The organism is Streptomyces sp. SAS_272, assembly GCF_052543235.1.
The window spans coordinates 1-57,570 of record NZ_JBMNDR010000061.1 but is presented as its reverse complement, the minus strand read 5'-3'; the positions used below and the strand labels follow the sequence as shown (position 1 = coordinate 57,570).

At 70.2% G+C, this 57,570-nt stretch carries 41 protein-coding genes and 4 pseudogenes; 16 read left to right on the top strand and 29 right to left on the bottom strand.

The window, feature by feature from the left end; translation table 11 throughout:
- The first annotated feature begins 237 nt into the window (after positions 1-237).
- Positions 238-1,281, top strand: a complete 1,044-nt coding sequence (locus ACN6LD_RS29135) for a ketopantoate reductase family protein (RefSeq protein ID WP_445044772.1) — start codon at positions 238-240, stop codon at positions 1,279-1,281.
- A gap of 5 nt (positions 1,282-1,286) precedes the next feature.
- On the top strand, positions 1,287-1,886 hold the full coding sequence (locus tag ACN6LD_RS29130) for a TIGR03086 family metal-binding protein (RefSeq protein ID WP_445044771.1): 600 nt from the start codon (positions 1,287-1,289) through the stop codon (positions 1,884-1,886).
- Between the two features lie 453 nt (positions 1,887-2,339).
- Here ACN6LD_RS29130 and ACN6LD_RS29125 read toward each other — a convergent pair whose 3' ends face one another.
- The 15 genes from ACN6LD_RS29125 to ACN6LD_RS29055 form a co-directional block, all read right to left on the bottom strand.
- Positions 2,340-3,089 carry a sirohydrochlorin chelatase gene (locus ACN6LD_RS29125; RefSeq protein WP_445044770.1) on the bottom strand — a complete coding sequence of 250 codons (750 nt, stop codon included), beginning with the start codon at positions 3,087-3,089 and terminating at the stop codon, positions 2,340-2,342.
- A gap of 6 nt (positions 3,090-3,095) precedes the next feature.
- Positions 3,096-4,070: an ABC transporter permease gene (locus tag ACN6LD_RS29120; RefSeq protein WP_445044769.1), complete on the bottom strand. Its 975-nt coding sequence runs from the start codon at positions 4,068-4,070 to the stop codon at positions 3,096-3,098.
- Positions 4,057-4,869: an ABC transporter ATP-binding protein gene (locus tag ACN6LD_RS29115; RefSeq protein WP_319188930.1), complete on the bottom strand. Its 813-nt coding sequence runs from the start codon at positions 4,867-4,869 to the stop codon at positions 4,057-4,059. The genes ACN6LD_RS29120 and ACN6LD_RS29115 overlap by 14 nt, the downstream gene beginning before the upstream one ends.
- Positions 4,866-5,996, bottom strand: a complete 1,131-nt coding sequence (locus ACN6LD_RS29110; protein WP_445044768.1) for an aliphatic sulfonate ABC transporter substrate-binding protein — start codon at positions 5,994-5,996, stop codon at positions 4,866-4,868. Before ACN6LD_RS29110 ends, ACN6LD_RS29115 begins: the two co-directional genes overlap by 4 nt.
- A 236-nt stretch (positions 5,997-6,232) precedes the next feature.
- Positions 6,233-7,567 (bottom strand): sulfate adenylyltransferase subunit 1, encoded by a 1,335-nt coding sequence (locus ACN6LD_RS29105; RefSeq protein ID WP_319188934.1) that lies wholly within the window; start codon positions 7,565-7,567, stop codon positions 6,233-6,235.
- A 2-nt stretch (positions 7,568-7,569) separates the two neighbouring features.
- Positions 7,570-8,508: a sulfate adenylyltransferase subunit CysD gene (cysD, locus tag ACN6LD_RS29100; RefSeq protein WP_057575903.1), complete on the bottom strand. Its 939-nt coding sequence runs from the start codon at positions 8,506-8,508 to the stop codon at positions 7,570-7,572.
- On the bottom strand, positions 8,505-9,113 hold the full coding sequence (gene cysC / locus ACN6LD_RS29095) for an adenylyl-sulfate kinase (protein WP_057576232.1): 609 nt from the start codon (positions 9,111-9,113) through the stop codon (positions 8,505-8,507). Before cysC ends, cysD begins: the two co-directional genes overlap by 4 nt.
- 5 nt (positions 9,114-9,118) lie before the next feature.
- On the bottom strand, positions 9,119-9,829 hold the full coding sequence (locus ACN6LD_RS29090) for a phosphoadenylyl-sulfate reductase (protein ID WP_319188937.1): 711 nt from the start codon (positions 9,827-9,829) through the stop codon (positions 9,119-9,121).
- A complete protein-coding gene (locus ACN6LD_RS29085; RefSeq protein ID WP_319188938.1) occupies positions 9,826-10,014 on the bottom strand; it encodes a hypothetical protein in 189 nt (62 codons plus the stop codon). Before ACN6LD_RS29085 ends, ACN6LD_RS29090 begins: the two co-directional genes overlap by 4 nt.
- Complete coding sequence (locus ACN6LD_RS29080; RefSeq protein ID WP_319188940.1) at positions 10,011-11,708, bottom strand: nitrite/sulfite reductase; 1,698 nt, start codon at positions 11,706-11,708, stop codon at positions 10,011-10,013. Before ACN6LD_RS29080 ends, ACN6LD_RS29085 begins: the two co-directional genes overlap by 4 nt.
- A 173-nt stretch (positions 11,709-11,881) precedes the next feature.
- Positions 11,882-11,965: a putative leader peptide gene (locus ACN6LD_RS29075; protein ID WP_309486338.1), complete on the bottom strand. Its 84-nt coding sequence runs from the start codon at positions 11,963-11,965 to the stop codon at positions 11,882-11,884.
- A gap of 151 nt (positions 11,966-12,116) precedes the next feature.
- The gene (locus ACN6LD_RS29070; protein ID WP_319188942.1) at positions 12,117-12,689 is read right to left on the bottom strand and encodes a GNAT family N-acetyltransferase; all 573 of its coding nucleotides are present in this window, start codon (positions 12,687-12,689) and stop codon (positions 12,117-12,119) included.
- Positions 12,690-12,705: 16 nt separating this feature from the next.
- On the bottom strand, positions 12,706-14,040 hold the full coding sequence (locus tag ACN6LD_RS29065; RefSeq protein WP_445044767.1) for a hypothetical protein: 1,335 nt from the start codon (positions 14,038-14,040) through the stop codon (positions 12,706-12,708).
- 165 nt (positions 14,041-14,205) lie between these two features.
- Positions 14,206-15,483, bottom strand: a complete 1,278-nt coding sequence (locus ACN6LD_RS29060) for a GAF domain-containing protein (protein ID WP_445044774.1) — start codon at positions 15,481-15,483, stop codon at positions 14,206-14,208.
- Positions 15,484-15,819: 336 nt separating this feature from the next.
- Positions 15,820-17,469: an acyl-CoA dehydrogenase family protein gene (locus tag ACN6LD_RS29055; RefSeq protein WP_445044766.1), complete on the bottom strand. Its 1,650-nt coding sequence runs from the start codon at positions 17,467-17,469 to the stop codon at positions 15,820-15,822.
- A 123-nt stretch (positions 17,470-17,592) separates the two neighbouring features.
- Between ACN6LD_RS29055 and ACN6LD_RS29050 the strand changes: the two are divergent.
- The 3 pseudogenes from ACN6LD_RS29050 to ACN6LD_RS29040 form a co-directional block, all read left to right on the top strand.
- Positions 17,593-18,729: pseudogene (locus ACN6LD_RS29050) on the top strand (YihY/virulence factor BrkB family protein); the annotation flags it as partial.
- Between the two features lie 784 nt (positions 18,730-19,513).
- A pseudogene (locus ACN6LD_RS29045) lies at positions 19,514-19,904 on the top strand (helix-turn-helix transcriptional regulator); the annotation flags it as partial.
- Between the two features lie 10 nt (positions 19,905-19,914).
- Positions 19,915-20,583: pseudogene (locus ACN6LD_RS29040) on the top strand (helix-turn-helix domain-containing protein); the annotation flags it as partial.
- Positions 20,584-20,891: 308 nt separating this feature from the next.
- Here ACN6LD_RS29040 and ACN6LD_RS29035 read toward each other — a convergent pair.
- Positions 20,892-21,287 (bottom strand): VOC family protein, encoded by a 396-nt coding sequence (locus ACN6LD_RS29035; RefSeq protein WP_445044773.1) that lies wholly within the window; start codon positions 21,285-21,287, stop codon positions 20,892-20,894.
- 574 nt (positions 21,288-21,861) lie between these two features.
- Here ACN6LD_RS29035 and ACN6LD_RS29030 point away from each other — a divergent pair.
- Entirely contained in the window at positions 21,862-22,782 is a 921-nt protein-coding gene (locus ACN6LD_RS29030; RefSeq protein WP_445044765.1) for an isocitrate lyase/PEP mutase family protein, read from the top strand.
- A gap of 175 nt (positions 22,783-22,957) precedes the next feature.
- Here the strand turns inward: ACN6LD_RS29030 and ACN6LD_RS29025 are convergent, their stop codons facing one another.
- The 3 genes from ACN6LD_RS29025 to ACN6LD_RS29015 form a co-directional block, all read right to left on the bottom strand.
- The gene (locus ACN6LD_RS29025) at positions 22,958-24,013 is read right to left on the bottom strand and encodes a LacI family DNA-binding transcriptional regulator (protein ID WP_445044764.1); all 1,056 of its coding nucleotides are present in this window, start codon (positions 24,011-24,013) and stop codon (positions 22,958-22,960) included.
- Between the two features lie 277 nt (positions 24,014-24,290).
- On the bottom strand, positions 24,291-25,385 hold the full coding sequence (locus tag ACN6LD_RS29020; RefSeq protein WP_445044763.1) for a LacI family DNA-binding transcriptional regulator: 1,095 nt from the start codon (positions 25,383-25,385) through the stop codon (positions 24,291-24,293).
- A 212-nt stretch (positions 25,386-25,597) separates the two neighbouring features.
- Positions 25,598-26,611, bottom strand: a complete 1,014-nt coding sequence (locus ACN6LD_RS29015) for a hydroxyacid dehydrogenase (RefSeq protein WP_445044762.1) — start codon at positions 26,609-26,611, stop codon at positions 25,598-25,600.
- A 532-nt stretch (positions 26,612-27,143) separates the two neighbouring features.
- Between ACN6LD_RS29015 and ACN6LD_RS29010 the strand changes: the two are divergent.
- Positions 27,144-28,885 (top strand): annotated as a pseudogene (locus ACN6LD_RS29010) (carboxylesterase/lipase family protein).
- 468 nt (positions 28,886-29,353) lie between these two features.
- Here the strand turns inward: ACN6LD_RS29010 and mmuM are convergent.
- Together mmuM and ACN6LD_RS29000 are read right to left on the bottom strand one after the other, a co-directional pair.
- Positions 29,354-30,295, bottom strand: a complete 942-nt coding sequence (gene mmuM, locus ACN6LD_RS29005; protein WP_319192540.1) for a homocysteine S-methyltransferase — start codon at positions 30,293-30,295, stop codon at positions 29,354-29,356.
- Between the two features lie 67 nt (positions 30,296-30,362).
- Positions 30,363-32,549 carry an autotransporter-associated beta strand repeat-containing protein gene (locus ACN6LD_RS29000; RefSeq protein ID WP_445044761.1) on the bottom strand — a complete coding sequence of 729 codons (2,187 nt, stop codon included), beginning with the start codon at positions 32,547-32,549 and terminating at the stop codon, positions 30,363-30,365.
- Between the two features lie 378 nt (positions 32,550-32,927).
- On the opposite strand from ACN6LD_RS29000, the gene ACN6LD_RS28995 reads away from it, so the two are divergent.
- A complete protein-coding gene (locus ACN6LD_RS28995) occupies positions 32,928-34,340 on the top strand; it encodes an RICIN domain-containing protein (RefSeq protein ID WP_445044760.1) in 1,413 nt (470 codons plus the stop codon).
- 7 nt (positions 34,341-34,347) lie between these two features.
- Here ACN6LD_RS28995 and ACN6LD_RS28990 read toward each other — a convergent pair whose 3' ends face one another.
- Positions 34,348-36,027: a rhamnogalacturonan lyase B N-terminal domain-containing protein gene (locus ACN6LD_RS28990; protein ID WP_445044759.1), complete on the bottom strand. Its 1,680-nt coding sequence runs from the start codon at positions 36,025-36,027 to the stop codon at positions 34,348-34,350.
- A 190-nt stretch (positions 36,028-36,217) separates the two neighbouring features.
- Here ACN6LD_RS28990 and ACN6LD_RS28985 point away from each other — a divergent pair, with 190 nt between their 5' ends.
- The 5 genes from ACN6LD_RS28985 (at position 36,218) to ACN6LD_RS28965 (ending at position 41,914) form a co-directional block, all read left to right on the top strand.
- Positions 36,218-37,264 carry a rhamnogalacturonan acetylesterase gene (locus ACN6LD_RS28985; protein ID WP_319192534.1) on the top strand — a complete coding sequence of 349 codons (1,047 nt, stop codon included), beginning with the start codon at positions 36,218-36,220 and terminating at the stop codon, positions 37,262-37,264.
- A gap of 90 nt (positions 37,265-37,354) precedes the next feature.
- Positions 37,355-39,220, top strand: coding sequence for a DUF2264 domain-containing protein (locus tag ACN6LD_RS28980; RefSeq protein WP_445044758.1), 1,866 nt, complete (start codon positions 37,355-37,357; stop codon positions 39,218-39,220).
- 547 nt (positions 39,221-39,767) lie between these two features.
- Positions 39,768-40,226 carry a hypothetical protein gene (locus ACN6LD_RS28975; RefSeq protein WP_445044757.1) on the top strand — a complete coding sequence of 153 codons (459 nt, stop codon included), beginning with the start codon at positions 39,768-39,770 and terminating at the stop codon, positions 40,224-40,226.
- Between the two features lie 162 nt (positions 40,227-40,388).
- Entirely contained in the window at positions 40,389-40,760 is a 372-nt protein-coding gene (locus ACN6LD_RS28970) for a VOC family protein (protein ID WP_319192529.1), read from the top strand.
- A 302-nt stretch (positions 40,761-41,062) separates the two neighbouring features.
- A complete protein-coding gene (locus ACN6LD_RS28965; protein ID WP_445044756.1) occupies positions 41,063-41,914 on the top strand; it encodes an isocitrate lyase/PEP mutase family protein in 852 nt (283 codons plus the stop codon).
- 79 nt (positions 41,915-41,993) lie between these two features.
- On the opposite strand, the gene ACN6LD_RS28960 is transcribed toward ACN6LD_RS28965, so the two are convergent.
- A complete protein-coding gene (locus ACN6LD_RS28960; protein ID WP_445044755.1) occupies positions 41,994-42,602 on the bottom strand; it encodes a TetR/AcrR family transcriptional regulator in 609 nt (202 codons plus the stop codon).
- A 903-nt stretch (positions 42,603-43,505) separates the two neighbouring features.
- Here ACN6LD_RS28960 and ACN6LD_RS28955 point away from each other — a divergent pair.
- On the top strand, positions 43,506-44,636 hold the full coding sequence (locus tag ACN6LD_RS28955) for a hypothetical protein (protein ID WP_445044754.1): 1,131 nt from the start codon (positions 43,506-43,508) through the stop codon (positions 44,634-44,636).
- A 339-nt stretch (positions 44,637-44,975) separates the two neighbouring features.
- On the opposite strand, the gene ACN6LD_RS28950 is transcribed toward ACN6LD_RS28955, so the two are convergent.
- From ACN6LD_RS28950 to ACN6LD_RS28925, 6 genes are all read right to left on the bottom strand, one after another.
- Entirely contained in the window at positions 44,976-47,852 is a 2,877-nt protein-coding gene (locus ACN6LD_RS28950) for a glycoside hydrolase family 2 TIM barrel-domain containing protein (protein WP_445044753.1), read from the bottom strand.
- Between the two features lie 12 nt (positions 47,853-47,864).
- A complete protein-coding gene (locus ACN6LD_RS28945) occupies positions 47,865-48,761 on the bottom strand; it encodes a carbohydrate ABC transporter permease (RefSeq protein ID WP_445044752.1) in 897 nt (298 codons plus the stop codon).
- The gene (locus tag ACN6LD_RS28940) at positions 48,758-49,723 is read right to left on the bottom strand and encodes a carbohydrate ABC transporter permease (RefSeq protein WP_445044751.1); all 966 of its coding nucleotides are present in this window, start codon (positions 49,721-49,723) and stop codon (positions 48,758-48,760) included. Before ACN6LD_RS28940 ends, ACN6LD_RS28945 begins: the two co-directional genes overlap by 4 nt.
- A gap of 20 nt (positions 49,724-49,743) precedes the next feature.
- Entirely contained in the window at positions 49,744-51,009 is a 1,266-nt protein-coding gene (locus ACN6LD_RS28935; RefSeq protein ID WP_319192516.1) for an ABC transporter substrate-binding protein, read from the bottom strand.
- Between the two features lie 460 nt (positions 51,010-51,469).
- Entirely contained in the window at positions 51,470-52,723 is a 1,254-nt protein-coding gene (locus ACN6LD_RS28930; protein ID WP_319192514.1) for an ROK family transcriptional regulator, read from the bottom strand.
- Positions 52,724-52,893: 170 nt separating this feature from the next.
- Positions 52,894-54,138, bottom strand: coding sequence for an FAD-binding protein (locus ACN6LD_RS28925; RefSeq protein ID WP_445044750.1), 1,245 nt, complete (start codon positions 54,136-54,138; stop codon positions 52,894-52,896).
- Positions 54,139-54,287: 149 nt separating this feature from the next.
- On the opposite strand from ACN6LD_RS28925, the gene ACN6LD_RS28920 reads away from it, so the two are divergent.
- Positions 54,288-55,607 carry a radical SAM protein gene (locus ACN6LD_RS28920; RefSeq protein WP_319196049.1) on the top strand — a complete coding sequence of 440 codons (1,320 nt, stop codon included), beginning with the start codon at positions 54,288-54,290 and terminating at the stop codon, positions 55,605-55,607.
- A 247-nt stretch (positions 55,608-55,854) separates the two neighbouring features.
- Positions 55,855-57,339 (top strand): cellulose-binding domain-containing protein, encoded by a 1,485-nt coding sequence (locus ACN6LD_RS28915; protein WP_319196050.1) that lies wholly within the window; start codon positions 55,855-55,857, stop codon positions 57,337-57,339.
- Positions 57,340-57,570: the final 231 nt, after the last annotated feature.

The following is a 57,570-nucleotide window of genomic DNA, read 5'->3' as shown; positions in this document are numbered from 1 at the left end:
CACGGACCCGGCGACACCACCCCCCAGGTCATCCGATCGACAGAGGGGACACAGTCATACCGGGCCCGGAGGCCAGCGGCCCCATTGCAGGACCGCGAACAACATAACGGGGGTGGAGGCCTCCATGGGGGTGCCGTTCGCCGGGCCCTCACCCACCAGGCCCCTGCCCACCGGGAGTTGCCACCTCACGCCGACGAATCCCGCCCGCGCGCCGGACGGCTGTGCGAGGCTCGCCCCATGCGCTACGTCATCATCGGGGCAGGGGCGGTCGGGGGCACGATCGCCGGACGGCTGGCGGAGGCCGGGCAGCAGGTCGTGCTCGTCGCGCGCGGCCCGCACCGGGCGGCACTCGCGGAGCACGGACTGCGGCTGCGCGTCCCGGAAGGCCTGCTGACGTTCCGGCTGCCCGTGGTCGAGAGCCCGGCCGAACTCGGCACCCTGCGCGCCGACGACGTCCTCGTCCTCGCCGTCAAGACCCAGGACGCCGAGTCCGCCCTGCGGACGTGGGGCCCGTCCCCGGTCGAGGGCGGCGCCACCGCGGCCGAGCGGCTGCCGCTGTTCTGCGCGCAGAACGGCGTGGAGAGCCAGCGACTGGCACTGCGCCGCTTCCGACACGTCTACGGCGTGTGCGTCTGGCTGCCGTCCACCCATGTCGACCCCGGCGTCGTCGCCGCCGCGGGCAGCCCGCTCACCGGCATCCTGCACCTCGGCCGCCACCCGCACGGCGTCGACGACACCGTCCGCCGCGTCGCCGCCGACCTGGAGAAGGCGCGCTTCGAGGCGCCCGTCGTACCGGACGTCTCCCGCTGGCAGTACGCCAAACTCCTGTCGAACCTCGCCAACGCGCTGGAAGCGGTGAGCGGGCCGGTCGGCGACCCGCGCGCCGAGGCGCTCCACGCGCGCGTGCGGGCCGAGGGCGAGAGCGTGCTGCGCGCCGCCGGCATCCCGTACGCGAGCACCGACGAACAGCGTGCCGCACGCGGCGACAAGATCACCCTCGTCCCGCTCGACGGCGCTCCACGCGGCGGCGGATCCTCCTGGCAGTCCCTCAGCCGCGGCACCGGGACCATCGAGGCCGACCACCTCAACGGCGAGATCGTGCTTCTCGGCCGCCTGCACGGCGTGCCCACCCCGCTGAACGAGTTGCTGCAACGGCTTGCGAACGAGTTCGCCCGGGAGCGGCGGGCGCCCGGTTCCCTGCCGCTGCCGGACCTGCTCGCGCTGGCCGACACGGCTGTCGCGTTTCTTCAAGATTCCCGAGGACCCCAGTCCCTAGCGTGAGCGGCATGAAGCACGACGAGACCCACCGGTACCTGTCCGAATGCGCCGCCGAGGCGTCGCGCGTCGCCCGAGGCGTCCCCGCGGAACGGCTGAACGACCCCACGCACTGCCCCGGTTGGAATCTGCGCGACCTGGTCGACCACTGGGTCCTGTACAGCTCCCACGGCCTGGAGCACCGTGCCCTGCGCAGGCCGCTGCCCGACGAACTGACCGGCCGCGACTTCACCGCCGACCCGCACTGGGCGGCGGCCTACGCCGAGCAGCTCCACCGGGCTGTCGCCGCATGGGCGGATCCGGCCGTGTGGGAGGGGGAGATCGACCTCGGGACGGCCGCGATGCCCGCCGCCGAGGTGGCCTCGCTGATCGTCAAGGAGACGGCGGTCCACGGGTGGGACGTGGCGGTCTCCACCGGCCAGGAGTTCCGGCTCAGCGACGACGCGGCCCGGTTCGTCCTCCACGTCGTCGAACGGCACGGCGACCTCTACCGCCGCTACGACGGCTTCGCGCCGGCGGTGCCGGTGGCGCGGGACGCGCCGGTGTTCGAACGGGCGCTCGCGGCGAGCGGCCGCGACCCGCGCCAGGGGACCGTCCGAACGCAAGGCTGACGGCCGGGTCCGCCCCGTGGGTCGGTGTGTGGCGAGGGAGCTTGGCCGGGGAAAGGGGGCGGCGGTTGCACGGGGGAGCGCCGGCGGCCGTTTCGCTCCGTCGGTCTGCAGGGCGTGGCCGGGGCGGCTGTCGTACATCGGGAGGCTGACGGCCGAATCGCCTCTCGGCCGCGGGGGGCCTCGCTCCGGCGACTCCCGGACGGCGCACATCCGCGCCCGCCGTGCCGACGTCCGCCACTGCCCCGACGTGCGCGCCATGAGTTCGCACGCCACTACCGTGCGCGCCGCGAGTCGTACCGCCACTACCGTGTGCGCCACGAGTCGCACGCCACTACCGTGCGCGCCACGCGTCGTACGCCGCGACGTGCACGCCACGACTCGTACGCCACGAGTCGCCCGCGCGCGCACGCACGTCGGCTGCGGTGGGGGCCCGTCAACCGCGGCCCCGCCTCCTCAGGCCCCCACAGCAGCCAGCGCCGGTGTCCGGGCTGTTTCGTAACGTTCCAGAAGCACCCGGGCCACCTCCGGCGCCGGGCCCAGCACGTCGGCGAGGACGTCCGCCTCGGTCGCTCCGCGCGCGATACGGTCCGGCAGGAAGCCGGGGGCCAGGACGTACGGCGCGACGGCGACCCGTGCACACCCCAGCGCCCGCAGTTCGCGGACCGCGTCCTCGGTGCGCGGCAGAGAGGCGGAGGCGAACGCAGGCCGCACGGCACACCAACCGGTGCGCCGCCACTCCCGCGCGATTTCTGCGATCACTGCGATCGCCTCCGGGTCTGAGGACCCCGCCGAGGCCAGCACGACCCCGGTCGAGGACTTGTCGGCGGGCGACAGCCCCGCCTCGTACAACCGTCGTTCCAGCGCGGAGAGCAGCAACGGCGACGGGCCGAGCACCTCGGCCTGCCTGATCCGCAGCCGCGGCGGCGCGTCCCGCAGCACCGCCGGGATGTCCGCCTTCGCATGGAACGCACGGGTCAGCAGCAGCGGCAGCGCCACGACGTCACGGACGCCGTCCGCAGCCAGCGATTCCAGCACCCCGTGCACGGACGGCACGTTGAAATCGAGGAAACCGGTCTCTACACGCAACCCCGGCCGCAGCGACCGCACCCGCCGCACCAGGGCGTGGACGGTCGCGGCATGCCGCGGATCACGGCTGCCGTGGGCGATCACCACCAGGGCGGGGAGAACCGGCTTCTTGTGCATGGGACGTCAGCTCTTCACCAGCAGGCCGCGGCTGCGCAGCACCCACCGCTCGAGCGGACTGAAGATCAGCAGGTCGATCGCGATGCCGACGAACAGGATGAGCAGGATCGCCTCGAACACCATCGACATGTCACTGGCGTTGCGCCCGTTCTCCAGCAACTGTCCGAGACCGACGCCGAGATCGGGGAACGAGGCGATGATCTCCGCCGCCATCAGCGAGCGCCACGAGAACGCCCAGCCCTGCTTCAGACCCGCCACATACCCCGGCAGCGCGGCCGGCAACGTGATGTACACGGTGCCCTTCAGCCCCGTCGCCCCCATCGTGCGGCCCGCTCGCAGGAACAGCGGCGACACCTGGTCGACCCCGGAGACCAGCCCGTTGGCGATGGACGGCACCGCGCCCAGCAGGATCACCGCGTACATCATCGAGTTGTTCAGGCCGAGCCACAGCACGGCCGGCGGCACCCACGCCACCGACGGCAGCGACTGGAGGCCGGACAGGATCGGCCCGATCGCCGCCCGCACGAACTTCACCCGTGCCACCAGCAGGCCCAGCGGGGTGCCGATCACCAGGGCGAACAGGAAGCCGAGCAGTCCGCGGGAGACGCTCGTCCAGATGTAGCCGAGCAGCTCGCCCTGGAGCCATGCCTGGCGGAGCGTGTGCCAGACGTCCAGCGGGGACACCAGCTTGGTCGGGTCGTCCACCGTCTTGAAGGTGATCTGCCAGACCGCCAGCAGCAGCGCCGTCGCGACGACCGGCGGCAGGATCTTGTCGACGAACGTCCGCCGGAAGGGCGCCCGCGCGGTGGGCGCGACGACGTCCAGCGCGTCGAGACCCGCCTCCACGCCGGCCAGCCCGGTGGCCTCCGCCTCCGTCGCCGTGCCCTCCGACACCGTCGTCCTCCCCCCGGTCGTCGCGGCCACGGCCGTCTTCGCTCCCGTCGTCTTCGCTTCCGTCGTCTTCGTCTCAGTGCTGGCCATGACGGCGGATCTCCCCACGCAGGACTTCGGTGATCTCGAGGGACAGTTCCGCCACCGGGGCGTCCTCGATCCGGCGCGGCTGCGGGATGTCCACCGTCCACTCACGCGCCACCCGGCCCGGCCGGGAGGACAGCAGGACGACGCGCTGCGCGAGCCGCACCGCCTCCCGCACGTTGTGCGTCACGAACAGGACGGACAGCCCCGTCTCCCCCCAGATCCGGGTGAGCTCGTCGTGCAGCACGTCCCGCGTGATGGCGTCCAGCGCCGCGAACGGCTCGTCCATCAGCAGGAGTTGACTCTCCTGGGCCAGCGCGCGGGCCATCGCCACCCGCTGCCGCATACCGCCGGAAAGCTCGTGGACACGCTTTCCGTATGCGCCCTTCAACCGGACCAGCTCGAGCAGCTCCTCGGCCTTGCCGCGCCGCTCGGGCTTCGCGACCCCCCGCAGCTTCAGGGCGAGTTCGATGTTCTTGCCCGCGGTCAGCCACGGGAACAGCGCGTGCTCCTGGAACATCAGCGCCGGGCGGCCGTTCGTCGTGATGGACCCGACGGTGGGCCGGTCGAGTCCGGCCACCAGGTTCAGCAGCGTGGACTTGCCGCAGCCCGACGCCCCGAGCAGGGTGACGAACTCGCCGGGCGCGACGTCGAGAGTGATGTCGTCCAGGACGAGCTGCTGCCCGCCCGGACCCGCGAAGGACTTCGAGACGTGGTCGAGGCGTGCCGCGTACGTCACGGACTCGGTGGGCTCGGCGGCCTTGGCGAAGGTCGTGGCCATGGTCGTCACCTCCTGGGAACTCATCGGGACTTCGGTCGGTCGACACCCAGACCGGCGTCGTCGACAGCGGACTCGCCCTCGGCCGCGAGGACCTTGTTCAGGATCGTCAGGTCGTAGATGCCTTCGAGGTCGGGCTTCTCCAGCAGACCCGCGTCGACCGCGTGCGCCGCCTCGGCGCCGAGGGTGGCCGCCAGCGGGTCGTCGGTGAACCGGATCGACTGCCACGCCGGGTCCAGCACATCGGCGGGCAGCGCCTTGCCGGAGTCCGTCTCCAGCTGACGGTTGGCCGCCGCCTTCGCCTTCGCCGGGTTGGCGCCGATCCACCTGTTGGTCTCCACCGAGCCCTTCAGCACGGCCTCCACCACCTTCGGGTGCTCCTCGAGGAACTTCTGCGACACGATGACGTTCGTGATCACGAACTTCCTGTCGGGCCACAGCGACGCCTCGTCCAGCAGCACCTTTCCGCCCTCGGCGAGCAGCTTCGAGGCGGTCGGCTCCGGCACCCAGGCGCCGTCGATCGACCCCGTCCGGAACGCGTCCGGCGTCACCTTGTTGTCGCTGCGGACGACGGTCACGTCACCCTTGCCGCTCTGCGCGTCGACCTTCCAGCCCTGCTTCGCGATCCAGTTCAGAAACGCCACATCCTGCGTGTTTCCGAGCTGAGGCGTCGCGATCCTCTTGCCCTTGACGTCCGCGAGCGAGGTGACCTTGTCAGGATTCACCACCAGCTTCACCCCGCCGGACGCCGAACCCCCCACGATGCGCAGGCTCTTGCCGTCGGACTTGGCATACCCGTTGATCGCCGGGGACGGACCGATCCACCCGATGTCGAGGGAACCGGCGTTCAACGCCTCGATCTCCGAAGGGCCCGCGTTGAACGTCGCGTACGAGGCCTTGGTGGCGCCCAGCGCCTTTTGGAGGATGCCCTGCTCACGGCCTACCAGCGCGGTCGCGTGCGTCAGATTGCCGAAGTAACCGATGCGCACGGAGTCGAGCCCGTCGATCTTCTGCGCCCCGGCGGCGACCTGCTCGTTGGCGTTGCCGTCTTTGGCCTGCGAACCGTAGCCGCAGGCCGCGAGGGCGAGCAGAGGCAGGGCCGCTAGGGCCGCGACGCCGCGGCGGAGCCGTGACGTTGGGAGACTGGCAGGCACCGGGAGGGGTTCCTCTCGTCGGCCCGGCGGTCACGGTCTCTCAGGTCGTGGCCGGGAGCTCGGCAAAGGGTTTTCGTCGTTTCCACGACGGCGGGCGGGGCGGTCGGGCGCGCAGGCGGTGCGCGTACGTCAGCCCGCACATCGCGCGACTCCGCCCTGCCCGCTGCCGAGGGCGCCGCTGCCGACCCGGCCGCCCTCCTTCGCGAACGTCGCGTAGACGTCGGTCGCCGCCACGGTCAGAAGTCCCAGCCGTCGTCGTCGGCCGCGTCCTTGACCGGCTCCGGCGACGCGAACGACTCGCCGACCATGCCGGCGGTGAGCGTCGTGCCGTCGGCCGGGTCGATCAGGATGAACGAGCCGGTGCGGCGCGAGTCGGCGTAGGAATCCACCGGAAGCGGTTGTGCCGTGCGGATCTTCACCCGGCCGATGTCGTTGGCGACGAGCTGTCCCGGGTGCGGGTGCAGGGACAGGTCGGCGAGCGTGAGACGGGACGGGATGTCCTTCACGATCGCCTTGACGGTGCGGGTGCCGTGCTTGATCAGCACCCGGTGCCCGACGGTCAGCGGCTGGTCGGCCACATGGCACACGGTCGCCTCGACGTCCTGGGTGGTGGCCGGGGCGTCCTTGGTGGGCACGATCAGGTCGCCGCGCGAGACGTCGACGTCGTCCGCGAGCAGCACGGTCACCGACTGCGTCGTCCACGCCACGTCCACCGGCTCGCCCAGCAGGTCGATGCCGGAGATCGTCGACGTGCGACCGGACGGCAGCACGGTCACCGCCTCGCCGACCCGGAAGGTGCCCGCCGCGATCTGGCCCGCGTAGCCCCGGTAGTCCGGGTGTTCGGCGGTCTGCGGCCGGATCACGTACTGGACGGGCAGCCGGGCGTGGCAGTGCGCGAGATCGTGACTGACCGGAACCGTTTCCAGATGTTCCAGGAACGTCGGCCCGCCGTACCAGTCCATGTTCGCCGACGGGTCCACCACGTTGTCGCCGGCCAGCGCCGAGATCGGGATCGCGGTCACCTCGGGCACGCCCAGCTCGCTCGCGTACGCCGTGAACTCCTCGGCGATCGCCGCGAACACCGGCTCCCGGTAGTCGACCAGGTCCATCTTGTTGACGGCGAGCACGACATGCGGAACCCGGAGCAGGGCAGCGATCGCCGCGTGCCGGCGGGTCTGCTCGACGACGCCGTTGCGGGCGTCGACCAGGATCACCGTCAGCTCCGCCGTGGAGGCGCCCGTCACCATGTTGCGGGTGTACTGCACATGACCCGGGGTGTCGGCCAGGATGAACCGCCGCCGGGGCGTGGCGAAGTAGCGGTAGGCCACGTCGATGGTGATGCCCTGCTCGCGCTCGGCGCGCAGGCCGTCGGTGAGGAGCGCCAGGTCGGGCGCGTCCTGCCCACGGCTCGCCGAGGCGCGCTCGACGGCTTCCAACTGGTCGCTCAGGATCGACTTGGAGTCGTGCAGCAGCCGGCCCACCAGGGTGGACTTGCCGTCGTCGACGGAGCCCGCGGTGGCGAACCGCAACAGGGTCGTGGCCGAGAGTTCCTCGGAGGTGATGGTGCTCATGCTTAGAAGTACCCCTCGCGCTTGCGGTCTTCCATCGCGGCCTCGGACATCTTGTCGTCGGCGCGGGTCGCGCCGCGCTCGGTCAGCCGGGAGGCGGCGATCTCGGCGATGACGTCGTCCAGCGTCACGGCGTCGGAGTCGACGGCGCCGGTGCAGGACATGTCACCGACGGTGCGGTAACGCACGAGACGCTTTTCGACCGTTTCCCCGTCCTTGGGGCCGCCCCACTCGCCGGCGGTCAGCCACATGCCGGCCCGCCGGAACACCTCCCGCTCGTGCGCGAAGTAGATCTCCGGCAGTTCGATGCCCTCGCGGGCGATGTACTGCCAGACGTCCAGCTCGGTCCAGTTGGAGAGCGGGAAGACCCGGACGTGCTCACCGGGGGCGTGGCGGCCGTTGTACAGGTTCCACAGCTCGGGCCGCTGGCGGCGCGGGTCCCACTGGGAGAACTCGTCGCGCAGGGAGAACACCCGCTCCTTGGCGCGCGCCTTCTCCTCGTCGCGCCGGCCCCCGCCGAAGACCGCGTCGAACCTCTCGGCCTGGATCTTCTCCGTGAGCGGCAGCGTCTGGAGCGGGTTGCGGGTCCCGTCCGGACGCTCCCTGAGCGCTCCACGGTCGATGTACTCCTGCACGGAGGCCACATGGAGGCGCAGCCCGTGCTCGGCGACCACCCGGTCGCGGTACTCGAGGACCTCGGGGAAGTTGTGCCCGGTGTCCACGTGCAGCAGCGAGAAGGGGACGGCGGCCGGGGCGAACGCCTTCAGCGCCAGGTGCAGCATGACGATGGAGTCCTTGCCGCCGGAGAACAGGATCACCGGCCGCTCGAACTCGCCCGCCACCTCACGGAAGATGTGCACCGCCTCGGACTCCAGCGAGTCCAGATGGCTGAGGGTGTACGGGCTGACCGTGCCCTCCTCGGTCTCGGCGACGGTCGTCGTCATGCCAGTCCCCTCTCGCTGAGCAGGGCGTACACCGACGCCGCGGACTCCTGCACGGTCTGGTCCTGGGACTCGATCCGCAGATCGGGCGACTCGGGCGCCTCGTAGGGGTCGTCGACCCCGGTGAGCCCGGTCAGCTCGCCCGCAGCCTGCTTGGCGTACAGGCCCTTCACGTCGCGGACCGAGCACACGTCGACCGGAGTCGCCACGTGCACCTCCAGGTAACCGGTTGCGCTCTCCTGGTGGCGCTTGCGCACGGCCTCACGGCTGTCCGCGTACGGCGCGATCACCGGGACGAGCACCTTGACTCCGTTACGGGCCAGCAGCTCGGCCAGGAAACCGATGCGCTGCACATTCGTGTGCCGGTCCTCGCGGCTGAAACCGAGGCCCGCGGAGATGAACTCGCGGATCTCGTCGCCGTCGAGCACCTCGACGAGGTGGCCCTCCTCGCGCAGCCGGCCGGCCAGCTCGTACGCGATGGTGGTCTTGCCGGCACTCGGCAGACCCGTGAGCCAGACGGTGGCTCCGGTCGTCACGTGGTTCTCCCGGTTCGTAGGGGGATGGGGGGCATTGCCGTGGGCGGCGCTGTTCGTGGAGGTCGCGGTCATGGCGGTCAGCCGTGCAGTCCGCACTCGGTCTTCCCGCGTCCCGCCCAGCGCCCGGCGCGCGCGTCCTCGCCCTCGAGGACCCGGCGGGTGCACGGGGCGCAGCCGACGGACGCGTAGCCGTCCATCAGAAGGGGGTTGGACAGTACGCCGTGCTCCGCGATGTAGGCATCGACGTCGTCCTGCGTCCAGCGGGCGATCGGCGAGATCTTGACCTTCTGCCGCTTCTCGTCCCAGCCGACGACCGCGGTGTTCGCCCGGGTCGGCGACTCGTCGCGCCGCAGGCCGGTGGCCCAGGCGCGATACCCCCGGAGCCCCTCCTCCAACGGCTGCACCTTGCGCAGCTTGCAGCACAGGTCCGGATCGCGGTCGTGCAACTTCGGCCCGAACTCGGCGTCCTGCTCGGCGACCGTCTGACGCGGGGTGAGGGTGATGACGTTGACGTCCATCACGGCCTCGACCGCGTCCCGGGTGCCGATGGTCTCGGGGAAGTGGTAACCGGTGTCGAGGAACACCACGTCCACGCCCTTCAGTACGCGGGAGGCGAGGTGGGCGACCACGGCGTCCTCCATGGAGGAGGTCACACAGAACTTCCGGCCGAAGGTGTCCACCGCCCACTGCAGGATCTCGAGCGCCGAGGCGTCCTCGAGGTCGCGGCCCGCCTGCTCGGCGAGCGCCTTCAACTCGTCGGTCGTACGGCCTTCCTGAAGCGTCGTCATATCCGGTCCCCTCCCGTTTCGGTGCGCTGAACGCCCCGGGACAGCAGCCCGAGGAACTTCAGCTGGAATGCGCGGTTGCACGCCGCGCATTCCCAGGCGCCGTGACCGCCCTGCAGGGCCTCGCTCGGACGCAGGTCCTCGTCGCCGCAGTAGGGGCAGTAGAAAGGGGCGGCCCGCTCGCTCATGAAAGGGCCTCCTCGCTGGCGCGCGAGGCCCAGGCGGCGAACCGCTCGCCGTCCTTGCGCTCTTCCTGGAACCGCTTGAGAACGCGTTCCACGTAGTCCGGCAGCTCGTCCGAGGTGACCTTCAGACCGCGGACCTTGCGGCCGAAACCGGCTTCGAGTCCGAGCGCGCCGCCCAGGTGGACCTGGTAGCCCTCGACCTGCTCGCCCCGTTCGTCGAGGACCAGCTGGCCCTTGAGACCGATGTCCGCGACCTGGATGCGGGCGCAGGCGTTCGGGCAGCCGTTGAGGTTGATGGTGAGGGGCTCGTCGAAGTCCGGCAGGCGGCGCTCCAGCTCGTCGATCAGCTGCGAGCCGCGCTGCTTGGTCTCGACGATGGCCAGCTTGCAGAACTCGATGCCGGTGCAGGCCATGGTGCCGCGCCGGAAGGTCGAGGGCCGGGCGGTCAGGTCCAGCGCCTCCAGGCCCTCGACGAGCGACGCGACCTGCGCCTCCTCGACATCGAGGACGATCATCTTCTGCTCGACGGTGGTCCGGACGCGGCCCGAGCCGTGCGCCTCGGCGAGCTCCGCGATCTTCGTCAGGGTCGTGCCGTCCACCCGGCCGACACGCGGTGCGAAACCGACGTAGAAACGGCCGTCCTTCTGCCGGTGCACGCCGATGTGGTCGCGCCACCGGTCCACCGGCTGGTCCGGGGCCGGGCCGTCGACCAGCTTGCGCTGCAGGTACTCGTCCTCCAGCACCTGCCGGAACTTCTCCGGTCCCCAGTCCGCGACCAGGAACTTCAGTCGGGCGCGGGTGCGCAGCCGCCGGTAGCCGTAGTCACGGAAGATCGACAGCACGCCTTCGTAGACGTCCGGGACCTCGTCCAGCGGGACCCAGGCGCCCAGCCGCACGCCCAGCTTGGGGTTGGTGGACAACCCGCCGCCGACCCACAGGTCGAAGCCCGGCCCGTGCTCGGGGTGGCGGACGCCGACGAACGCGACGTCGTTGATCTCATGGACCACGTCCAGCACCGGGGAGCCCGAGATCGCCGTCTTGAACTTCCGCGGCAGGTTCGAGTACGCCTTGTTGCCGAGGACGCGGCGCTTGATCTCCTCCAGCGCCGGGGTGCCGTCGATGATCTCGTTCTCGGCGATGCCGGCGACGGGGGAGCCGATCATCACACGGGGGGTGTCGCCGCACGCGGTGACCGTGGACAGGCCCACCGCCTCCAGGCGGTTCCAGATCTCGGGCACGTCCTCGATGCGGATCCAGTGGTACTGCACGTTCTGCCGGTCGGTGATGTCGGCGGTGCCCCGCGCGAACTCCTGCGAGATCTCGCCGACGACCCTCAGCTGCTGCGTGGTCAGCGCACCGCCGTCGATGCGCACGCGCAGCATGAAGTACCTGTCGTCCAGCTCCTCCGGCTCCAGGATCGCGGTCTTGCCGCCGTCGATCCCGGGCTTGCGCTGGGTGTACAGACCCCACCAGCGCATCCGGCCGCGGAGATCGTTGGGGTCGATCGAGTCGAAGCCCCGCTTGGAGTAGATCGTCTCAATGCGTGTCCGCACATTGAGACCGTCGTCGTCCTTCTTGAACTGCTCGTTGCCGTTGAGCGGGGTGTGGTGCCCCGCGGCCCACTGGCCCTCGCCGCGGTGACGGCTCACCTTGCGGCGGGGAGTCGCGGCTGCAGGCTTCTGCGGGGTGGCGGCCATGGTTGATACGTCCTTCGGGACAGCAGCGGAAGGTGTCGGCGCGCAGCGCCGTCCGGCGGTGGTCGGGTGACGGGGCGAGAGGCTCTGACCTGCGCGTACGGGCGCACAGGAGCCATACGCATCATTGCGCAGGCGGGAGGCTGTACTCGGATGTCGGGCGGAGTTGCGGCTCGTCAGCTCGCCGGACAGATGGCGCTGGACATGCGGCCGAGGTCGACGTGCCGCCGACTCACCAAGGCAATTCCAGTTCCGGACATGACGAAAGCGTGTCACGGCGATCTGGACACAGTCCAGCTTCGTCCGCGATGCGGACACCCTTGTCCCGGAATGCGAGACAAGGGTGTCGTCTGTCACACGACGTGCGTGGTCTCTTGTCCGCGCAGGTCACCACGGGTAGGGGAAAGCGGTTCAGACGGGGAAAGCGCCCGGCCAGGGGCCCGGCGCCGACACCTCGGCCTGTTCCTCGACCTTCGTGTCGAACAGGGTGAAACCGCGCCGCTGATAGTTCTCCATCGCGTGCTCGCCGTCCAGGCTGCAGGTGTGCAGCCACACCCGCTTGGTCTGCGGCAGGCCCGGCCAGCGGTCGGTCAGGTCCCACGCCCGGGCGGCACCGTACGACAAGAGGTGTCCGCCGATCCGCCGCCCACGGAAAGCCGGCAGCAAACCGAAGTACACGATTTCGACGACCCCGTCGTCCTGCGGCTCCAGCTCTGCGTACCCGGCCGGCGTGCCCCGCTCGTAGGCGACCCACGTCTCGACCCCGGGACGCTCCAGATGCTCCCGCCACTGCGCGTACGTCCAGCGCAGCCGGTCGATCCAGCGAATGTCCCCGCCGACGGACGCGTACAGGAAACGGCTGAACTCGGGGGAGGGGACCTCGGAGCGGACGATCCGGACGTCGCCCTCGGGCGCGGCGGCCGGAAGGAGGTCGCCGGGATCGGTCTGCTCCAGAGACCAGGTGATCACGGGGATGTTCGTCATGCCCGCCAGGGAATCATCACTGCGACATTCTGTCGATCGAGGCCAGCGGCAGCGCGAACAGCGCCCGGCCCGACTGCGTCCAGACCTCGCCGGTCGCCGCCCAGTAGGACAGGGACTCCGTCTGCGTGCTCCAGCAGCTGTGCCGGTCCGCCGCGCCGCACTCCGCGGCGCCGGAGCCGCCGCCCTCGCCGCCCCTCCTGCGCGCGTCGTCCGTCCCGCCGGGGCTCTGACGCCACAGCGTCCCATGGTCGTCGTGCGGGCCGGCGGCGCGGGTCACGTACCACTGCGCGTCGTAGGAGAGCACGCCGCGCACCCCCGTGACCTTCGTCGTGTAGGCCTCGGACGCCGTCACCCGCCCGTTCGGACCGGCGGCGAGCAGACCCGCGTGACCGGACGCGGTGCTGAACGGGTAGCGCCACAGACGGGCGTCGCGGTCACCGTCGTCGAGCGTCCACTCCCCGGCGACCAGACTGTCCGGCGCGGTGCTGCGGTCGAGGGAGACGGCCGAGGGATGCGGTGCGCCGGGGCCGCCGCTCAGCTCGTAGGAGCCGACGGCCGGCAGCACGAAACCGTACCCGTGCGCCGACCAGCCGCCGGGCACCCGGCCCACCGCGTCGGCGGCGACCGTGGCGCGCTGCACACGGTTCATGTCGTACACGTACAGCGCGGACCGGTCGCCGTCGTCCGCGGTGACCAACAGCTTGTCCTGGTACCAGACCATGCCGGAGACGTGCGAGACCAGCCCGCGGTAGTCCCGGCCGCCGTCCACGGGAACGGCGAGCAACGCCCAGGTGTAGGAGAGGTGGCCGAGGTCGGCGGCGTTCACGAAGCCGACCCGGGCCAGGCCCCGGTCCGCCCCCGCGCCGCCGCTGCGCGACCAGCCGGAGAGGATCACCCGGTTCGAGCCCCACACGCCGTCGTCGTCCGCGTCCCCCGACGTGGTGACCGCGCCCGGCCGCCAGCCGGCCGTGTCGTCGGTGTTCCAGCAGTACGCGCGCGTGGCCGTGGGAGCGACCGGCAGGGCCCGGCGCTCGGCGGGCGAGCAGTCGATGGCGTCCCGCAGGGTGCGGTCGGCGCCGTCCAGCACCGCGCTGACCCCGACCGGGCGGCCCATCCCGGCCGCGAGCCGGTCCAGGGTGGCCTGCGGCACCAGGTTCTCCGTCAGTCGCAGCTCAGCGACCTCGGACGCCGCGGAGAGCGGCTTCAGGTCCCCCGGGCCGTCGTGGGTGACCGTCGCCTGGGAAGCGCTGATCACGGTGGCGGCGGCGGTGAGGGCGAGAGCGGTTCCGGACAGAAACGCCCGTAGTGCCCTGCCGCGCCTGCGCCGGCGGTGTCGGCCGCGCTGTCTCATTCGCCCTCCTGAGGCGGGCCAACTGCGCCTGATGATCCATACGTTGACAGAGGAGCAGGTGGGGTGACCCGTAGAGGGATGCTACGGCAGTCGGCCGCCCCGGAGGACGAAGTCCGCGCAAATATGCGGAAGACGCTATCGAAATAGGCGGATGAATCATCGTTGCTACGGTGACGACGTTCTGTTTCTGACCACCGCCGGCGCGGTCGAATGGGGCAACAGCCCCCCGGGATCCGCGGGCAGAAGCGCGTCGACCTCGGCGTCCTCGCAGAAACGATACGGCCGGTGTTCCAGAAATCCCCCCAGGTAACGCCGCACCCGTGACATCTCGGCCCGCACCGTCACCGTACGGTCCGAGTCGCCGAACATGTCCAGCGCGAGCTCCGCCGCACTGCGCCCACCGCGCTGCACCGCCAGCAGATACAGCAGTTCCGCATGGCGGGGACTGAGTTCGTGCGACCACGAGCCCGCGTCCCCCGACACCGTCACCGACCAGCGCCGGGGTCTGGTCAGGTCCAGCACGATCCGGCTCGCACCGCTCGGTGGCCGTCCGGCCGCCTCGTCCACCGAACGCACCAGCCAGCCCCCGGCCAGCGGCTCGAGGGTGCACATCCCCAGCGCCGGCAGCCATCGACGCCCCGGGGACGGCGACTTGGGGAGCGAGATCCGGCTCGTGTACGGCATCCCCGTCACCGCGGCCGTCCAGCCCTCGCCGTCCACGGCCGCGGCCCGGCCGCCGATCCGGGCCAGCGCCGGCGCCGCCACCGCGCGCAACCGCTCCAGCGAACCGAGATGCTTCTCGCGCAGCCTCGACTCGGCGAGCTTCGCCACCGAGTCGACCCACGCCAGGGTGGCCGGGTGCATGGTCTCCAGCGGCCCGCTGACGTCGACGACACCCAGCAGCCGGCCGGTGCGCGGGTCGGTGATCGGCGCACCCGCGCAGGTCCAGGCGGCATGCGAGCGCACGAAATGCTCGGCGGCGAACACCTGCACGGGCCGGCGCACCACCGCCGGCGTGCCCACGCCGTTGGTGCCCACCACCCCCTCGCCCCAGTCCGCGCCCAACTCGAAGCCCAGCCCGTCGGCCTTGCGCAGCACCGGGCCACAGCCCTCGCGCCACAGCACCCGGCCCTCCCCGTCGGCCACCACCATGATGTGGTGCGCGACGTCCGCGACCGACAGCAACCCCTCCCGCAACACCGGCAGCACCTCGCGCAGCGGCGACTCCTCGCGCCGCCGCCGCACCTCGTCGGCGCTGAGCAGCCCCGCCCGGACATCACGCTCCGGATCGACGCCACTGCGCAGCAGGCGTTCCCAGGACTGCTCGATCACCGGACGCGGAGCGACGCGCACCTGCCGGCCGGACAGCCGGGCGTCACGGACCTGGTTGAGTACCCGCGCCGCCCGCGCGGCGTCGACGGCCGCGAGCTGCGGCACGTTCATCGGTGGCATCGCCACTGGGCCTCCCGGGCTGGACTCAGGCTGAGAAACGGATGTCAAGCGCCTGCGCCGACTGTTTCCGGTCTTACTGGGACCCCATCTTGCCGTCCGCCCGTGACGGAGGGGCACACTCCGGTCACAACCACCGACAAGTTGCAACCCCCTGCAACCCTGGTGAACATCCACAGGCTGTTTGAAACTTGAGCCACGTCGTCCCGAGCGGCGATCTGGCCTCGCAGGGCCATCGCGGCGGGGGTGGTGCCGTGTCGGCGCAGCACCACCCCCGCTTCCTGTTTCCGTGATTCCCTCAAAAGCGCGAGGCCGGGGCAGACGGGGACGTCACATCTCAGGAGCGGCCCGCTCGACGAGCGCTGCCAGGTCCAGGCTGTGCGGCAACGTGCCGAAGGCCGCGCCCGCGTCCCCTCCCAACCGGGAGGCGCAGAACGCGTCCGCCACGGCGGGCGGCGCGAACCGCACCAGCAGCGACCCCTGCAGCACCAGGGCGAATCGCTCAGCCAACCGCCGGGCCCGCCCCTCGACCCCGTCCAGATCGGCCAGGTCCGTCAACAGATCCCTGATCGCGCCGTCCAGCCGATGGTCGGCCCCCCGGGCCCGGCCCACCTCGTGCAGGTAGGCGTTCAACGCCTGCGGCTCCCGCTGCAGCGCTCGCAACACGTCCAGCGCCTGGACGTTGCCCGCGCCCTCCCAGATCGAGTTCAGCGGCGACTCCCGCACCAGCCGGGGCATCCCCGACTCCTCTACGTAACCGTTTCCACCAAGGCATTCCGACGCCTCCACCGCCACCGGAGCGCAGCGCTTGGTCACCCAGTACTTGGCTGCCGGAACAGCGATCCGAAGAAACGCACGCTCCTGCTCGCTCCCGTCGTCGCAGGCCGCCGCGAGCCGCAGCGCGAGCGTGGTCGCGGCCTCCGACTCCAGCGCCAGATCCGCCAGCACATTGCGCATCAACGGCTTGTCCACGAGCTTCCCGCCGAACGCCGCACGATGGGAACAGTGGTGGACCGCCTGCGCCACCGCCTGCCGCATCAGCCCCGCCGACCCCAGCACACAGTCCAGCCGGGTGGCCGCCACCATGCCGATGATGGTCCGCACCCCGCGCCCCTCCTCGCCGACCCGGCGCGCCCACGTCCCCTCGAACTCGACCTCGGCGGAGGCATTGGACCGGTTGCCCAGCTTGTCCTTCAGCCGCTGGAGGCGAAAAACGTTCCGGGAACCGTCTTCGAGAACGCGCGGAACGAGGAAACACGTCAGCCCGTCGTCGTCCCCGCCGGGGGCCGTCCGCGCCAGCACCAGGAAACCGTCCGACATCGGCGCCGAACAGAACCACTTGTGCCCGGTCAGCTCGTACGCTCCTGCCTCGTCGAGGGGAGTGGCCTGCGTCGTGATCGCCCGGACGTCGCTGCCGCCCTGCTTCTCCGTCATCCCCATGCCGAACAACGCACCGGCCTTCAACCCGGCCGGCCGCAGCGCGCGGTCGTACGTCGTGGACGTCAGCCGGGGCTCCCACTCGGCGGCCAGCCCCGGATCGGTGCGCAGCGCGGGCACCGCCGCGTGCGTCATCGACAGCGGGCAGCAGTTGCCCGCATCGACCTGCGTCCATACGAGGAACCCCGCCGCCCGCCGCACATGCCCGCCCGGACGCCCCCAGGCACCGGTCAGCCCGGCCCCCACACCCTTGCCGAGCAGCCGATGCCACGCCGGGTGGAAGTCGACCTCGTCGATCCGGCGCCCGTGCCGGTCATACGTGCGAAGTGTCGGAGGATGGGCGTCCGCCTGCGCCGCCCACTCCTGCACCTGCGCGGACCCCGCCGCCCGCCCGAGTGCCGACAACTCGCCGCGCACCTCGTCGAGCAGCCCCGGATCCAGGTGCCGCTCCACGGCCGCCACCAGCGCCTGGTCTGCGCCGTAGACGTCGTATCCGGTCAGGGGCGGGGGCTGGTTGGTCACCGTGTGCGTGCTGCCTGCCATGGCCCGAACCTACCCCCGGGTACCGCGGTCATGACCGTCAGCGGCCCGCGCGCCGCTCCCCGACCCGGTGAAGAGGCCTTGCCGGGGGTGAGTGCAGCCCCGAACGGCGGATACCTTTAGGACGTGCAGCCAGCAAGTCAGTCACCCGAGCAACCCGGGAGCCCCGCAGGGCGTCTCCACCGGGCGCGTGCCCTATACCGGAACGTCTCCAAGCGGCGGACCGCCTGGCTGCTGTTGAAGGACACCGTCAACTCCTGCATCGAGTACCGCATCCTCGGTCTTGCTGCGGAAGCCGCTTTCTTCACGTTGCTCTCGGTGCCTCCGCTGCTTCTCAGCCTCATCGGTCTTCTCGGCTACGTCGACGACTGGACCGGCACCGACACCATCACCAGCCTGGAGGCCAACCTCCTCGACGCCTCCCGCACGGTCCTGTCGGACAAGGGCGTACGGCAGATCGCGCAGCCGATCCTCGACGACGTGATGACGGGCGGCCGCCCCGACGTCATCTCCATCGGCTTCCTCTTCGCGCTGTGGTCCGGCTCGCGCGCGGTGAACGTCTTCATCGACACCATCACCGTCATGTACGGCCTCGACGGCGTCCGCGGCATCGTCAAGACCCGGCTGGTCGCCTTCCTGCTGTTCGTCGGAGCCCTGCTGATCGGCTCCGTCGCGCTGCCGCTGATGGTCGCGGGACCGGACGCCGTGGTCCGCATCGTCCCCTGGTCGACGACCGTCGTGCAGGTCCTGTACTGGCCGGTCGTGATCGTCCTGTCCATCGCGTTCCTGACCACGCTCTACCACGTCTCCGTGCCCGTCCGGTCGCCGTGGATCGAGGACGTCCCCGGTGCCCTCGTCGCCCTCGCCATGTGGGTGCTCGGCAGTTTCCTGCTGCGCATCTATCTGACGAGCACCATCGAGGGCGCCACCATCTACGGCTCCCTCGCCGCCGCGGTCGCCGTCCTGCTGTGGATCGGCGTGTCCGCGTTCGCGGTACTCGTGGGCGCCGCCGTCAACGCCGCCATCGACCGGGTCTGGCCGGCCGCCGCGACCGCAGCCGCCCGCGCAGCGAACGAGCGGCTGCGCCAGGAGGAGGCCGCGGAGTACGTCGCCCGGATGGCCGCGGCCCGCTCCTTCGAGGACGACGACCCGGACGATCCAGACATGCCCTCCGAGTTCCCCGAGCGCTGGTCCCGCTTCCTTCCCCCGGAAGACGTGACGGGACGCTTCCGGAGCCACGTGAAGAGTGCCGCGAAGGGAAACGGGGTGAACGGGGTGAACGGCGCTAGCAGGGGAAACGACGGCAACGACGCGGACTGTGTGAGCGGCGGAAACGGCGTGAACACCGGAAACAGCGTGAACGCCGGAAACAACATGACCCTCGGAAACAGCGGAAACAGCGGGAGTGCGGGGGACAGCAATATCCGCGGCAACGACGGAAACAGCGGAGTCACGGGAACCGGCGGAATCGCTGAGGAACAGCCACCCGGCAGGTGACACCAGGGAAACGGTGACACCAGGGAAACGGTGACACCAGGAGAAAGGCGTTACGGCTTCCACGCGCCTGTTTTCTGCCGCCTCCCCCGCGAACCCCGCGAACTCCGTGAAGTCCCGCGGCTCGCGGCTGAGCACCTCCCGGCCGCCCGCCGAGAGGCAGGCGTTGCGTCCGTCCAGCAGCGACTCGAACAGCTCCACCAGAAACGCCGTTTCCTCCGGCGGGACCCCGAAACCGGCCAGGCGTTCGCCGTACTGACGCGCGGACACCGGCGTGTACCTGAGCTCGTGTCCAGCCGCGCCCTACCTCCGCAACGGCTTCCCGGAACGTCAGCAGCCGCGGCCCGGACACGTCCGGTGTTCGCCGCACGTACCGGTCGCCTTCCGTAAGCGCCTTCCCCACCACATCCGCGACGCCCCGCAGGTCGGGTAAGGGCTCCTGGACCTCCCCGCCCGGGAACACCAGCTCCCCGCTGTCCCGCAGTCCTTTCACCAGTGGCCCTCACTGACGTTCTGTGCTAACCACGCAGCCCACACGACCGTCCAGTCCGCGCCCGACGTCCGCAGTGCCGGCTCTGATCCCCCCGGGCGGACAGCGCGCCTGCCCCGACGGACGCCTCCAGCGGCGAAGGCCGGTGCGTCCCGGGCAGCCATGGCCCGTCGCTTCACCGACCTGGTCGGCGAATCCCCCGATGACCTACCTCGCAGGCTGGCGCCTCGCCTTCGCCACCGGCCGACTGCGCGACAGCGAGGACACCGTCGGTGCGATCGCCCGCCAGATCGGTTACGGAAGCGCGTTCTCCTTGTCCAGTGCCTTCAAGCGGGTGTACGGCGTCAGCCCCCAGGAACACCGGACCAGGACGGTTCAGGGACAGGCGGCAGAGGGAGGCGCGGGGAGGCGCGGTCGGGGGACGACGACGAAGCCGACCCTTTCCGCGGCGTAGGCTGGCGAGCGTGTACGAGGAGCGGGCCTCCCGGCTGGCCGGGGCGGTGGTGTGGACCAACACGCCGTCGGCCTCGACCGCGGCGTTTCCCGTGTTGCCCGACGGCTGCATGGACCTGCTGTACAGCGAGGGCAGGCTGCTGGTCGCCGGCCCTGACACCCGGGCGCACGTACCCGACGGTCCGCCGGTGCCCTGGTCCGGCATCCGCTTCTTTCCGGGTGCCGCGCCTGCCCTCCTCGGTGTACCGGCTCACGAACTGCGCGACCGGCGGGTGGAGTTGGCAGACCTGTGGCCGGCGCCCGAGGTGCGGCGACTGACCGCCCGGATCACCACCGCGGTCCGACCGGCGGCGGCGCTCGAGTCGCTGGCCCTGGAACGAGCGGCTCCCCCCGACCCGGAACTGCGCCGTCTCGTCACCGTCCTCGCCGCGGGTCGCGCGGTGGCCGCGACCGCCGACGAACTCGGCATCGGAGCGCGCCAGTTGCACCGTCGTTCGCTCGTCGCCTTCGGCTATGGACCCAAGACCCTGGCCCGGATCCTGCGTCTGCAACGTGCTCTCACGCTGGCCCGCGACGGCACGCCCTTCGCGGAGACGGCGGCCCGCACCGGGTACGCCGACCAAGCCCATCTGGCCCGGGAGGTGCGGGAGCTCACGGGCTGCACGCTGGGAGACCTGCTCCTGCACCGGCGGCCACCTGGAGCATCGCCGCAGATCGGCACTGCCCACCCGGTGTATCGGGCACGGTCGCCCGAACCGCTGGGCGACCCCTCCGATCGAGCACATGGGTCCGGCGGGACGGACCTGATGCGCGGCAGGACGGGCCCTGATCCGGCGGGGGACGAGCCCTGATCCGGCGGGACGGGCCTGGTACGGCGGGTGTGGCGGGCCGGCAGACGTGGGTCCGGTGGGCAGACAGGCGGGTGCTCTGCGATCGGCCCTCCGGGACCGGTGAGCCCCGGCGTGGCGGCGCGATCGAGAGTCCGGGCCTACGGCTCCAGCGGAGCGAAGAGGTCGACGCCGTTGCCGTCAGGGTCGTGCAGGACGGCATACCGCTGGCCCCAAAAGGCGTCCCAGGGCTCCAGCTCGCCAGGGTGACCGGCGACCACCAGTTCCTCGTACACCGTGTCGACCTCCTCCGGTGTGTCACAGCGCAGCGCGAGCGAGGCCCGGTTGCCGCCTGAGGGTGCTCGCCACTTCGGATGGAACGAACGGACCGTGCTCTCTGTGTCCAGCAGCAGCCGCAGCCCACCCGCCAGTTCGGCCTCGGCGTGCGGCTGCCCTTCCGAGCCTTCGGGGAAGACGAACCCCAGCCGGCGGTAGAAGGTGACGGAGGCGGCCATGTCGGAGACGACCAGGCCGATGGCATCGAATCGTGGACTTATGAGGCCACGGTAGGCAAGGTCGCCGCAAGCGGTCTTGAAAGAAACGGACACGACACAGCGGGCCGGTCAGAACAGGAACACCACAATGGGCACGTCAGGCCGGACACGTTTCCGAAGGAAACGCCAGGACGATACGTTCGGCCGAGTGGACTGGGCCAAAAAGCGCGGGGTCAGGAAACACCCTTGCGCAACAACGCGAGGAGGCGGTCCATGTCCTCGCGCAGCACTGAGCTCCGCAGCCCGTCGGCCCACAGGAGTCCACCTCGCAGCTGTGCCAGGACTCGGGGTCCGGTAGGCCTCGGCCGCGTGGCCGAGAGCGGTGTAGAGAACCCGTCTCCGGCCCTGTCCACGGCACCACGCCAGCGGATGGTCGGCGCCCATGCCGCCGCCCTCGGTCGGGCGCCGAGTTTCCAGTGACGTTTCTTCGGTGAACCGCTTGCGCCATCGGGGTGAGTGAGGACGGCACGGAGGCCAGCGTTCGGGCCCGGCGCGGACATCCTCTTGTTTCGGAAATCTGTTCCGGAACGCCTTGCGGAGGTTGTTCCGGAAAGGGGATGTCAGGAGGAGCCGTACGTTGACTCACGGGACCAAGCTGCGGGACCGGATCGCCGGTCCGGGAACGACTCCGCTGATCGGCGTGTACGACATGTACTCGGCGTCGATCGCGGCGCAGCACTACGACGGGATGTTCGTCTCCGGGTTCGGCTTCGCGGCCTCGTACTACGGGCTGCCGGACATCGGTTTCATCGCCTGGCCGGACATGATGGCCTTCGTACAACGGTTGCGGGGTGCGTTTCCGACGCACCATCTGCTCGTCGACATCGACGACGGTTACGTCGACCCGGAGGTCGCCTGTCACGTGGTGGAGGGTCTGGAACGGATCGGAGCGTCGGGGGTCATCCTGGAGGACCAGAAAAGGCCACGCCGGTGCGGTCACGCCGACGGCAAGCAGGTACTGCCGTTGCGCGAGTACCTCGCCAAGCTGGAGATGGTGCTGGCGACCCGTCAGGACCTCGTGGTGGTCGCCCGCACCGATGCCACAGACGAGGACGACATCCTCCACCGGGCTGCGTCCTTGGCCGCAACGGACGCGGACGTGGTCCTGGTCGACGGTGTCCGCAGTGTGGAGTGGATCCGCAGGATCCGCGCCGTGGTCGGAGACAAACCGCTGCTGTTCAACCAGATCGCCGGCGGCAAGTCGCCGAGGCTCTCCTTGGGCGAGCTGGCCGACCTCGGTGTGAACGTCGCCATCTACAGCACTCCGTGCCTGTTCGCGGCCCATGAGGCCGTGCACTCCGCCCTCGCCGAACTGAGGAGGACGGATGGCCGACTGCCGAAGTCGGACACCGTGGACGGCGTGGGCGTGGCGACCGCCACCCGCTTGCTGGAGGGCAACATCGCCCGTCGCCGCCACGCCTCGGGAGAGGCGGTGCGCAGCCGGGAATCGGCGAGGACGATGGCCGACCTGAGGGATGAGGTGAACGCGGGGGTCTGATGACGGCGCCCGGAAAGGACATCGGGCCGACCGACCCGCAGCTGCAGTTGACGGTGCCCGTGTGGGTGCCAACGTGCTGGGTGGGGAACGCGAGGCCGGGGTCGGGGTGAGGACGGGAACAGCGCGGACCGGGCGGGCGTCAGGCTGGGAGCAGCAGGCCGGGCGGGCTGGTCCGTCAGCCCGGTGGCGGCGCCGTACTCGCCCTTGGGACGAGTCGCGTCGACAGTTCCGTCCGAGTTCCCTCCGGGTGCTCTCCGTCCATCATCCGCACCAGCAACCGCAGGGCCGTCGCCGCCATTTCCCCCAGTGGCTGTCGAACGGTGGTGAGGGCGGGGGTCGTCCAGCGGGACTCCGGCAGGTCGTCGAAACCGACCACGCTGACGTCGCAGGGAACTCGCAGCCCCCGTTCGGTCAAAGCCTGGTACACCCCGAGAGCCATGCGGTCGGAACAGACGAAGACGGCGGTCGGCGGCATGGGCAGGGCCAGCAGTTCATCCATGCGGCGGCGGGCGACGGACTCGTCGAAGTCGCCGTGGTGAAGGTACTCGGAGCGGTAGGCGATCCCGGCCGACGCCAACGCCGAGCGGTAGCCGGCGACTCTGGCGCTGCTGCACATCCTGCGGCGCGGTCCGGCGATCACGGCGATGCGCTCATGTCCGAGTTCCAGCAGGTGTTGGGTCGCATTCACCCCGCCCTGCCAGTTCGCCGCGCCGACCGAGACCACCTCGGGCGGCGGCTCGACCACCGGGTCGATCATCACGAACGGGATGCGGTGCTGCTCCAGCCAGGCGTACTGAGATGCCGTCAACTCAGCCAGGTTGAACAGGACTCCGGCGGAACCTCTGGCAGTCAGCTTGTCGAGCCAGCCGCGCTGTGGACGGCCGGCGCGGGTGCGGGACAGTGCTGCCGAGACGACGACGTCCAGGTCCGCGTCGTACGCCGCCTCCTCCACACCGTGCAGCACCGCGCCCGACCATGAGCTGTCCAAGGAGTGCACGACGAGATCGATCAGCCTGGTCGGCTTCGTCGCGTCGAAGCGCGGTCTGCGCACGTAGCCGAGTCGGTCCAGCGCTTCGGTGACCCGACGTCGGGTCTCGGGAGCGACGTCCTCTCTGCCGTTCACCACCTTGGACGCGGTCGGCACCGACACCCCCGCCTCACGGGCCACGACCGCAAGCGTCGGCCCGCCCGGCACGCCAGGACTCGTGCCCGCACCCGCCGTGCGCACCATCGGGAACCACCTCTCCGGCCCGCCCGAGGGCCAGCGAAAGTTCGAGCAGTGCTGTTTCGGAGCCGATCCCGAAACAGATCACTCACAGAAAGCGCTTGCTATACTAGGTGTGGCTCAGCACGGCGTGAAGAGACCGGGGAATGCGAGATCATTCCGGGCGCCCTGTCCGGGCCGTCGGGCGGTGAGCATCTATGCTTCGGGAACGCTGGAGTGCGGAAGGCTCGAAGCGCGATGATGCGGGTGACGAGCGGTGCCGACGCACGGCGTCGCTACGGTTTCAGCGACCGCGTTTCGGCGGCCGCACCGAGTCCCGTACGACGACGTGGGCGCCCAGTACCAGGTGTTCGACGTCCCCGCCCTTGCGCCGGGCGGACGCTCCGGCCCCCTCCCGCCGATCGGCCACCGCGCGCAGGGCGACCCGGCCCATCTCCTCGTACGGCACGTGCACCGTGGTGAGTCGGGGCGTGAGCCGGGAGGCCAGGGGGATGTCGTCATAGCCCGTGATCGACACATCGTCCGGCACCCGCAGCCCGGCCGCCCGTACCGCTTGCATGGCGCCTGCGGCGACGATGTCGGTACCGGCGAGCACGGCGGTGAAGTCCCGATTCTCGCGCAGGGCAGCCTCCACCGCTGCGTATCCGTGCTCGTCGTCGTACGGGCCGTGCCGCACCAGCCTCGGGTCGAACGGCGCACCGTAGGCCTCGAAAGCCCGCTGCGCCCCCTTCAACCTGTCCTGCGCGGTGGTCAGTCCGGCGGGGCCCGGCAGGACCAGGACGCGCCTGTGACCGGCCGACAGCAGGTGACTGGCCATGGCGTAGGCGCCGGACTCGTTGTCGTAGTCGACCGTCGTCGCCAGCGCGTCTCTCTCCAGCGGCGGCCTGCCGACCAGGACCAGATGCGAGCCGGCTGCGTCCAGGGACCGTGCGAAGCGGGCCATGCGCAACTGGTACGCGTCGTAGTCGTAGGCGCCGCCGAGCAGGATCACCGCCGCGACCCCCTGCTGGCGCATCAAGTTGACCAGGGCGAGCTCGCGTTCGGGATCGTCGCCCGTCGTGCCGACGAGCGAGAGCCAGCCACGCAGGGCGGCCGCGCCTTCGACCCCCTTCGCGACATGGGCGAACGCCGCGCCGGTGATGTTGTTCATGAGTATCGCCACCGTCGGAGTTCCGCCCCCGGCCAGCGACCTGGCATGCGCGTTGGTGACGTAGTCCAGATCGCCGACCACCTGCATCACACGGCTGCGGATGTCGTTCGAGACCGGGTAGTTGCCGGATAGGACCCGGGAAACGCTTGCTACGGACACTCCCGCTCGATGTGCAACGTCCCTTATCGTCACCCGGCCCGGTTTCCCGGTGGTCCTGCTCTGACTCATGTTGCCGCTCCTTACCGTCGTGGGCGCCATGGCGCACGCCGTGGAGGCCTTGGTCGCGGAGACCTCTGTGGCCCCGTCACCGGACGGCTGGGGTACCCGGCCCCCGGTGGGTGCGGGAACCGTATCCCGGTTGTACCTCCAGGTGGACGGGCCTGTGGATAACCTCGTCGACTCCCGGCGACGCCGTTCACGAACAGGAGACAGACCGGCTGTCAGGCCACCCTGGCCAGGTCTGCACGGCGCACCTCATGGGCGAGCGGAAGCCCTTCCACCAGGCGTTCCAGCTCCTCGACGACGATGCGGCCGAGTCGCCCCAGCTCGTTACCGAGCGAGCCGGCGATATGCGGCGTGAGAAACACGTTCGGCAATCGGTACAGCGGGGAGTCGGCGGGCAGCGGCTCGGGTTCGGTCACGTCCAGGACCGCGTAAAGGCGCCCCGTGACCAGTTCGTCGGTGAGGGCGGCATGGTCGATCAGGGCGCCCCTCGCCGTGTTGATCAGTACACCGTCGTCGCGGATCAGGGCGAGCCGGTCGCGGTCGAGCATGTGCCGGGTCTCCGGAATGTCGGGCGCGTGCAGGCTGACGATGTCGCTGCGTCGCAGCAGTTCTTCCAGAGAGAGCAACTGCGCGCCGAGTTCGGCGGCCTCGGCCGCGTTCACGTAGGGGTCGTGCAGGAGAAGGTCGAAGTCGTACGGGCGGAGAAGTTCCAGCAGGCGACGTCCCACACGGGAGGCGCCGATGACGCCGACGCGGCGGCCGAGGTTCCCGGTGGCAGCGGTTTCAGCGTGCGTCGGGTGGGCTTGGGTGCGGCGGAAGCGCTCACGGTGGACAAAGGCGTCCTTGCCGGCGAGCAGGATCATCGCGAGGGTGTACTCGGCGACCGGGACGGCGTTTCCGGTGACCGCGCTGGACACCGTCACCCCCTGGCCCCACAGGGCCTCGCCGACCACTGAGCGGACCGAGCCCGCGGCGTGCAGGACGGTACGCAACCGGGGGGTGCCGGCGAGCGCGCCCGCATCGAGGCGGGGGCACCCCCAGCCGGTGATCAGGACGTCCGCTTCGGCCAGCACGGATGCGGCGGCGGGATCGCTGAAGTCCCGCACGATCAGCCCGGGGTCGATGTCGGCCGTCCGCTGCAGCCGGGCCAGGAGCGGTGCCGGGAACAGGAGAGGGACGTGCACCGGATCCATGGCGAACACGGCCCTGGGCAGCTGCGTGCTGGGCATGACTCTCCTGAAGTGCTTGAGAAACGCTGATGAAAGCGTTTTCTACCGTAGATCTGGCGTTGAGCCGCAGTCAATCGGTGTCAGGTAGCGCACCGGGTTGGAACATTGCGGGCTTTTCCTGTGAACTGGTCATCACGAGGGATGATCATCGGCAATCGGGAGTCGGTACCGGCTGTTGCGTGGCCGGGAGGAATCCGGGTTTCGGCGGCTCGGGTGGACTTGGCGCAGTAACCGGTTCCTGCCTGTTGCTGGAGTGCTCTGCGCGTCGCTCGTCCGGCTCGCGGACCCCGACCTTTCCCGGAAACACCTTTCGTTGTCGTGCCGCTCAGATGCGCTCTCTCCTGCAGGCCCCGCCCGGAGAAAGGCGGCCCTGCAGGGGGTGCACGGCCGGATGCCAGAGGCTGGGGCCGGCTCCGCCGGCACCCTGACGTACGCCGAACGGCTCTCCCACCGGCTCGTGCGCCGGAATACCAGGCGCGGTTGTGGTGCTCTGGTCATACCGGTGCGAGCGCGGCGAAGGGCTGGTGAGCAGATGGCGGCAGACCGGACGCACCCTGCGGGCGATGCCGGGGCAGGACCTCATCCCGTCCACGCCTCCGGTCACGACGACTGTCCCCTCGTCAGCACCCCTTACGGGGCCGTACGCGGTAGGTACGAGCACGGAGTCGCCGTATTCCGGGGGATCCCCTACGCGGCACCACCGTTCGGCGTCCGCCGGTTCAGGCCGCCGACGCCGCCCGAACCGTGGAACGGCGTGCGCGACGCCGGGTCCTTCGGCCCGACGCCGCCGAAACCGCCGTACTCCGACGCCTTCGCCAAGTATCTGTCCGACCCCGTCGTGCCGGGCGACGACTGCCTCAACCTCAACGTCTGGACGCCCGAGCCCGGCCCCGGCGCAAGGCTGCCCGTCATCGTATGGCTGCACGGCGGTGCCCTGACCAGGGGTACTTCGGCGACTCCGGTCTATGACGGGCGCCGTTTCGCACGTGAAGGAACCGTTTTCGTATCGATCAACTACCGGCTGGGGGTGGAAGGCTACGGGCTCTTCCCTGACGCCCCCGCCAACCTCGGGCTCCGTGACCAACTCGCCGCGCTGGAATGGGTACACCGCTCGATCCGGGCTTTCGGCGGCGACCCCGACAGGGTCACCCTGGCAGGACAGTCCGCCGGAGCCATCAGCGTCGGCGCACTGATCGCGGCCCCGCAGACACAAGGCCTGTTCCGGCGGGCCGTCCTGCAGAGCGGACCGCCGGAGGCGCTCGAGCGGGACAAGGTCCGTCGTATGGTGCGGCGCATGGCCGCCCGGCTGAAGATCCCCGCCACTGCGGAGGCCTTCGCCGCCGTGGACCGGGACCTGCTGCTGCGCACCCAGGCCGAGGTCGGCAGGCTCAGCAGCCCGGTCCTCGGAGGTCCAGCCTTCGGCATCGTCGTCGACGGCGATCTCGTCCCGAGTGACCCTCTGTCGGCACTCGTGGACGGGGACGTCGCCGTCGGCGTCGACCTGCTGATGGGCTGGACGCGCGACGAGTACCGGCTCTGGCTGGTGCCCGGCGGACTCCTCGAGCGCGTCGACAGGCTCGGCGCCGTCGCTCTCGCCGGTGCGATGGCCCGCTGCCACTGCGGGCCCGAGGTGCCGCGCGGTTACCGCGCCCTGCACCCCGAGGCCGGCCCTGCGGAGTTGGTCGGTCAGATGGTCACCGACAGCCTGCTGCGGCTTCCCCTGCGACGCCTGGCCGACGCCCGCCCCGGGACGTCGTACGTGTACGAGTTCGCCTGGCCCTCGCGCCGGCCCGGCCTCGGCGCCTGCCACGCCCTCGAACTGGGCTTCGTCTTCGACACCGGCGAGACACCGGAGTCCGCGAAACTCGCCGGGGACGGGGCCCCCAGGAACTCGCCGACGCGATGCACGGGGCGTGGACGCGCTTCGCGGCGACCGGAGATCCCGGGTGGGAGGCGTGGAACGCGGCCCATCCGGTGCGGATCTTCGGGGAGACCGACGGCGACCGTGGGCGAGTGGAGCACGACCGGCTGCTGTCCCGGGCGGACGCGAAGCCGCCCGGGACCGACGGCTGGGCGTACACCGCACACGGTGTACGCGACCGTGAGCTGTCGCTGTGGGTGACGCCGCCCCTGCAGACCACCCTTCCCGAGGAGCCGGACCACGGGACGCCCGCGTCGGACCCGGCGCCGGCCGGATTCTCCGCACGCGGCACAGAGCTGAGGTCGGCCGTGCGCCGACTGCGCCGGGCCACCGGGAGGACACGGGAACGCTGACGGCAGAGAAGGTAAAAAAAGGGGGGAGGGGAGGAGCGGGAGGGCGGGGAAGTCGGCGGTGGGCACCGTGGTGGCGGACCGCCGGGCGACGTCGCCGCTTCCGGAGGCCTCACCGGGCAGAGGCCGTGCCACCGCCCGGTGACCGTGTGCTGCGTGCGGTCAGGCGGCCCGTCCCTCGACGACACTGTGGTGAGGGGGCCGGCTGCAGCCCACGGGCGGGCGGAACGTCGTCGTAACCGGTCAGCGAAACATCGCTATGGAACGTCCGGGCCCACGTTGTGCACGGCCGCCGGAGTGCCGGGTTGCTGGGCACCGGCGAGCGCGGGCGACCATGTCCCGAATCGTGCTGCGCACGGTTTCTGTAGTTTCCTCGACTTCCCGACCCCTGCCCCCGCCTGCCTCGGAAACCCGGCAGCACCGTCCTCCCGAGCGCAGGCCGGCGCCCCGCAGGGGGTACCGCCAGGAGGGCTAAGCGGAGGCCAGTGTCCGGGCGATGGAGGCGACCGCCTCCGGGCCCACCCGGCAGCAGCCTCCGATCAGCCGGGCCCCGGACTGCTGCCAGGCCAGGACCTGCTCGGGGGCGAAGGTGGAGTGTCCGACCCAGGCGCGTGCCGTGGCGTCCCAGGCCTCGCCGCTGTTGGGATACACGACGACCGGCTTACCCGTCACGCGTGCCGCTGTCGCAACGGCGGCGTCGACGTCCCCGGGGACGCAGCAGTTCACACCGACCGCGATCACCTCGTCCACGTCGGCGGCCGCCGCGAACGCCTCCTCCAACGGCTGCCCGGCCCGCGTACGGTCACCGTCGATGGAGTACGACAGCCAGGCGGGCACGCCGAGCCCGCGCACTCCGCGCAACAGCGCCTCGGCCTCGTCGGCGTCGGGAACCGTTTCGAGAGCGAGTACGTCAGGCCCCGCGGCGGCCAGCACCTCCAGGCGCGGCCGGTGGAAACGTTCCAGGTCCGCGACGCTCAGTCCGTAACGGCCTCGGTACTCGGAACCGTCCGCGAGCATCGCGCCGTACGGTCCGACCGAAGCGGCCACCCACAGCGGGTGCGCGACTCCTTGGGCCCGGGCCCTCCGAGCCGCGTCTCGGGCCAGTTCCACGCTCAGCGTGAGTAGTCGGGCCGCTTCCTCGTGGTCGATCCCGCGTTTGGCGAAGCCCTCGAACGTGGCCTGGTAACTGGAGGTGATCGCCACGTTGGCGCCCGCCGCGAAGTACGCGAGGTGCGCCTCGGTGATCGCCTCGGGGTGCTCCGCCAGGAGCCGCGCCGACCACAGTTCGTCGCTGAGGTCGTGCCCGGCGGACTCCAGTTGGTTCGACATGCCGCCGTCGAGGACGACGGTGCCGGCGGCGAGCGCGGTGGCGAGGGCGGTCTCCGCGTGAGGAGCGGGGGTGTCGCTGGTCATGTCACGACGCTAGTCGAAGAGCCGGCGGAAGGCCCGACGGGTCCAGCCCGTGAACAGATCGCCCCCGTCACCGCCCGAGGGCCGAGCGCCTGCCGCCTCGACGGCGTCCTCTGCCTCGTGTGCGCTTGGTAGCCGGGAACAACAGCGCGCCGAGCAGGCCTGCTGCCAGCACGTACGGCCACCAGCCGAACGCGCCGCCCTCGGCGGAGCTGGTACCGCGTGTGTCGGCCGTCACGGCTCCCGACGAGGCCCGGCCGTGCGCACTCGCCGAGGCGCTCTTGGCCGTCGCGACCAGGACGACGTCGTTTCCGTCTCCGCCCTTGTAACTGATCCGGTAAACGGTTTCGCCGAGTTTCACCTCGGCTCCCTCGCGCAGCTCGTCGAACGTTCCCGTGGTCGGTCCGTTGCCGGTGTGCTCCAGGACTCGGATCTCACGGGGAGGCGTTGCACGGGGTGCGGCGGACGACGGCCGGGTGTCGCCGCCGATCTGTGGGGAAGCGCCTTCGGCGGCGTTCGCCTCGGCGGCTGCTCCCGCGGCCGACAGGTCGAGTCCGCCCTGCAGACTCACCTTGCCACCGGCCTTCAACGGGTTTCCCGTGAGGACCAGTTGGCCCTTGTCGGTCTGCGTGTAGCCGGCGGTGACGGTCAGCCCGCCGGTGACGACGCCCTCGTTCGTCACGGCCCCCTTCACGGTGCCCGTGCCGCTGAGGGCGCTCGTCACCCTAAGCGGCGAGCCGCCGGTGTCCAGACGCGCCGCGGCCGACGTCAGCCGCACCGCCCTGCTGTTGGCGAGGCTTGCCCCGCTCTCGAGCGCGAGCGTTCCCTGCCTGATCGTCGTCGTCCCCGTGTACGTCACCGCGGGGCCCGTGAGGGTCGTCGTCGCGGGCCCTGACTGGATGAGTGAGCCGCTGCCACCGATCCGGGACAGCGAGATCGCCTTCTTCGCGTTGCGCACGACGAGCGTGCCGTCGTTCACGATGCGACGCCGGTCCGTGCCGGTGAGCAGCGAGCCGTCCCCCTGTGCCGACCCCAGTCGCAGGACCGCGCCCTTCTGCACGGTCGTCGAACCGTCGTAGTGCTGGTCGGCGGCGAACGTGACGTCGTTTCCCTTCGTTCCCGCGATGACGACGTCACCGGCGCCGGGCGAAGCCAGTGTGTCGTGGTACTTGCCACCGCCGATCGGCGCGCCGAGAGTGACCGGCCCGTCGTAGTCGAACGTCAGCAGGGACCGCCGTCCGCTGGCCTCGTGCATGTTGATGTACACGGTGTCCTTGGTCCCCGGCATGAAGATCTTGTGCGTGGTGCCGTCGCCCCACTGCACGTTCGCGCCCTCGATGTTGGTGCCGCGCTTGTTCAACTGGTGAGCCACGGGACGCCAGTTGATGTCCGGGTCGCTGAGCGAGGGGTCCGTGTCGCCGCCCTGGTCGCTGTAGCTGTACTGCCCGGTGAGGACGACCTTGCTGCCGGGCCGTGTATGGACGTTGACGTCGCTGCCGTACGCCCGCTGGTAGAAGTCCTGACGCAGGGTGATCGTCTGGTTCAGTGGGGTGTCGATGATCCAGGAGCCCTGGTTGACGATCGCTCGGGCGTCGGGCAGCGAGACCGGGAACTCGGGGCGGCCGACCGCGACGCCCGTACCGTTGTCGATGACCCCGGAGAAGGGGTGGGTGCCCGCCAGATCGAGCGTGCCCCACATGTTCCGGGGCTGGGTGACCAGACCCGACCCGCTGATCGTGCCGATGTTGAACGTTCGGGTCAACGAAAGCCGGAGCGTGCCGTCCACCCGAACGTTGAGCTCGTTGAGCCGATAGCCGGGCGTGGCGTAGGGGAAATGCCCGATCAGCCCTGCGCCCTTGCCCGTCCCGTACTGCAGGGTCGCCCCGCGCGCGATGGTGATCGCCGGCGGATCGGGGTTGCTGACCGTGGTGTACGGGTGGTTTCCGCCCTGGGTGCGCACTGTCTGCCTACGGCGGGACGCCGGCAGGGTGAAGTCGCTGTCTTTGGTCAGGACGAGTGTTCCGTCACCTCGTACGGTGAGCGTCCCCTGGCCGCGGAAAGCGCCGTCGTAAGTCGTTGTCCCGGGAGGCACGGTGACCACTGTGTCGCCGACGAGGTTGACGTCCCGGTTGGCGAGGACGTCGGCGGTGACGTCCCGGGGGCCGGCGGCCACGGCGGGGGGAGCGGTGACCAGGAGGGCTGCGGTCGTCGCCAGGACGCCGAGGGCCGCTGCTGAGGTGGGGAAAGGGCTGCGCACACATCGGAGACGCATGGGCCCGACGCCGATAACACAAATTCTCCCCTCGGACCGTACGGAGGCCCCTTCCGCTGCGGCAAGCCCCGTGCCCCACGGGGCAACGTTCCGGAAAGGGCTTTCTGGCAAGTCACGTCAGACCCGTTGACCTGCTCGTAACACGCCCTTACCTTTTCGGCGTTCGCCATTCCACATCTTGTTCGCAGTTCCGAACGTTCCTCTGCCGTCGAGCGGTGCTGCGTGTCCCGCAATCCCGTTCTCCCCCCACCGCGCCACCCGCAGAACCTGCGGCGCATCCGGTTCCCGGTCCCGCGCCGGACAGGGGCGGCGCCCCAGTGTTCGGCGTTCCGGTCGCCGCCACCATGAAAGAGAGCCCGTGAGATGAGACGTGCGTACGCGACCCTGCTCGCCCTCTGTCTGGCCCTGATCGGCGCTCTCGCCTCGGCGGGTCCGGCCCAGGCGGCACCTGTGTCGATCGCCAACGGCACGCAGTTCAAGGACACCTCGGGCAATCCGCTGCATGCTCACGGCGGCGGGGTCCTCAAAGTCGGCTCGTACTACTACTGGTTCGGCGAGGACCGCAACGCCGACAACACGTTCCGGTACGTGGACGCCTACCGTTCCACCGACCTGAAGAACTGGGAGTTCCGCAACCACGTGCTGACCCAGTCGAGCGCGTCCGAGCTGGCCACCGCCAACATCGAACGGCCGAAGGTCGTCTACAACGCCTCCACCGGCAAGTTCGTGATGTGGATGCACAAGGAGAACGGGACGGACTACAGCGAGGCGCGTGCCGCCGTCGCCGTGTCCGACACCGTCGACGGCGACTACGCCTGGCAGGGCAGCTTCCGGCCGCTCGACCAGCACATGTCGCGCGACATCACGGTCTTCGTGGACAGCGACGGCGCCGGGTACATGGTCTCGGCGGCGCGCGAGAACTACGACCTGCAGATCTACCGGCTCACCGCCGACTACACCGGTATCGCAAGCCTTGTCGCCGACCCCTGGCACAACGGCCACCGCGAGGCGCCGGCGCTCTTCAAGCGCAACGGCGTCTACTTCATGCTCACCTCGGGCGCCACCGGCTGGAACCCCAACCAGCAGCAGTACGCGACGGCCACCTCCCTCGCCGGCCCCTGGACGGCCATGGCGAACGTCGGCGATGCGACGACGTACGGCTCGCAGACCGCGTACGTCCTCCCTGTCCAGGGGAGCTCGGGTACCTCCTACCTGTATCTGGGCGACCGGTGGGGCGACTCCTTCGGCGGCACTGTCAACGACTCCCGCTACGTCTGGCTGCCGCTGGCCTTCCCCACGTCCACCTCGCTGTCGATGTCCTGGACCCCCGAGGTGACGGTCGACACCGTCACCGGGACGGTCACGGGCACGAGCGCCACCTACAACACGCTCATCGCCCGGCACAGCGGCAAGTGCGCGGACGTCACCAGCCAGTCGCTCTGGGCAGGAGCCCAGATCAAGCAGTACGACTGCAACGGCGGCAACAACCAGAAGTACTGGTTCAAGTCGGTCGGAAGCGGCTACTACCAGTTGGTCGTCCGCAGCAGCTCCCTGTGCGTGCGGGAGAATGCGGGCACGGTGAGCCAGGAGGACTGCAATGCCTCGGTCACCGCTCAGCAGTGGTCGCTGACGACCTCGGGCAGCTACGTGAACATCACCTCGCGCGCGAGCGGAAAGTGCCTGGACGTGAACGGCGCGTCCACCGCCAACTCCGCCGCGATCATCACGTACACGTGCAACGGCGGCACCAATCAGCAGTGGACGCGTGGTTCTTGATGCTGCATCACGCAAGCAGGTCGATCGCGTCGATCGATGTGCCCGCGCTCAGGTAGGAGGTCGTCCCGGACCCGCTCACCACGTTGATCTTCAGCACGTTGTACTGGCCGGTGTCCGTGAGCCAGGCACTCGCGGGGACGCTGTAGGTGAACGTGTGGTTGTTGCCCCGGTAGGACCCGTTCGTCAGGGACCGGGTGCTCGGCTGGGTGGGCGGGGACGGTACGGCGGAGGTCCAGGCGTCGTTCACGACGACCTGCGGCCGGCCGTTGGCATAGGCCGTCGTCACGCCGATGCGCAAGGTGTGCGCGGCGGCGGCCTGGGCGGCGGTCAGTTTGAAGTACACGAGCAGACCGCTGTTGACGTCCTTCCAGATGTAGCAGGGGAACGTCGAGGTCTCGCTGCCGCTGCCGATGACGACGTTGCCGGTCCACGCGGAGGCGCGAACGTCCGACGGGTGCGCGTACGTCATCAGGTCGGCGTTCTTGAAGCCGCCCGGTGTGCCGGTCCAGTCGTTGATCCGCCAGATCGCGCTCGCGTTGCTCGGATCGTTCGAGGACGCGATGGCGAACGAGTTCAGCGTGGTCGTCGTGCCGGCGGCCACCGTCACCTGCGTGGTGTACACGGCCAGCTCACTCTTGTGGACGGTGAGCGTGTACGTCCCGGGGAGCACCCCGGCGATCGAGAAGTAGCCGTCGGACGCTCGCGCCGAACCCCAGTACTGAGCGGAGGAGTTGGCCAGGCCGACGGTGTAGGCGTGGGTGCTGTTCCGCCCCGTGATGCCCACCCCCGCGACCCGGCCGCGGCCGCTCGCGCCGACGTACCCGGCGATGCCGAGCGAGTCCGCCCACGAGGTGTTCAGCGTTCCCGGGAACAGCGCGGGGGAGGGGGCGCCGCCGTCCGTGAAGGCGATCACGTACGGGCCCTGGAGGCCGAAGCGTTGCGCCTCCGTCTGGTTCTGACCGTAGTAGAGGATCTCGTACAGGCCGCCGCCGTCGGCGCTCTGATGGCGCAGGAGGGAACGGTAGAAAGGACCTCCGGAAGCCTTCTCGTGGTTGCTGCGCACGATCCACAGACCGACGCCGCCGGCGGTCCAGCCGATGTAGTCGTAGTCCATGACGCGCAGTCCGGAGTAGTGCTTGGAGCGGGTCTGGCCATTGGACTTCGCGAAGACGTCGGAGGCCTCGATCGTGCTGGTCGTGTACGTGTACGAGTCCGGCTCGTCGTTGAGGAACAGGCCTGCCTTGACCCGCACGATGTAACGGGTTGCCGAAACGGACGTGTCCGCCTTGTTGGTCCACAGGTAGATGTTGTTCTCGCCGCTGCGGGCCGCGTAGTAGTGCCGGAGCGTGCCGTGCGTGACGGAGATGAGAATCGTCGAGTCGGACCGCGCGATTGTCACGGTGGAGCTGCCGAGGCCCGACTCGATGTGCGAGTTCATGCCGCCGTAGCCCTGATACTCGGTGCCCCGGTAGACGAGCGAGGTCAGGTCGCCGGTGCTCTTGCTGACCTTGAAGACGAGTGCGGAACCGGTGTCGACGACGTAGTGCGCGCCGTCGTCGGTATAGCCGAAGGCCGCTGCTGCGGCCGGGACGGCGAGCGGCCCGGCGAGGGCGGCGGAGCCGGCGGCAGCAGCGGCGCCGAGGACGAAGGTACGGCGTCGGACCGGGTGATTCGGGGATCCGGACATGGGGGTGCCTCCTTCGGGAGGTGTGGGGGTGCGGGTGTCTGAGAGGGTGACAGTTGAAACGATTTCGCGAAAGGGCTTTCACCCCTGGGAAGTAGACAGTTCTGTGAAATCTGCGCCAGGTCTAGAAAGCGCTTGCCAGAGGCGGTACGGTCCAGCCGCCAGCCCCTGTGCCACGACGGAGGAGCCGCAAGTGAGACGTTTCAACACCGCCGTGCTGGCGGCGCTGACCTTGGCCGCCGGCCTGACGGCCGCACCGGCCGCCCACGCCCACGGCGGTCGCGCCCCCCTCGGCATCGACAACTGCACCGCCACCGCCTGCCACTTCGACGTGGCACCGGGTGCCTATGAGGTGAAGGTCGTCCTCGGAGGCAGCGCCGCGTCCGGCACCAGCATCACCGCAGAGACCCGGCGAGCCCTGCTTCCCGAGACCGCCGTCCCCGCCGGCGAACGTGTCGTCCGCAGCTTCACCGTCGACGTCCGCACCCCCGAAGGGGAGCCCACCGGTCCCGCAGGAACCGCCGGCCTGGACCTGGTCCTCGGCGGATCCGCTCCGGCCCTGGCGAACATCCGGGTCACCCCCGCCCGGCACGCCCGGCAGATCTTCCTCGTCGGCGACTCCACCGTGTGCGACCAGCCTGCCGAGCCGTACACGGGATGGGGCCAGCAACTGCCGCAATATCTGCGGCAAGGTGTTTCTGTCGCCAACTACGCGGACTCGGGGGAGAGTACGGTCACGTACCTGGGGAACCCGCTGCTCTGGGACACGGTCCGGCCGCTGATCCGCCACGGCGACCTCGTCCTGGTCCAGCTCGCCCACAACGACAAGACGACCGACGAGGCGACGTACCGTGCGAACCTCGAGACACTGGTGGCGGGAGTGAGGGAGAGGGGCGGTCGGCCGGTCCTGGTGACCCCCATCGTGCGCCGCTGGTTCAACGCCGACGGCACGCTGAACAACGGAACGGCTCTGCTGGTCAACGGACTCGGCGTCGACCACCCCGCGGTCATCCGCTCGGTCGCCGCCGCACAGGACGTCCCGCTGATCGACCTCACCGCCAAGACCAAGGCGGTGGTGGAGTCCCTAGGCGTCGAGGGCTCCAAGGCGCTCTACCTGTACAACGAGAAAAGGGACAACACGCACACCTCCGTGCACGGGGCCACCGTCTACGCGGGCCTGGTGCGCGACGAACTCCTCGCCCGGCATCTGGTGCCGAAGGGCACCGTGCGGGTGGGATGAACGCCTGGGGGCGCCCCGACCGGAACCGGGACGCCCCCAGGTCTTGACGTCCCCAGGCCCGGACCAGGCCGCGAAGGAAAGAAACAGCACATGCACCTGCCCCCGCCTGACCTCGCCCGCAGCCCTCGCACGGGATACACCCGTGCTCACTGGGAGGCGGCCGCCGACGCCCTGCTCGCCGCCGTGGAGCCGTACGCCACCGAAGATCGCGCTCTCTACCATTTTCCCGGCAGCAGGGGGAGTTGGTCCGGCCGGCTCTCCGACGGCCTGGAGGGATACGCGCGCACGCTGCTGCTCGCCGCGTTCCGCCGGGACGAAACCGCGCTGGAACGTTACGCGAGCGGTCTCTCGGCCGGCGTCCGCGGCGTCTGGCCCCGCATCGATGACCGCGCGCAGCCCCTCGTCGAGGCCGCGTCCATCGCCCTCGCACTGCGGCTGACCCGCCCGATGCTCTGGGACCGGCTCGACGACGGCACCCGGCAACGCGCGGTGGCCTGGCTCGGTGACGCGCTCACGGCGGAACCCTGGCCCTGCAACTGGGAGCTGTTTCCCGTCACGGTAGGCGGTTTCCTGGAGTCGGTCGGTCATGAGCCGGAGGCTTCCCGCAAGGCGATCGACCGAGGCCTCGAGCGCATCGAGCAGTGGTATGTCGGCGACGGCTGGTACACCGACGGTCCCGGCCGGGCCTTCGACTACTACAACGGCTGGGCCATGCACCTCTACCCGGTCCTGCACGCCTGGCTGGCCGACGACACCGATCTGCTGGCCCGCTACGGTGACCGGCTGACGACGCATCTCGCCGACTACGCCCGCCTGTTCGGCGCCGACGGGGCCCCGATGCACCAAGGGCGCTCCCTCACCTACCGCTTCGCGACCACCGCCCCCCTGTGGCTGGGCGCCCTGACCGGCCACACCCCGCTCGCCCCCGGCGAGACCCGCCGCCTCGCCTCGGGAGCACTCAGGTACTTCCTGGAACGGGACGCGGTCGACGCACACGGACTGCTGACCCTCGGCTGGCACGGCCCCGACGAGTCGGTCCTCCAGGGATATTCAGGCCCGGCTTCCCCGTACTGGGCGAGCAAGGGTTTCCTCGGGCTGCTCCTTCCGCCGGATCACGAGGTGTGGACGGCGCAGGAGGAAGCGGGTCCGGCCGAACGGGGAAACGCGATCACGCCGCTTGCCGCACCCAACTGGCTCATCCAGTCCACCAGTTCGGACGGGTTGGTCCGCCTGCACAACCATGGCAGCGAGGACGTCCGTTACGACCCTTACTACACGCGTTTCGCATACTCCACCGTCACCCGGCCTCTGGGTTCGCCGCCGGACAACGCCGTCACGGTCGGCGGCGACCCGCACAGGGAGGGGATCGTCCCGCTCGGCACTGGGGAGGACTGGGCGGCGTCCCGGCACGTCCAAGGCTCCGGCGCCCAGGTCACGAGCCTGGTGGTCGCCGACGGCGCCGTCGAGGTGCGTGCCCATCTGGTCGCGGGCGCCGCACCGGGCACGGAAGTCCTCGTCACAGGCTGGGCCACGACGGAGAGCGGGGCGGAGCGGGCCGACCTGCTGCCCGTGTACGGACTCACGGGGCACGTTGCGCTGTCGGGCGTGGTGGACGCGGGCCCGGCGAGCCTCTTCGTCGCGTTGGCCCGGCTCACCGCGGAGCCCGACCCGCTGCCCCTCCAGGACCTCGCGACCGTAGAGGTGCACATGACTCCGGCCGCCGACGACGCTCACGGTGCGTACGACCTGAGTGTCCGGTGGCGGACAGGCCCGGAGCGCCGCTTCCGCTTCCTGGCGTCGGCGGGTGGGTCCACCGCGGTGGCCGACGCCGACGGCGCGGGCCGGCACGTCGCTCCGGACGAGGCCACGACGTCGCGTGAGTCGACGACCTCCGGCGGTCCCGCGGCTTCGGGCGAGCGATCCGCAGCGCCGTCGTGGTCGGTGAGGCCCCGGTGAGTGACGTCCCGTAAACCGGCGTCACGGGGGTGTACGCCCAGGTCGGCGATCCGTCCTCGAGGACTGCCGTGCCGCCGCTGTTACGGGTGCTCGCCACGTGGTCCGCGCTGCGGAAGGCGCGCCGAGGAAGAAGCAGGTTCGTGCCCGCGCAGTGGTCAAGTGCCCACGAACACGCAGTGAACTATGACGTCTGCGCCTGCTTTCTGAGCCGGCGCGAGGTGCTCCGAACCGTCTGCTCGCCGCGCGGCACGGTCGTGCCGGATCCCAAGGGTCGGGTCAGCCACGGTCGACGAGGTTGTCTCGCTGTCGAGTTCTCGGTGGTCAGACCAGGTAGCGAAGGTCCAGGTCGGCGCCCTCGCCGCTCCGCCGCCCCTGAATCGGTGGTCGGCAGTGATCACCCCGGCCGCGATGGCGTCGAAGTCGGCGGCGCCACAGGTGACCGGCGTGGTACGACGGCAGCGCACACCTCGGGTGCGGTCAGAGGAGAAAGGGAAGGACGATGGCGGGTGAGATACGTGACTTACTGTGCTGGCGAGGTCCTGTCTCGGTGAACGTGTTCGTCATCGGCTCTGGAAACACCCCGTTGGCACAGGAGGCTTTTCACCTCTCCGGGATGGTCCCGGACGCCTTGCTGCCGTTCCCCCTGCTGGGGCAGCCCGAAGCCATCGAGCGGCTCGGTCTGGTGTCGTACGACATCGACTTCGATGACGTCTCGCTCGATGTGCGCGAGTACACGCGAGCAGTGCTTCAGCGGGTCTGTGCGGATACGCGATCAGTGGCCTGGGCAGCTTTCGAGGGGTCGTTCCACTACGACGAACTCCTCACCGACGAGGTGGCCCACCAGGTCTACGGCTCTTGCATGACCGGCGCCGAACCGGTGGTCGAGTGGGACGCTGAGGCCCTGCGAGGCGATGAGTGGCGCCATCGGATCGCCGAGGCCCGAGCGGCTTTGGACGCCTTGCTGTCCGGTTCGGACATACGAAGCGGGAAGAGTCGGACAGACTGAGTGTCCAACTGCGTGACTCGCCGACGAACACCGGCTGACACCGGCGAACGAGCGCGGACTCTCCTGACCGTCAGCGCAGAACGGTGCCACCCCACCCCAAGGTGTCACCAGACCTCGGAAAATGTGTTGCTGTGCGTAAGCGGTATTGAGAAGAATCCGTGCATGACTTCTGCGATACGACATGTGACGATCGCCTGTTCCGACGCCTACGCCCTCGGCGGCTTCTGGTCCGAGGTGCTGGGCGAGCCGCTCCACGCGGACGACGAGCCCGGCGACGAGGAGGTGCTCCTCGCAGGGGCGGGCGTGCTGTTCGTCACCGTTCCGGAGACCAAGAACCAGAGGAACCGCATCCACCTCGACCTTCAGCCGCAGGACCGCACCCGCGACGAGGAAGTGGAGCGTCTGCTCAAGCTCGGCGCCACCCTGTTCGACGACCGTCGCACACCTGACGGGAAGGGGTGGGCGGTCCTCAGGGACCCCGAGGGCAATGAGTTCTGCGTGGAGCGCAGCGCGCGGGAGCGCGAAGCCGACTGACACCTCGGTCGGCATCGTCAGGAGCAGCGGAGTCACGGCCGGGCGGAGGCGGCGGCACCGGGGACAGTTGCTGGTGAATCCGCCGCGACCACTGGACCCGTGCGGCTGTGGGGTCCTGCGGCTGTCCGGACGGGTGCCGAAGGGGAGCCGCGCGGACCGGCGCGAGCGCCGCAGCCCTCGCAAACGTGGAGCGCACTCGTGCGGGGTGCCAGGTGTGCGGCAACAGCCGTCGGACGGCTGCCTGCCGACGGGCCGCGACAGTTCGGCGGTGGCCGCAGCGACCCGCCCCTAGCGTGAGTCGTATGCGTGTACCCCGAGCGACCTCCACGTCGGCCGCCTTCGCCGACCTTCACCGCACCGGCGCTCCCCTCCTTCTGCCCAACGCCTGGGACCATGCCTCCGCGACGGCCATGGCGGGGCGGGGCTTCCGGGCGATCGGCACGACGAGTCTGGCCGTGGCCGCGGCGGTGGGACTGCCCGACGGCGCCTCCGCGACCCGCGACGAGACGCTCCGACTCGCGCTGACACTGGGTTCACAACCGTTTCTCCTGTCCGTCGACGCCGAAAGCGGTTTCAGCGACGATCCGGACGAGGTGGCGGAGCTGGCGCGCCTGCTTGCGGCCGTGGGGGCGGTGGGCATCAACCTGGAGGACGCTCTGGGGCCGGCGGCCCGCCACACGGCGAAGATCGCCGCCGTCAAGTCGGCCGTGCCCGGTCTGTTCGTCAACGCCCGCACGGACACGTACTGGCTCGGCGAGCGCAGCACGACCGAGACGCTTGACCGCCTCGACGCCTACCAACAGGCCGGGGCCGACGGCGTGTTCGTCCCCGGGCTGACCGATCCGGGGGAGATCGCCGTTCTCGTCCGACAAATCGACGTGCCCCTCAACATCCTCTACTCCCCGGCCGGCCCCACTGTCCTGCACCTCACCGAGCTCGGTGTGAGCCGCATCAGTCTCGGATCGTTCCTGTACCGGCGCGCTCTGGGCGCGGCACTGGAGGCCTTCGACGAAGTCCGTGGAGGACGTACTCCCGGCGGCCGCACGCCGACCTACCAGGAGGTGGCGAGCCTCGGCGCCGGCTCGAACACCCTGCCCGACGCCGGGGCGTCACCCGGACGTCCGTCGGTCGACGCCCTCGGCGCAGGGGCGTAGACCCACTCGACGAGTGCGGCGCCTCGGCAGGTGTGATGCGCCGAGGGACACCCTCGACGGCAGTCGTCCCGCTGCGTCGTCAGGCGTCGTCATCCCCGACTGCCACCGTCTCTCGCGGCCAGTGAGTGAGGGCCGCGTGCAGGGCGTCGACCGCCTTGTCCCACGACCGGCCTACGTCCCGGGGCGCACCGAAGCCGCCACCGGCCTCCAGCATGCAGTACCCGTGAAAAGTGCTGCGCAACAGGCGGACGGCGTCGGTGAGGTCGGGTTCTTCGAGGCCGTACCCCCGGAGCATCCCGTAGGTGATCTCGGCGGTGCGGCGCAGGGCGGGGGAGTCCGCGGTCAGTTCCCGGTCCCGCTCCTGGTCGATACGGATCTGTGTGGCGGCGTACCTGCCCGGGTGCCGCAGTGCGTAATCCCGGTAGGCCCCCGCGAAGGCGACCAGTGCGTCCTTGCCGGCGAGTCCCACGACGGCGGAGCCGATCCCGTCGATCATCTCGCCGCCGACGAACAGCGCGAGTCTGGTCCGCAGTTCCCCGAGGCTCCTGACGTGCGAGTACAGGCTCGCGTCCTTCACGCCGAAGCGTCGTGCCAGCGCCGAGACGCTGACGTGGTCGAAACCGACTTCGTCGGCCAGTTCGGCGGCGGCTTCGACGAGGCGGTCCGTGCTGAGGCCGACTCTTGGCATGGGCAACCGCCTTGTGCGCGCTCGGAACCGGGGGTGTCGCCAAATCCTAAGTGTTTCGCAGGCGGAGGGCCGGGGCGCGTACGACGGGGCGAAACAACCCGCACCTGAAACCGCACCTGCACCGCTGCCGCCGCGGAGCCCTCTGATACTGTGCCGCGACGCATACAGGGGGGCCGGTGTGCAGCAGGGCGCGGCGGACGACGATCTGCGGAAACCGGATTCGCAACGGTACGCACCTTTCGGTGCCTTGAGCTTCACCACTCTCGAACTCGACCACCCCCGATGCCGAGAACTCGGAGAATCCGGACAACCTTCCAGGGGTGGGGATGTTGCGTGCGTCGCTGACGTCGGCGTCGCTGACGTCGGCTTGGGCGACGGTGTTGTCGTCTGTCGCGTGCGCGTCAGGATGGTCGCTCGCGGGCGACGAGGGTGCCGGCTCCGACGCGAGCGTGGGGGAAACGCGGGCCTCGACACATTCCTGGACACATTCCGTCACCCGCAGGCCCGGTGCGCCCCCTCCGCCGGATGCCACCGCGAGTGCTTCGGCGTCCCGTCCACCCTCCTCGTCCACAGCTGTGTCGCCCACGGCGTCGAGCGCACGACCGCGCGCCACCGCACAGGGCCGTCCGCGGAGGAGGAGCGCGGCAGCGGGAGGAACGGCGACGACGGCCGTTCCGAGACCGGGGAGCGGACCCGTGGGGGCGACGGCGCACCGGGCGGGCCGGCCTCCGTCCCCGAGAAGCACAATCGGGGGCCGCACCCCCCGCCGGCTCCCCCGCGATCTGTCCGCACGCCGGAGTGGAGTTCCGCCCAATGGCGGCCCGGCGACCCCGTGGGGGCGGCGCGCGCGGCAGGTTCCTGAAACCACTCGAAGGCAAAAGAAAGAAAGAAGGTACGCACCCCGTGGTCGGCAAACCCTCTGATGAGGCGGGAGACAACTCGTCCATATCCGACGAGGAATGGCAGGCCTTCCTCCAGGACAGCGAGCTCGGCGCCACCGCCGCGCCGAAGGAACCCTCCGCACGGGCCCGCATGGTCACCGAACGGTTGCGGCACCAGAGCGAGCCCGAGGGATGGCGTACCGGCCCGACCCCGCGGGACACGAGGGGCAGCGGGAGGCGACGGCGGCAGGTGTGGTCGGTGCTCGGCGTGGCCCTGGCGCTGGGTGCGGTCGCCGTCGCGCTCAGACCCTCCCTGCTGCCGGGTGACCCTTTCGGAACACGCGAGCCCAAGGCCGCCGCCGTGTCTCCCTTGCCCGCCGAGACCGCCGCCCCCACCGCCGCACCGGGGGCCGCACCCGACCAGGTGCCGACCATCGACAGGCCGTTCGCCGGTTCTCCGGCCCTCCCCTGGGCCGACGGCGAGGCGGGCGTCGTCCTGCCGGTCGCCAAGGCCGTCGGGTCGGCGTCGAAGGAACGCGTGTCGAAAGCGCTGGAGCTGACCAGGAAACTGCTCGTCGGCGCGAACCTGGAACCGAAGACGCTGCGCGGCGAACGTCCGACCGCCGCTCTCTCGGTGCTCGACCCCAAGCAGCCGGATCTGCTCGACGACCTCGACGCCTTCCTTCGCTCGCCGGACAGGACGCACGACCCGCTGACCCTGTTCAGCCGGTTCGACCCCGACGAAGTCAGGGTCGTGGGCGACGTGGTCAAGACGCGCGGGCGCATGACCTACAAGAAGGGCAAGCACGACGGTGTGATCGTGCACGCCGACTACACCTTCGTCTATCCGGTCCGCCCCGCAGAGGGTCCGCCCGAGGTCACCCGGACGATCGTGCGGCGCGTCATCGACGTCGAGCTCCCCGACCCCGCGCACTACGACGTCACGCCCGGGCGATTGCTCCTCGTCCGGTACGACGAGGAGCTCTTCAACTCGGCCTGTGACGTCCACGACGGGTTCCTGCACCCTCGGTTCAGGTCGGCGGAGCCCACGGCCCCGACGCAGACCGGCCCGACCGTGGACCCGTACGACCGGAGCAAGGGCGTCGGCGGGGACAGCGCGTCCGACAGTTGCGGAACCGTTTCCCGAGTCTGAGCGGATCGCAGAAACGAGTTACTGCCCGGGACGGGCGGGTGGGCCTCGCCGGTCGACGCGCCCGTCCCGGGGGCGGTGAACGGACGAGCGGCCCCGGTAGACGGCCGGGAGGCGCAGAGTTGCGGAGGCCGTCGCCGTGAACAGGGCGGGCTCCAGGAGCATGCCATCGTGAACGGCCGCGATCGGATACGACGTCCGGCCCTCGTCCAGTCGAGTCCACTGCGGCTGAGCACGCCCCTCACTCGTTCGACCTCCACCGCGGGCGGCCGGCCCTGGGGGACCGGCCGGCCGCGGGGAGACGTCAACAGCGTGCCGGGACGTCGACGAGAGGCCGGCCGGTCAGTCGGTCACCGAGAACACGAAGGAGAACTCGACGGGTTCGGCGTTCAGGAAGTACCGCGGGAGCGGGCCGGGACCGCAGGACTGGGAGCCGATGCCGTGCTGGCCGTGGTCGAGGTTGACCCAGACCGTGTCGCCGGGAGTGAGGTCGGTCGGGTGCCGTGCCGCGTCCAGCTGCTCGGTCGTCCAGCGTCGCGCGGAGAACCAGAACGCCGGGTCGCCCTCGATCCGCAGTCCGCCGAGCTCCGCCCAGCGGACGTCGGCCCTGGCGCCGTTCTCCTGCGGGCGCACGTACGGGGTCTGCAGCTCCTCGATGCTCCCGTCCCACTGGCCGAGCATGGACGCGGCCCTGGTGTCCGGGTACGCCTCGCCGGGACCGCCGCCGAACCACCGCGCGTGTCCCGCGGACGCCTCCGCCAGCCCGAAGCGGATGCCGATCCTGGGCAGCGGCATCGTCCAGTCGCCCTCGGGAGTCACGGAGACGGTCAGCTTCAGCCGTGTCCCGTCGGACGTCCAGCGGTACCCGGTGCGCAGGCCCGCCTCGCGGCCGGCCGGCGCCACCCGGGTCCGTACGGTCAGCGCGTCCTCACCCGGCTCGACGCCGTCCAGGCGGTGCCGCATGCGGTGCAGGCCGTACGTACGCCACAGCAGGCCGTAGCGCGTGTCGTCCTGCCATGACGCGCCGTCGTCGTTGTCGGTCGTCGCCCGCCACACGTCCAGGCGCAGCTCCGTCACGTCGACGCCGCCGATCGCCTGCAGCGCGCCGCTGCGGGCGTCGAAGACGCCGGGACCCAGCGTGAGCAGCCGCCCTCCGGGGACGGGTCGTCGCGAGGCGGCGACGGTCACGGGCGCCCGGGGGACGACGGTCTCCTGGCCCCACGCCACCTGGTGGTCCCTGGGGGCCCACGCGGTGTCCTCGGCGAGCAGCGCGCGCACCGTCCACTGGACCTCGTCGCCCTCACCGCCGGGTCCCGCCGGCAGCTTCACCTCGGCCGACTCCCCGGGTGCGAGGGGCCCGACCGTGAGAGCGTTCGCGCCGGTGGGCAAGCCGTCCACCTGGTGGGAGAGCTCGAACCTCAGGTGGGAGAGGTCCGAGAAGTCGTAGCCGTTGGTGATCCGCACGGTCCCGCCCGTGCCGTCGCCCTCGATGCGGACCGGCTCGATCACCTTCTTGAACTCGATCAGTCCGGGGGAGGGGGTGCGGTCCGGGAAGAGCAGGCCGTCGCAGACGAAGTTGCCGTCGTGCAGCTCCTCCCCGAAGTCGCCGCCGTAGGCGTAACCCAGCTCCGGGTGCCGGATGCCGTGGTCGATCCACTCCCAGACGAACGCGCCCTGGAGCCGGTCGTGTGCCTCGAAGAGCCGCTGGTAGTCGGCGAGTCCGCCGGGGCCGTTGCCCATCGCGTGGGCGTACTCGCAGAGGATGAAGGGGAGTTCGCGTCGCCTGTGGGTGCCGCCGTCCAGTCCCCGGCCGATCCGCTCAACCTCCTCGTGGGAGGCGTACATGCGCGAATAGACGTCCGTGTCACGGCAGTCGATGTCACCCTCGTAGTGCACGAGGCGCGAGGCGTCACGGCCGTGGATCCACTCGGCCATCGCGGTCAGTCCGCGCCCGGTGCCGGCCTCGTTGCCGAGGGACCAGACGACGACCGACGGATGGTTCTTGTCCCGTTCGACCATGCGGGCGGCGCGGTCGAGGAGGGCGGGGGTCCAGCGTTCGTCGTCGACGGGGTTGTCCCGCCAGTCCTGCTCGACGAACCCGTGGGTCTCCAGGTCGCACTCGTCGATGACCCACAGGCCGTACTCGTCGCACAGGTCGAGGAAGGCGGGGTGCGGCGGGTAGTGCGAGGTGCGGACGGCGTTGACGTTGTGGCGCTTCATCAGCAGCACGTCCGCGCGCATCGTCTCCAGGTCGAGGGCGCGGCCCGTCTCCGGGTGCCACTCGTGCCGGTTGACGCCCTTGAAGAGGATCGGCCGTCCGTTGACCTTGATCAGACCGTCCGCCAGCTCGACGGTGCGGAAACCGATGCGCAACGGCACCCGCTCGCCCTCGGTCACCAGCTCGCCGTCGTACAGCGTGGGCGTCTCGGCAGTCCACGGCCGGACCGGCGTCGTGACGCTCTCCCCGGTCGCGGCGTCGATGCCCAGGGCGGGGACGACGACCCGCCCGTCGACGTCGGAGTCGACGCGCAGTACGCCCTCGCCCGTGACGTGGTCGAAGGAGGCGTGCACGAAGAAGTCGAGCACACTGCCCGCCGGCCGGTGCAGCAGGGTGACGTCACGGAAGATGCCCGGCAGCCACCACTGGTCCTGGTCCTCCAGGTACGAACCCGCCGACCACTGGTGGACGCGTACCGCGAGGACGTTGCCGCGCGGCTTGAGCAGATGCCCCACCGCGAACTCGTGCGGCAGCCGCGAGCCCTTGAACTCGCCGAGGTCCGTCCCGTTCAGCCAGAGGCGGGCGCAGGACTCCACCCCGTCGAAACGGAGAACGAAACCGCCTTCGGAAAGCTCCGGCCATTCCTCGGGCAGGTCGAAGACTCTCAGATGGTCGCCGGTCGGGTTCTCGGTCGGAACCCGGGGCGGGTCCACCGGGAAGGGGTAGAGGTGGTTGGTGTAGACGGGCGAGCCGAAGACGCCGTCGCCCTGCAGGACCCAGTGACCCGGAACCGTGACCTCGGCCCAGTCCTCCGCGTCGTACCCCTCCTCGGCGAACGCGTCGTCCTCGGCGTCGGCCGTGGCCGACACCCGCAGCCGCCACCGTCCGTTGAGTGAAAGGGACTTCGCGTCGGACGACGCGTACCAGGCGCGGGGCGGCAGGGCCCCGCTGCCGGGGGAGACGCTCTCGACGTAGTCGACGGCCGGGGTGCGCAAGGACATGGGTCTCCTAGGTCAGCCCTTGATGCCGGTCTGTGCGATCCCCTGCACCAGCCAGCGCTGGAGGAAGAGGAACACGAACACCAGGGGCAGGATGGAAAAGGCGGTGGCCATGAAGATCAGGTGGAAGACGACGGTCTGGTTGGTCATGTAGTTGGAGAGCGCGACCTGGACCGTCCAGGAACCCGGGTCCTGTCCGATGACCAGCGGCCACAGGAAGGAGTTCCAGCCGTTGATGAAGGTGATGGTCGCCATCGCCGCGAAGAAGTTCAGCGAGTTGGGCACCACGATGCGCCAGTACGCACCCCAGTAGCCCAGTCCGTCCACGCGCGCCGCCTCCTCCAGCTCCTTGGGGAACCCCAGGAAGTACTGCCGGAACAGGAAGCAGGTGAAACCACTGAACAGGCCCGGGATGATCAGACCCCGGTAGGTGTCCACCCAGCCGAGCGACGACACCAGGACGAAGCTCGGGACGAAGGTGACCGCCGTCGGGACCATCAGCGTGCCGAGGACGGCGTAGAAGACCTTGTTGGCGTGCCGGTACGGGATGCGGGCGAGCCCGTAGCCCGCGAGCGAGCACACCAGCAGGACTCCGGCGGTGTGCAGGGTGGCCACCACCGCAGAGTTCCAGAGCGACTGGGCGAAGGGCACCGTCCCGTCCGTGAACAGTTCCTTGACATTGCCCCACTGGATGTCCGTGGGGAAGAACTTCCAGTTCTCTCCGGTGATGTCGGTGTCGGTGGAGAGGGCGTTGCGGACGAGCAGGTAGAACGGGACAAGGAAGAAGAAGCCGGCGATGCCGGTGGCGATGTAGAGGCCGGTGGAGCTCATCACCCCGCCGCCGCGCCCGTCTCGGCGGGCCTTCGGCGACGGCGGTGCGGGCTTGCGTACCTCGGGCGTCGTGCTGGTCACTTGGACTCGTCCCCCCTTCCGAAGCCCATGAACTTGCCCTGGAGCAGGGTCACGGCGCAGATCAACACGGTCAGGATGACCGCGCCGGCGCTGCCGGCGCCGTAGTCCTGGCTCTCGCCGAGGGCCTTGTAGTACAGCTCGACGAGAGGCGGACGGCCCCACGTGGTCTTCGACAGCAGGTTGAAGAACTCGTCGAACGCCTGGTAGGCGGCGATGAGCAGCAGCAGGATCACCGCGGTGGAGGTGGCGCGCAGCTGCGGCAGGGTGATGTGACGGAAGGTCTGCCAGCCCGGCTTGGCGCCGTCGATGGCGGCCGCCTCGTACAGCTCGGCCGGGATGTTCTGCAGCGCGGCCAGGAACAGGATCATGTAGAAGCCGGACTGCAGCCACAGGCGCGCCGTCACGATGACGAGCCAGTACCAGGGCGGGTTGGGGTCGACGAGCCAGGGGATGTTGTCGATCCCGAACCAGGCGAGCACCGTGTTCATCAGGCCGAAGCGGACGCCGCTGAAGATCGACATCTTCCAGATCAGCGCCGCGGCGACATAACTGCACGCGGTCGGCAGGAAGAAGACCGAACGGAAGAACGCCCGCATGAAGCGGAGCCGGTTCACCAGCAGGGCCAGGCTCAGGGACAGCGCCCACGTGGTGGGCACGATGAACGCGGCGAAGACGGTGAAGGTGACGAGGGAGCCGACGAAGTCGTCGTTCGTCAGCATGTACGTGTAGTTCTCGAAGCCGATGAACTTGTCCGGCGTGACGGTGAAGCGGGCCTCGAAGAAACTGAGCCAGATGCTCCACACGATCGGCGCGTAGACGAAGATCGCCAGACCGATGAGGAACGGCCCTGTGAAGAGCCAGAAGTTGAAGGTGGGGCTGCCCCGCAGACCCCGCCGCGGCCTGGCCGGTGAGGCCTTCGCCGGGGCGGGGCGCGCGAGGTCGCGCGTTGTGGTCGTCGACATCTCGAGGTCCGTCCCGCGGCCTATCCGAACAGCTTCTTGAGCTCGCGTTCGACGGCCGTGTCGGCCTTGTCCAGCGCGGCCTCCGGGTCCATGTCCTTGCGGACGGAGTTGGCGAAGACGTCCTCGAGCGCGGTGATCATGGCCTGCGTCCAGCCGATGTTGTCGAAGTGCCCGAACTCGTTGAAGAGCCGCACGCCCTCAGCGGCGTTGCCCGACTTGAGCTTGGTGGCGGACTGTGCGATCGAGGTGCGCGGAGGGATGTGGAAGCCGTAGGAGGTGGCCCAGTCCTCCTGGTACTCCTTCTGGTCGATCCACAGCCACTTGACGTACTCCTTGGCCGCGTCGACGTTCTTGCCCTTGGCGTTGACGAACATCGACCAGCCGCCGTTGTAGACGGACTGCTTGCCGGAGTCGACGGTCTTCGGGAAGGGGAAGACGCCCCAGTCGTCGCCGAGAGCCTTCTGGATGCCCGGCATCGCCCACATGCCGCAGAACTGGATGGCGCACAGGCCCTGGTTGAGCGAGGAGGGGTCCCAGGACGCGGTCGGGGCGCCGAGCAGAAGGTGGCCGCTGGTGAACAGCTTGCGCATCTTCTTGATGCCCTCGATGACACCCGGGGTGTGATAGGCGATCTGGTTCTTCTCGTCGAGGGTGTCGGCGCCCGCCGACCAGATCATCGGGTTGACGACGCTGTGCAGGTCGTCGCCCATGTACAGGCCCTTGACCTTGCCCGTGGTGAGCTTGGCGGCGGCCTCCATCAGCTCGTCGAGCGTGGTCGGCACCTCGACCTTGGCCTTCTCCAGCATCGACTTGCGGTAGAAGAAGAACTGCGGGTCGTCGATCATCCGGACGCCGTATATCTTCCCGTCGACCGTGTGGGACTTGATGTCGGCCGGGTTGAAGTCGCTCTTGACCGGGTCGATGATGTCGGTCAGATCCGCCACCTGACCGCTCTTGACCATCTGGATCTGCGGGTGGAACTCGAAGAGGTCGGGCGCGCTCTTGGTGAGCAGGGTGGCGAACAGCTTGCTCTCGAAGTCGGCGCTGGTGATCCACTGCGTGGTCACGTTGGCCTTGTCGTAGGCCTTCGCGTACTTCTTGATCGCCTGCTCGGTGCCCGCCTCGCCGTACGCGTGGAAGAACTGCGTCAGGTCGACGCCCGAACCGGCTCCGCCGCTGCGGCCGTTGTTGCCGCCGCAGGCCGCGAGGCTGCCGGCGGCGGCCATTCCCGCCGCGGCCCGGAAGAGGGACCTGCGGGACCAGTTGCTGTTGCTCAGTGCCGACATGGTGACGTCCTTGTCTCGGAGTACGGCTGGGCTCTTCGCCCGGCGCAGGTGGCTCAATTCCTGTCGCGGAGCCGGACGTTAACCTTCGGCTAAGGCTTCGGCAAGGGGTTGGACGAAGTCTGTTCGAAGCGTTGTGATCGGTTCGGGATCGCGAACGGGTCCAGTGCGGTGGTTGGCCGAAAGCGCTTGCGAAATGCTTGTGCAAGCGCTTTCACAACGGGCGTCGTGGGCTACGGGAGGGAAAGTGAGGGCCGCCGGTGTCAGGGCCGGCGGCCCTCGGTCTCATGGGACGGCCGGACCGCCCCCGTCACTCCGTCCGGACGGCGTGGGATCGCCACCCGGGGGAGCGGTGACGCTGGTGCCTGCGGTGCCTGCGGTGCCTGCGGTGCCTGCGGTGCCTGCGGTCAGGGCTGCCTCCCCTCCGTCGTGGTGCGTCGTGCGGTCGGTGCGTTGTGCCGGGTCAGGGAGTCGGTGCGATGCGGGTTCTCACGCGGGCCGGCGCGGTGCGCTTGACGCTCCGCTGTCCGACCGACTGCAATGCCCCTTCGAGCGCGAACGTCGCCGCGCCCAGACATGCCGGGTCGGTGGGGATGGGAGACAGGACGATCCTGCTGGCGGCCAGGGGTCGCTGCAGCGCATGCCGGGCGACGGCCTCGCGCACCTCCATCAGGAGGGGCTCGCCGAGCCGGGCGGCCACCCAGCTGCTCAGGACGACCACCTCGGGATTGAGGAGGTTGACCAGGTTGGCGATGCCGGCGCCGAGGTAACGGGCGGTCTCCCGGACCGCCTCGACGGCGTCAGGGTCGTGCGCGGCGATCCCGGCGGCCAGCGCATCGATCGTGGCGGTCTGGTCCTGAGGGTGCAACAGCGGGCTGCTCGGGCTGAGTTCACGCAGGTTCTGCATGATGCCGGGCGCGCCGACATACGTCTCGACGCAGCCGTGGTTGCCGCAGCGGCACGGCCGGCCGTCGAGCACGAGTGTCGTGTGCCCCCACTCGCCGGCGCTGTTGCTGACCCCGCGGTGCAGCCCGCCGCCCAGCACCAGACCGGCGCCCACGCCGGTCCCCAGGTTGACCACCACGGCGTTCGCGTGCCCACGCGCCGCTCCGAACCACAGCTCGGCGACCGCGCCCGCGCGCAGCGGGTTGTCCAGGTACAACGGATACGCGATGTGTTCGGAGAGCAGGTCGAGCAACGGAACGTCGTGCCAGTCCCAGTTGGGCGCGTATGCGGAGACGCCGGTGGCGCGGTCCACCTGTCCGGGCACGCTCACCCCGACGCCGAGCACCCGGGCGGCCTCGACGCCGGCCTGGGCGACCACCGAACCGGCCGCGGCCGCGACGTGGCCGACCACCTGCTCGGGGCGGCTCTCGCCGGGCCGCATGTCCTCCGCGGCGCGGGCGAGCACGTTCAGGGCCAGGTCGAAGAGCTCGACATGGACGTAGGTCTCCGCGATGTCCACGCCGATCAACGCGCCCCCCGACGCGTTGACGGCCACGAGGCCCCGGGGGCGACCGCCCGCCGAGTCCTCGAACCCGACCTCAGTGATCATGCTGAGGTCGAGCAGCTCGCCGACGAGCGTGGCGACGGTGGCGAGCGACAGACCGGTGGCGGCCGCGAGCTCCTGCCGGGAAGTGGGCGAGGCGGCGATGATCTGGCGCAGCACCTCGTAGCGGTTCGCGGTGCGGATGTCACGTGACGTGCCGCGCTTCATGGAGCGTGCCCCTCTTCCCTTCCGTCCTTGCCGTCCCCTCCGGGCGGGCGGGCCCGCTCGGCGACGGCACCGGCGACGGCACCGGCGCCGCGCCAGGCTATGGCGTGCCACAGGGTTCGACAAGGGGTTAGGAAAGGGGCTTTATAAAGTCGGCCGGTAACGGCGTGACATCAGTTTCCCAGGACGTCCCGCACGAAGTCGTTGGCGAACTTCGCCGCCGGGTCCAGCTCGCGTGCCAGAGCCGTGAAGTCGTCCATCCGGGGATAGCGCCCGCGCACCGCGGCGGCGGGAGTCTCGAACACCTTTCCCCAGTGGGGGCGCGGCTCGAACGGCTCGAGCGCCGCCTCCACGGCGCGCACCACGGGCAGCACGGACGCCGTGTCCTCGATCCAGGTGAAGTGGACGGCCACGGTGTCCCGACCGTACGAGGGGCTCAGCCACTGCTCGTCGGCGGCCACCGTGCGCACTTCGCAGATCTGCAGGACGGGGGAGACCGTTTGCCGGATCCCGTCGATCGCCCGCAGTGCCTGCACGGCGTGCCGGCGCGGCAGCAGATACTCGCTCTGCAGCTCGTTGCCGCTGCTGGGGGTGAACTCCGCCCTGAAGTGCGGCAGCCGCTCGTGCCAGGGCCCGGGCGCCCCCAGCTGTTCGGTGCAGTTGACGGCCGGCATCCCCGGCACCGGATGCAAGGCCCGCGCGGCCGGGACGGCCCACGGGAAGTCGGCAAGCGGCTGGTCCGTGCGCCGCTTCAGCCACACCTGACGGAACCCGGGCGCATCCCAGTCCGTGAACAGGCTCACGCTGTACGCGGCCCCGGCCACCGTCTCGAAGTCCAGTCCCTCCAGCGGGAGTTCGGTGAAGAGGTGCTGCTCGACCCGGAATGCGGGCTCCAGGTCCAGGACCAGCGCGGTCACCACACCGAGGGCGCCCAACGAGGTGACGGCCCCGCCGAACCGCTCGTCACCGCGCTCCAGGACGACAGTGGAGCCGTCCGCGGCGACGATCTCCACCCCCCGTACCGACGACGCGAGCGAGCCGTTGCCGACCCCCGAGCCGTGCGTGCCGGTCGCCACCGACCCGGCGACCGAGATGTGCGGCAGGGAGGCCATGTTCGCCAGCGCGAGCCCGTGCTCGTGGACGCGGCGAGCCAGCTCGGCGTACCTGACCCCGCCCCCGACCCGCACGGTCCGCGCCGCCGTGTCCACCTCGACCTCGCCGGACAGGGCGCTCAGCGACAGCAGCACACCGTCGCCGCCCGGCTCGGCGATCCGGTTGAACGAGTGCCCGCTGCCCAGCACCCGTACCCGTCCGGCGGAGGTCACGAGCGACCTGAGCGCGTCGAGCGAGTGCGGACGGTGCAGCTCCTTCGCGGCGAAGGTGATGTTGCCGGCCCAGTTCGTAACGGTTTCGGTCATGCGGTGGTCGCCCCTTTGAGGAGATCGAGAACCCGGGATTCCCCAGGTGGAACCTACCCTGCCCGCAACACGAGACCCCCCGCCCCCACCTCCGCGCCGGCCGGGGCATACCGTGAGGAGTCGTACGCCTGAGCCGGGAGGAGAGACGGATGGGCAGCCGTACCGCGCTGGTCGAGGATCTGATGGAGCGGTTTCCGCATGTTCCGCGGGAGGCCGTGTTCAAGGAGGACCTGCTGCGCGGAGGCGTGGCCTTCGACCCCTCGGCGCTCAGCGACAACGAGTCGGGCGAGGTCAAGCCGAAGTCCTACTTCATCTTCTCCTTCGACCACAGCACCTTGCCCGAGCTCGGCGAGGCGGCGCTGCGTCGCCCGCCGGAGGAGATCATCCTCACCGGAGGCCCGTACGACCTGCGGCGCACGGTCGTGTCGGTCCGGGTGAATCCGTCCTCGCCCTATCGCGTCGCCGCGGACGACGAGGGGCTGCTCGGGCTGTACCTCGACGGCGGCCGCATCGCCGACGTCGGAGTGCCGCCGATGCCTGAGTACTACCGGCACAAGCTCTCCAACGGGAAGTCCGTCATGGAGGTCGCGCCCACCATCCAGTGGGGCTATCTCATCTATCTGACCGTTTTCCGGGTATGTCAGTACTTCGGCGCCAAGGAGGAGTGCCAGTACTGCGACATCAACCACAACTGGCGCCAGCACAAGGCGGCCGGCCGCCCCTACACGGGTGTCAAGGACGTCGACGAGGTCCTCGAGGCGCTGGAGATCATCGACCGGTACGACACCCAGAAGGCCTCCACCGCCTACACGCTCACCGGCGGCGCCATCACCAAGACCGTCGGCGGGCGCGACGAGGCCGACTTCTACGGCCGCTACGCCAAGGCCATCGAGGAGCATTTCCCGGGCCGCTGGATCGGCAAGGTCGTCGCCCAGGCGCTGCCCCGCGACGACGTACAGCGCTTCAAGGACTACGGGGTGCAGATCTACCACCCCAACTACGAGGTGTGGGACCGCCGCCTGTTCGAGCTGTACTGCCCGGGCAAGGAGCGCTACGTCGGCCGCGACGAGTGGCACAGGCGGATCCTCGACTCGGCGGACGTCTTCGGCGCGCGCAACGTCATCCCCAACTTCGTCGCGGGGGTCGAGATGGCCGAGCCGTTCGGCTTCACGACCGTGGACGAGGCCATCGCCTCCACGACGGAGGGGCTGCGCTTCTTCATGTCGCACGGCATCACGCCCCGCTTCACCACCTGGTGCCCGGAGCCCACCACCCCGCTCGGCAAGGCCAACCCGCAGGGCGCGCCGCTGGAATACCACATCCGGTTGCTGCAGGCCTACCGCGGCGCCATGGACGAGTTCGGACTCTCCTCGCCGCCCGGCTACGGCCCGCCCGGACCCGGCCGGGCGGTGTTCTCCGTGAGTTCCTTCATGGACAGCCTTCCGGCGCAGGACGCGGCGACCGTATAGTCCCCGCAGTCGATGCAGAAACATCGCATCGGCGTTGAACGCAGGGCGGCCCGCGCCCGTACCACTGACCGGAGTAACGGGCGCGGCCGCTTTCTTTCCTCCCTGTCCTGCTGTCTATACATGACATCTGAACAGGGCGCTTGTCAGTTGTGTCGGTAACGTGAAAAGCTCTGCCCCTGCCGCGAGGTTCCCCCCAACTCCATTGCCGTCATGGTGAGTTGACCTTGCTTGTGGATGCAGGAGACCCATGCCCGACCTGCCGACCCCGAAGGACGCCGCTGAGGCCGCGCTGTTCTCCGAGTGCTGGGACGCCGTCCTGTCGTACGCGGACCTGTGCACGTCCGGCTCGACCGCGGCGAACCAACTGGCCCGTGAGGCTTTCGCACTCGGCATACGCGAGGCCCGCGCAGCCGAGTCCGGCACCGCGCGAGGCGCCGGCCGCCGCCCATCACGGCTGCCCAGAATCCCCCTGCTGCTGACCGCCGTGCGCGCCACGGCGGCCGCCTGGGAGGCACAGGGACACGGCCACAAACTCGACCCCGACCTGCGCCTGTGGCTCAACTCGGACAAGGCCGCACGGTACGTCGGGCCTCCGCTGAGCCGTCCCATCGCCCTGCGCGGCCTGCGCGACATGCAGGAACCCGACGCGGCACTGCTGTGGCTGGCGGAGGTGGAGGCGCTGCCGCTGCAGGCCGTCGTCCGCCGCCAGGGCCTGGACCAGTCCGCCGCGGTGGAGGAGCTGAACGAGGTCCGCGGCCTGTTTCGAGACCGCTGTCACCGCAACCATCTCGACACCCCGATGGACGCGGAGTGCCGCAGCTACGTCCGGCTCCTGGACGCCGTCACCCGCTCACCCGCCGCCGACACGCCCCCCGACCTCTCCCGGCACCTCGCCACCTGCGTGGAGTGCGCGGAGGCCGCGGCCTGTCTGCGGCTGCACGGCGGGGGACTGCCCGCCGCCCTCGCCCAAGGCGTGATCGGCTGGGGCGGCCTGGCCTACCTGGAACGCCGCCGCCGCGCGGCCGAAGTGCGCCTCGGCGGCGGCAGCCCCGCCGCGCCGGACCCCGAGGGCGCGGCCGCGCGCGCCGCCGCGCACAAGGCGCGGGTGCGGCGCAACGGACTGCTCGTCACCGCCGTCCTCGTCTCCGGACTCGCGCTCGCCGTGTCGATGATGCCCGGCGACAGCGGCGGCGACAGCCTCGCCAAGGCAGGCCCCACGGACAGCAGCCCGGTGGCCGGTCCCGGTGTGCGGGTGCCGTCCGTTGCACCCGCCAGCTCCGCGGCGCCGTCCTCGTCCGCCCCGAAGGCCTCGGCCAGCGCCTCGCCGACGAAGAAGACGGGCGACGACGCCAAGCCCGACCCCGAGCCGCAGGGCACCTCCTCGGCCACCGCCGGGGCCGGGGGCGGCGCGGAGGACCCGGCCTGTGAGGTCCAGTACGACCTGGTCAACCAGTGGCCGGACGGGTTCCAGGCCACCGTCACCGTCACCACGGCCCACGCTCTCGACGCCTGGCAGGTCGCCTGGTCCTTCCGCGACGGTCAGCGGGTCGACCAGATGTGGGACGCGAGCGTCGCCCAGGCCGGCACCCGCGTCACCGCCACCGCGGCCGACTACAACCGGACGGTCGCGGCGAACGGCACCCTCACCTTCGGGTTCCTCGCCTCGTGGCAGGAGAAGAACACCGCGCCGTACGCGTTCACCCTCAACGGGCAGGCGTGCGCGGGGAAATGAGCGGAGGGGCCGGTGCGCAGGCGCCGGCCGCACGCGACCGCGGGTCGCCTCATGACCGGTACGTTCACGAGGCACCCCGCGTTCGCCGGGGGTGACCGGGGTGGCTGCGGGCTTGGGGTGACCGCAGTTACCGGGGGGGTGTCTCTATGTCTTTCGTCAAGGACGTAGTGCCGGGTTTGGTGCTGTTTGGGATGGTCATGCGGCGAGGGTGATGGTGGGGGTGCGGGACTC

Coding starts and splice junctions, on each gene's coding strand:
- ACN6LD_RS29135 (WP_445044772.1), top strand. CDS start 238: ATGCGCTACGTCATCATCGGGGCAGGGGCGGTCGGGGGCACGATCGCC.
- ACN6LD_RS29130 (WP_445044771.1), top strand. CDS start 1,287: ATGAAGCACGACGAGACCCACCGGTACCTGTCCGAATGCGCCGCCGAG.
- ACN6LD_RS29125 (WP_445044770.1), bottom strand. CDS start 3,089: ATGCACAAGAAGCCGGTTCTCCCCGCCCTGGTGGTGATCGCCCACGGC.
- ACN6LD_RS29120 (WP_445044769.1), bottom strand. CDS start 4,070: ATGGCCAGCACTGAGACGAAGACGACGGAAGCGAAGACGACGGGAGCG.
- ACN6LD_RS29115 (WP_319188930.1), bottom strand. CDS start 4,869: ATGAGTTCCCAGGAGGTGACGACCATGGCCACGACCTTCGCCAAGGCC.
- ACN6LD_RS29105 (WP_319188934.1), bottom strand. CDS start 7,567: ATGAGCACCATCACCTCCGAGGAACTCTCGGCCACGACCCTGTTGCGG.
- cysD (WP_057575903.1), bottom strand. CDS start 8,508: ATGACGACGACCGTCGCCGAGACCGAGGAGGGCACGGTCAGCCCGTAC.
- cysC (WP_057576232.1), bottom strand. CDS start 9,113: ATGACCGCGACCTCCACGAACAGCGCCGCCCACGGCAATGCCCCCCAT.
- ACN6LD_RS29090 (WP_319188937.1), bottom strand. CDS start 9,829: ATGACGACGCTTCAGGAAGGCCGTACGACCGACGAGTTGAAGGCGCTC.
- ACN6LD_RS29085 (WP_319188938.1), bottom strand. CDS start 10,014: ATGAGCGAGCGGGCCGCCCCTTTCTACTGCCCCTACTGCGGCGACGAG.
- ACN6LD_RS29080 (WP_319188940.1), bottom strand. CDS start 11,708: ATGGCCGCCACCCCGCAGAAGCCTGCAGCCGCGACTCCCCGCCGCAAG.
- ACN6LD_RS29075 (WP_309486338.1), bottom strand. CDS start 11,965: ATGTCCGGAACTGGAATTGCCTTGGTGAGTCGGCGGCACGTCGACCTC.
- ACN6LD_RS29070 (WP_319188942.1), bottom strand. CDS start 12,689: ATGACGAACATCCCCGTGATCACCTGGTCTCTGGAGCAGACCGATCCC.
- ACN6LD_RS29065 (WP_445044767.1), bottom strand. CDS start 14,040: ATGAGACAGCGCGGCCGACACCGCCGGCGCAGGCGCGGCAGGGCACTA.
- ACN6LD_RS29060 (WP_445044774.1), bottom strand. CDS start 15,483: ATGAACGTGCCGCAGCTCGCGGCCGTCGACGCCGCGCGGGCGGCGCGG.
- ACN6LD_RS29055 (WP_445044766.1), bottom strand. CDS start 17,469: ATGGCAGGCAGCACGCACACGGTGACCAACCAGCCCCCGCCCCTGACC.
- ACN6LD_RS29025 (WP_445044764.1), bottom strand. CDS start 24,013: ATGGTGCGCACGGCGGGTGCGGGCACGAGTCCTGGCGTGCCGGGCGGG.
- ACN6LD_RS29020 (WP_445044763.1), bottom strand. CDS start 25,385: ATGAGTCAGAGCAGGACCACCGGGAAACCGGGCCGGGTGACGATAAGG.
- ACN6LD_RS29015 (WP_445044762.1), bottom strand. CDS start 26,611: ATGCCCAGCACGCAGCTGCCCAGGGCCGTGTTCGCCATGGATCCGGTG.
- mmuM (WP_319192540.1), bottom strand. CDS start 30,295: ATGACCAGCGACACCCCCGCTCCTCACGCGGAGACCGCCCTCGCCACC.
- ACN6LD_RS28995 (WP_445044760.1), top strand. CDS start 32,928: ATGAGACGTGCGTACGCGACCCTGCTCGCCCTCTGTCTGGCCCTGATC.
- ACN6LD_RS28990 (WP_445044759.1), bottom strand. CDS start 36,027: ATGTCCGGATCCCCGAATCACCCGGTCCGACGCCGTACCTTCGTCCTC.
- ACN6LD_RS28980 (WP_445044758.1), top strand. CDS start 37,355: ATGCACCTGCCCCCGCCTGACCTCGCCCGCAGCCCTCGCACGGGATAC.
- ACN6LD_RS28970 (WP_319192529.1), top strand. CDS start 40,389: ATGACTTCTGCGATACGACATGTGACGATCGCCTGTTCCGACGCCTAC.
- ACN6LD_RS28965 (WP_445044756.1), top strand. CDS start 41,063: ATGCGTGTACCCCGAGCGACCTCCACGTCGGCCGCCTTCGCCGACCTT.
- ACN6LD_RS28960 (WP_445044755.1), bottom strand. CDS start 42,602: ATGCCAAGAGTCGGCCTCAGCACGGACCGCCTCGTCGAAGCCGCCGCC.
- ACN6LD_RS28950 (WP_445044753.1), bottom strand. CDS start 47,852: ATGTCCTTGCGCACCCCGGCCGTCGACTACGTCGAGAGCGTCTCCCCC.
- ACN6LD_RS28940 (WP_445044751.1), bottom strand. CDS start 49,723: ATGTCGACGACCACAACGCGCGACCTCGCGCGCCCCGCCCCGGCGAAG.
- ACN6LD_RS28935 (WP_319192516.1), bottom strand. CDS start 51,009: ATGTCGGCACTGAGCAACAGCAACTGGTCCCGCAGGTCCCTCTTCCGG.
- ACN6LD_RS28930 (WP_319192514.1), bottom strand. CDS start 52,723: ATGAAGCGCGGCACGTCACGTGACATCCGCACCGCGAACCGCTACGAG.
- ACN6LD_RS28925 (WP_445044750.1), bottom strand. CDS start 54,138: ATGACCGAAACCGTTACGAACTGGGCCGGCAACATCACCTTCGCCGCG.
- ACN6LD_RS28920 (WP_319196049.1), top strand. CDS start 54,288: ATGGGCAGCCGTACCGCGCTGGTCGAGGATCTGATGGAGCGGTTTCCG.
- ACN6LD_RS28915 (WP_319196050.1), top strand. CDS start 55,855: ATGCCCGACCTGCCGACCCCGAAGGACGCCGCTGAGGCCGCGCTGTTC.